We start from the raw sequence: 53,993 nt of genomic DNA on the forward strand, positions 1-53,993 counted from the left end.
TACCTGGTGCTCGACCTCGACGCGGCCAAGAAGAACGTTGTCGTGAACGAGGCCGACCTCAAGACCTACTACGAGCAGAACGCCTCGCGCTTCGGCACGAAGGAAGAGCGTCGCGCGAGCCACATCCTCATCACCGCGCCGGCCAGCGCTTCTGCAGCCGACCGCGAGAAGGCCAAGGCGAAGGCCGAGCAACTGCTGGCCGAAGTGAAGAAGGCTCCCAACACCTTTGCGGAGGTGGCGCGCAAGAATTCGCAGGACCCGGGTTCTGCGGAGAAGGGCGGCGACCTCGACTTCGTGACGAAGGGCGCGATGGTCAAGCCTTTCGAAGACGCGATGTTCGCGCTCAAGAAGGGCGAGATCAGCGGTGTGGTCGAAACGGAATTCGGCTATCACATCATCCACCTGACCGACATCAAGCCGGCAGTGATTCCGCCCTTCGAGCAGGTGCGCGCAACCATCGAGAACGACATGCGCTCGCAGCAGGCCACGCAGGAATTCGCAAAGGCCGCCGAGACCTTCACCGACGCGGTCTATCAGACGCCCGACAGCCTCAAGCCTGCGGCCGAGAAGCTGAAGCTCTCGATCCGTACGGCCGACAACGTCGCGCGCACGCCCGCACCGGGCACCACGGGCCCGCTGGCGAACCGCAACTTCCTGAGTGCGCTGTTCGCAGCCGACTCGCTCGAGCGCAAGCAGAACACCGAGGCGATCGAAGTCGGCCCGAGCCAGCTCGCGTCGGGCCGCGTGACGAAGTACACCGCGGCGCATCCGGTGCCGCTGGCCGATGTGAAAGACAAGATCCGTGCGCAACTCGTCGCTGAGCGCGCCGCCGTGCTGGCCAAGGCCGAAGGCGAAGCGAAGCTCGCCGCGTGGACCGCGAAGGCTGACGGTGCCACGTTCGGTGCGCCCGTGACGGTGTCGCGCCGCGATGCGCAATCGCAGCCGCTGCCGGTCATCGACGCCGCGCTGCGCGCCGACGCCTCCAAGCTGCCTGTGCTCGTGGGCGTGGACCTGGGCGCGCAGGGCTACACGGTGGTGCGCGTGACCAAGGTGGTTCCACGCACGCCACCGCCGGCGGAGCTTGCGAAGCAGGAGCAGATGCAGGTCGGCCAGTCCGTCGCCGCTGCCGAAGATGCTGCTTACTACAACCTGTTGAAGGATCGCTTCAAGGCCGAGATCCTCGTGCCGAAGCCGGCGGAGACGCTGCCGGTTGCGGCAGGTCGCTGATACGCGCTTCACGCCACTGCGAACAAACAGACAAGGCCCGGGCCAATGGCTCGGGCCTTTTTCATTGCGGCAGAAGCAGGTCGCACGAGGGACAACTCGCGCCTTCGCTTCTTGCCAGAATTCCGCCCATGGGAACCCTTTACCTCGTGCGCCACGGGCAGGCCAGCTTCGGCGCTGCCGACTATGACAACCTGAGCGAGCTCGGGCATCGGCAGGCTGTTCGCCTCGGCGAATACTGGCGTGAGCGCGGGATGAAGTTCGATGCCGTCATCACCGGCACGCTGAGGCGCCATCGCCAGACCTGGGAAGGCATCGCCAAGGGGCTTGGTCTCGAGCGCGACGATGTGCTGCCGTGGCCCGGCCTCAACGAATACGACAGCGAGGCGGTCATCGCCACCATCCACGAAGGCAAGCTGCAGAAGCCCGACACGCCCGAGATGTACCGCCATCATTTCCGCCTGCTGCGCGAAGGCCTGAGCGCCTGGATGCAGGGCCGGACCGCGCCGGTCGGCATGCCCAGCTATGTCGACTTTCTCGCTGGCGTGACGACGGCGCTTGATCACGTGCGCGACAGGCACCATGGCGCGAAGGTGCTGGTGGTGTCGAGCGGGGGGCCGATCAGCACGGCCGTGGGGCATGTGCTGGGCACGAGCGCCGAGACGACGATCGAGCTCAATCTGCGCATCCGCAATACCTCGGTGACGGAGTTCGCCTTCACGCCGAAGCGGCACATGCTGGTGACCTACAACACGTTGCCGCATCTGGACGGCCCGGCCTACGAAGACTGGATCACCTACTCCTGAAGAACTGCTCGCTCGCCCGACTGGGCGTCAGGCCTGCCAGACGCCGTAGCCGGCCTTGCGCAACGCGATCCCGAGGTCGACCTCCATCAGGCGTGCGTCCTCGTAGGTCATGGGGTTGTAGCGCTCGTAGAGCGCGGGCAGCAGGTGCAGGCCGAACTCCTGCACGAAGCTGTTGGCCTGGATGCCGGCCTTGTGCTTGTCGAAACGGATGTCGGGGTCCAGGCCGGTCATGCCGACGTAGACGAAGGGTTTGCCGAGCTGGTAGTCGGGGTTGGCGCGCCTGAAGCGGCCGTTGTTCCATACGCGGTCGTCCAGCTCGACCACATACACATGATGCTTGGCGCGCGCTTTGCGGGGCATCGTCGGGTGCCGTGCGCGCGAGGCGGCACGGCCCCTTGTTTTCGTATCGATCAGCTCTTGCGCTTGATCATGCCGTAGATGACGAGCAGCACGATCGCGCCCAGTACGGAGGCGATGAAGCCGGCGCCCTGGCCGGCGGTGTACCAGCCCAGCGACTGGCCGACGTACGTGACGATCAGCGAGCCGGCGATGCCGATGATGGTGGTGACGATGAAGCCCGCGGAGTCGTCGCCCGGCTTGACGGCCCGTGCCACAAGACCCACGACGAACCCGATCAGGATAGTCCAGACGATGCTCATGAAGATATTCCTTTGGTGTGGTGAAGTGGTGGAACTGGCGCTGGGCCATGCCCGTCGGCACGGGCCGCATTCATGATAGCGGAGCGATGTGCATGCAGGCGGTGGCGCTGCGCATCGAGCGATGCGCCTGAGAATTTGTGCCCGACTTCGTGACGCGGGTGCTGCGCGGCGTCCTACAGATTCACCTCCGGCGTGGCGGTACACCATGCGCATGCTCGAAAAACTGCCGGAAGTCATCGGCCAGGCGCTGCAGGGTGTGCGCGCTGGTCTGGACAACATCGTCTTCAACACGCTTGGCATGCGCGAGGGGATGGGTTCGATCGAACTCACCAGCCTGGCCTTTGCCGACCATGCGCCGCTGCCGCGGTGTTGCACCGCGGATGGCGAGGGTATTTCACCGCCGCTTCAATGGAGCGGTTTGCCCGCTGGTGCGGCATCGTTGCTGCTGATCGTGGAAGACGCGGATTCGCCGACGCCGAACCCGCTGGTGCATGCCATCGTGGTGGATCTGGTGCCGGAGAGCGGGGCGCTGCATGAAGGAGCAATTCCCAGCCAAGGCCACGACGCTACGGCGGGGTTGCATGTCGGGCGCAACTCGGCACTTCAAGCGACTTGGCTGCCGCCCGATCCTCCGCCGGGGCACGGAGTTCATCGCTATGCGTTCCAGCTGTTTGCGCTGGAAAGCCGCCCGGCGTTTTCGGAAACACCTGGAAGAGACGAGATCGTCGATGCCTTGCGCGAACATGCTGTCGCCAGCGGGCTGCTGGTCGGCACATACGAAAGATCCGATGGCTCGATCGGAATCCCGGACGCCGCACCCTCGGTCGGATCGGCGATTGCAGGGTGAAATGTGGCTTTCGAGCCTCTTCGTGGATTGGCGCCGTCAAAATCGGGATTTTTAACGCTACAATCGTAGGCTCTGCGGTGGCTGTAGCTCAGCTGGTAGAGTCCCAGATTGTGATTCTGGTCGTCGTGGGTTCGAGTCCCATCAGCCACCCCAAAATATCTCCTTTGTGCTATTGCGCAATAGCACATTCAAAGGAACAAAAACGCCGGGCTTGTCCCGGCGTTGTCTTTTTCGGTTGCCGCATCTTCTGCGGTCTTCACGCCGAAGCCTCTTTTTCCCCTCTTGACTACCTATAAGCCGCTTCCGGCGGTCATCGCTTTATGTTGCGAGTTGTTGCACTAATGCAATGCGGCACCGTTTTTTTCGCTCGTTAAGGCACTTGTGCCAAATGTAAACTGAATTAAAATCGCCCCGTTTTCAATTTCAGGAGTCCAAGAATGGCTTCGACCCTCGCCGATATCAATTCCCAGATCAAGAAGCATGACGAGCAGATTGCGCAATTGCGCAAGCAGGCCGAAGACCTGCGCAACCAGGAACGCTCAGGCGTGATCGAAGAGTTGCGCCGCAAGATCGCCGAATACGGTTTGACGGCCTCCGACCTGAAGCTGACCGGCCGTGCGGGCTCCGCCAAGCGCGCTGCAAGCGCTGCTCCGGCCAAGGCTGCCGCCAAATATCGCAGCCCGACCGGCGAAACCTGGTCCGGTGGCCGTGGCCGCAAGCCGCGCTGGGTGACCGAGGCATTGGCCGCGGGCAAGTCTCTTTCCGATTACGAGATCAAGTAAGTGCCCCTGTTTTCGCTGGGCAGGTGCCCAATAAAAAAGCCCGCATGAGCGGGCTTTTTTTATTGGGCGCAGGAGCGTAGAAGGGCGGCGCGCTCAGTTCACCATCACCAGTTTTCCTTTGACGCCGCGCGAACCCATGTGGGCGTAAGCGGCCTTCAATTCGGCCATCGGCATGGTGCTGTCGATCACCGGCTTGATCTTTCCCTGGCCGTACCACTGCGCCAATTCCGCCATCATCTGCGCATTGGCCTTGGGCTCGCGCTTGGCGAAATCGCCCCAGAAGACACCGACCAGCGAGGCGCCTTTCAGCAGCATCAGATTCAATGGCAGCGACGGAATCGGGCCCGATGCAAAACCGACGACCAAATAACGGCCGCGCCACCCGATGGAGCGAAAGGCCGGTTCCGCAAAATCGCCGCCCACCGGGTCGTAAATGACATCCGGGCCTTTGCCATCGGTTGCGGCCTTGATGGCGTCGCGAAAACCGTTGGGCAGCGCATGCGTCGTGTAGTTGATCGTCGCGTCGGCGCCAATGGAGCGGCAAAGCTCGCATTTCTCGTCGGTGGAGGCGGCGGCGATCACCTTGGCTCCGGCGGCCTTTGCGATCTGGATGGCCGCCGTGCCCACGCCGCCGGCCGCGCCGAGTACCAGCACGGTTTCACCGGCCTTCAGCTGCGCCCGGTCCATCAGCGCGTGCCACGAGGTCGCGTAGATCATGATGAATGCCGCCGCGTCGACATGGCCGAAGCCTTCCGGCAGGGGCATGCACAGCGCCGCGGGCGCGAGAGTGTGGGTGCCGAAGCCGCCCGTGCCCGAGAGGCAGGCCACGTTCTGCCCGACCTTCAGATGCGTGACGCCTTCGCCGACCGCCTGGATGACGCCTGCGTACTCGGAGCCCGGCACGAAGGGCAGCGGCGGCTTCATCTGGTACTTGTTCTGCACGATCAGCAGATCGGGGAAATTCAGGCTGGCCGCCTTGATTTCGATGAGCACCTGGCCCGGGCCTGGGGTGGGGGTGGGCAGTTCCTTCCAGGTCAGCGCGTCGACGCCGACGGGGTTTTCGCAAAGCCATGCGTGCATGCCAGGGGTCTCCTTCAGACAGGTAATGTTGGGGCAATGACTGCGGGCATGATAGGGGCCGCGGCGGGGTGGGCTTGTCCCTGCTGCGACGCACCCGAAGCCTACAATCCGGTGCATCCAGAAGCACCATGAAGATACTTATTTCCAATGACGACGGCTTCCAGGCGCCGGGCATCGTCGCTCTGCACGACGCACTCAAGGACATCGCCGAAGTCGAGGTGGTCGCACCCGAGCACAACAACAGCGCCAAGTCGAATGCGCTGACCCTGGCGGCACCGCTTTACGTGCGCGAAGCCCACAACGGTTTTCGCTACGTGACGGGCACTCCGGCCGACTGCGTGCACATCGCACTCAAGGGCTTGCTCGACTACCGGCCCGACTTGGTGGTTTCCGGCATCAACAACGGCGCCAACATGGGCGACGACACCATCTATTCAGGCACCGTCGGTGCGGCGATGGAGGCCTACCTGTTCGGCATTCCTGCCATTGCCTTCTCGCAGATCGAAAAGGGCTGGGCGCATGTGGATGCGGCAGCCCAGGTGGCGCGGCGGCTGGTGCAGCAGATCGAGCGCGAGCGCATGCACGAAGGCGGCGCATTCCTGCTCAATGTGAACGTGCCGAACCTGCCTTTCGACGAACTGAAGCCCGTCAAGGTCTGCCGCCTGGGCCGGCGCCATGCGGCAGAAAAGGTGATCACGCAGGACAGCCCCCGCGGCGAGACCATGTACTGGATCGCCGGTGCCGGCGGCGCCAAGGACAGCGGCGAAGGCACAGACTTCCATGCCACTGCGGCCGGCCACATTGCGCTGACGCCGCTGCAGATCGACTTGACCGATCACGCCAACCTTGGCCAATGGCGCGAGACGGTGGCCCGTCTCGGCAACTGACATGGCCAGCCAGCGGCCCAGTTTTCCCGTTCGCCTGACACCCACCGCTTCGGCCACCACGCGCGGACGCATGGCCGCCGCGCCGGTGAAGCCCGTGGTGGCGTCCACGCCTTCGATGGCGTCCGATGCCGTGCGGGCGCGCATGGTGCAGAAGCTTGCTGCGCAGGGCATTTCCGATGCGCGCGTGCTGCGCGCTATGGGGGCGGTGGAGCGGCATCGCTTCGTCGACAGCGCCTTGGTCAACCAGGCCTATGAAGACACCAGCCTGCCGATTGGCCTGGGGCAGACCATTTCCAAGCCGAACGTGGTGGCCCGCATGATCGAGCTGCTCCTGGGCGCTCCCGCGCTGGCGGGAAAGCCCGAAGGCAAGCTGGGCAGGGTGCTCGAGATCGGCACGGGCTGCGGTTACCAAGCTGCTGTGCTGAATCATGTGGCGACAGAGGTTTACAGCATCGAGCGCCTGCGCGGGTTGCACGAGCGCGCGCGCGCCAATCTGCGGCACTTCCGGCTTGCGACCGTGCACCTGATGCTGGGCGACGGAATGATCGGCTACGCCAAGGGCGCGCCCTATGCCGGCATCATCGCCGCGGCAGGCGGTGAGGCAGTGCCCGAGGCATGGATCGAGCAGCTCGCGGTGGGTGGTCGCATCGTCGCGCCGACCCACTCCGCGAAGGGCGGCCAGGCCCTTGTCGTCATCGATAAAACTCCCCGCGGACTGGAGCGTCTCATTCTTGAGGCTGTTTACTTTGTCCCCCTAAAATCCGGTATCGCTTGAAGGAATAACAAATGCAGGGTTTTGGCAATCGGAGTTGGTTCGCTGGCGTCACGTTGGCCTTTGTGCTCGTGATCGCGGGCTGTTCCACTCCTCGTGGGCCGGCACCAGTCGAAGACCGGGGCACCATGACGCGCGCGCCAGCCGCGGCGGTGCCCGGCGGCCCACCCATCACCACCGATGCCAACGGCAAGCCGCTTGCCGGCATCGAGAACTACGGCAAGCCTGGCTACTACGCCGTGCGTCCCGGCGACACGATTCGCCGCATCGGCGCTGAGACCGGCCAGCGTTGGCAGGACATCGTCCGCTGGAACAACCTCGACAACCCCGACCTGATCGAAGTCGGCCAGGTGCTGCGAGTGATTCCGCCCACGGGCTCGGGTACCGTTGTGGCCACCGCGCCGGCAACGGCGCCCGGCACGTCCCCCGAAGGCGCCGTCACGAAGCCAGTGCCGCCGCAACCCGTGGTGGTGCCATCGACGCCGGCCAGCGGCGCGACCAAGCCGCCGGCGCCGGTCACGGCTTCGCCGGCCAGTCCTGGCAGCGGCGGTTCCGGCGATGAAGACGTGGGCTGGATCTGGCCCGCGAGCGGTTCGCTGATCGCCGGCTTCGACGAGGCGAAGAACAAGGGCTACGACATCGCCGGCAAGGCGGGCGACCCCGTGCTGGCGGCCGCCGACGGGCGCGTGGTCTATGCGGGCGCGGGCCTGCGTGGCTACGGGAACCTGATCATCCTGAAGCACAACAACACCTACCTCACGGCGTATGCGCACAACCAGACGCTGCTCGTGAAGGAAGACCAGTCGGTTCAGAAGGGCCAGAAGATCGCCGAAATGGGCAACAGCGATGCCGATCGCGTGAAGCTGCATTTCGAGATCCGCCGTCAAGGCAAGCCCGTAGATCCGTCGCGCTACCTGCCCAGCCGGTGATGCCATGGCTGCCTCCCGCCCCCGCCGCACGCTGTTGCCTGTGCGCGGGTCGGCGGGCAGGGGCAGCCTGTCTTCCCGCAATGGGCATGAAGAGTTCGCCGCAGGGCGCGCGAACACTCCCGAAGAAGACGTAGATCCGTCGGCGACGGATGCCGCTTTGCCCGCCAATGGCGCGGCGGTCGATCAGGTCGGCGGCGAGGGTGCCGACTCGCTGACCATCTACCTGCGCCAGGTCCGGCGCACCGAGCTCTTCACCCCGGCAGAGGAATACCAGACCGCATGCGCCGCGCGCGCCGGCGACTTCGCCGCGCGGCAGTCGATGATCGAGCACAACCTGCGGCTGGTGGTCAACATCGCCAAGGGCTATCTGGGCCGGGGCGTGCCGCTCTCCGATCTCATCGAGGAGGGCAATCTGGGCCTGATGCACGCCATCACCAAATTCGAGCCCGAGCGCGGCTTCCGTTTTTCCACCTATGCGACCTGGTGGATCCGACAGTCGGTCGAGCGCGCGGTCATGACGCAGGCGCGTGCCATCCGGTTGCCGGTGCACGTGGTGCGCGAGCTGCAACAGGTGTTGAAGGCTCGCCGCACGCTCGAAGGCGATGCCGAATTTCTTGTGCACCGGCCGGACGGCGTGAGGGTGGAAGACATCGCCGCGCTGCTGGGGCGCGACGTGCAGGTCGTGGCCGAGCTGCTGGCCCTGTCCGAAACCCCGCGTTCGCTGGACGCTGGCGATGCCCGTGGAGACGAGGGCTTCACGCTGGCCGATACCGTGGCCTCGGAGGACGAGCAGGGCAGTCCGACCGACGTGACGCAAATGCGCGAGGTGGAGCGCCTGCTCGACCAATGGGTGCATGCCCTCGATGCGCGCGAACGCGAGGTGCTGGAGGGGCGCTATGGCCTGCACGACCGCGAGCCCGAAACGCTGGAGGTGCTGAGCGTGCGCCTGGGCCTCACGCGGGAGCGCGTGCGGCAGATCCAGAACGAGGCGCTGGCCAAGATGCGGCGCCAGCTGGCCCGCTCCGGCGTGGGGCGTGACGCGCTGTTCTAGGGGCATCCGGCCACGCTGAGACAATCGGGGGATGACGGAATCCATCGAAGAAAAGAAAGTCCCCACGAATCCCGGTGAAGAATGGCTGAAGGTCGAGTCCCTCGACCTCGATGCGCAGGGCGTGGCGCACAAGGCCGACGGCATGGTCGTGTTCATCGAGGGCGCGCTGCCTTTCGAGGAAGTGCGGTTCAACGTCCACCGCCGCAAGAACAACTGGGAGCAGGGCACGGTCACGGCCATCCGCCGGGAGTCGTCGCAGCGGGTGCGCCCGGGCTGCCCGCATTTCGGCCTGCATACGGGCGCCTGTGGCGGCTGCAAGATGCAGCACCTGGACGCTGCCGCCCAGGTGGCGGTGAAACAGCGGGCGCTGGAAGACAACCTCTGGCACCTCGGCAAGGTCAAGCCCGAGAACCTGCTGCGGCCGCTTGAGGGCCCGGCCTGGCACTACCGCTATCGCGCGCGCCTCTCGGTGCGCCATGTGGTCAAGAAGGGCACGGTGCTGATCGGCTTTCACGAGCGCAAGAGCCGCTATCTGGCCGACATGCAGGTCTGCCCGGTGCTGCCGAAGCAGGTCAGCGAGATGCTGATGCCGCTGCGCGAGCTGATCGGCTCGATGGATGCACGCGACACCTGCCCGCAGATCGAACTGGCCTGCGGCGACGCGCCCGACTCCACGCGGCTCGGAACGATCGCCCTGGTGCTGCGCCACCTCGAGCCGCTCTCGCGCGCGGACATCGACCGGTTGAAGGCCTTTGCCGCGAAGAACGAAGGCGTTCAATGGTGGCTGCAGCCCAAGGGGCCGGACACCGTGAAGCTGCTGGAAGAGGGTGGCACGCCGCTGGCGTACCGTCTGCCGGAGTTCGGCGTCACGATGCCGTTCAAGCCCACCGATTTCACGCAGGTCAATCCGCACATCAACCGGGCGCTGGTGGGCAAGGCGCTGCGCCTGCTCGACGTTCAGCCGGACGAGCGCGTGATCGACTGGTTCTGCGGTCTGGGCAACTTCACCTTGCCGCTGGCCAGCAAGGCGCGTGAGGTGCTGGGCATCGAAGGCAGCGACACGCTGGTGGCGCGCGCGACCGACAACTTCAAGAAGAATCAGCCGGCCACGCCGGCTCGCCGTGAGCTGTCGGCTGCGACGTTCGTTGCGCGCAACCTGTTCGAGATGACGCCGGCCATGCTGGTGGCCGACGGCAGCGCCGACAAGTGGCTGGTTGATCCGCCGCGCGAAGGCGCATTCGCGCTGGCCAAGGCCATTGCCGATCTTCACCAGCAACCCGAACTGCGCACCGATGGCTGGACGCCGCCGAAGCGCATCGTGTACGTGAGCTGCAACCCGTCGACGCTGGCGCGCGATGCGGGGCTGCTGGTGCATCAGGCGGGCTATCGCTGCACTTATGCGGGGGTGGTCAACATGTTTCCGCACACGGCGCACGTGGAGTCGATTGCGGTGTTTGAACTGGAATGAAAAAAGGGCCCCTCGGGGCCCTTTTTGTTGACGGGTGCGATTCGCTCAGTCGCGCTCGCCGCCGAAGATGCCCAGCAGGGCCAGCAGGCTCTGGAACACGTTGAACAGGTCGAGATACAGGGCCAGCGTGGCGCTGATGTAGTTGGTTTCGCCGCCGTCCATGATCTGCTTCAGGTCATAGAGCATGTAGGCCGAGAAGATGCCGATGGCGGCAACCGAGATGACCAGCATGCCGGTGGTCGAACCGACGAACACGTTGATGATGCCGCCGACCATCAGCACCATTGCGCCGACGAACAGGAACTTGCCCATGCCCGACAGGTCGCGCTTGATGACGGTGGCCAGCGAGGCCATCACGAAGAACACGCCAGCGGTGCCGCCGAAGGCCGTCATGATGAGTTCGGAGCCATTCTTGAAGCCGAGCACCATCGCGATCAGGCGCGACAGCATCAGGCCCATGAAGAAGGTGAAGCCCAGCAGCACCGGCACGCCGGCGGCGGAGTTCTTGGTCTTCTCGATGGCGAACATGAAGCCGAAGGCGCCGCCAAGGAAGACGATGAGGCCCAGGCCACCGGTGAGCGAGCGGGTGATACCGGTGCTGACGCCGACCCAGGCGCCCAGCACGGTGGGCAGCAGGCTCAGCGCGAGCAGCCAGTAGGTATTGCGCAGCACGCGCTGCCGTTCGGCCTGCGCCAGTGGCTGGCCGTAGCCGGAAGAGGTGTCTAGGGTGGTAACGCGGTCGTTCATGGCCGGAGCTCCTGTGGTTGCTGCAATGACGCAGTTGGGCGCATTTTAGGTGGCGGCAAGAGGGGGTACCGGAAAAACCGTATGCGGGGTGTTCCCAAGCCCTGAAGCCAGCCTTGGCGGCATGGCCGTTATGCTCTCGGGTTTTCACGCAAACTGAGCTCATCCATCATGAAGACCAAGTCATTCCTCGAACTCGCCGACGTCAAGACCATCGCCGCAGCGGCCGAAGCCGAGGCTCTCAAGAACAACTGGGCAGTGACCATCGCGATCTCGGACGACGCCGGCAACCTGCTGTGGCTGCAGCGCCTGGACGGTGCCGCGGCGCTGTCTTCGCATATCGCTCCCGCCAAGGCGCACACCGCAGCCATGGGCCGCCGTGAAAGCAAGGTCTACGAAGACATCATCAACGGCGGTCGCACGGCGTTCCTGACGGCGCCGGAAGTGCAGGGTCTGCTCGAAGGCGGCGTGCCGATCGTCAAGGATGGCCATGTGATCGGCGCGGTCGGCGTGAGCGGTGTGAAGTCGAATGAAGACGCGCAGATCGCCAAGGCTGGCATCGCGGCTCTCGGCCTCTGAGTTTTCTCCGCACAAAGCAAAACGCCGACTTCGAGGTCGGCGTTTTCGTTTGGGCTGCTTCAGCGTGGAAAAAAAGCTTGGCTAGTCGGCGAACCGTTGGCTAGCAAAAAAACGACCCTTCGGAGATGAATCTCCTTGAGTCGCCCCACGATGAAACTTGCGCGAAGGGCGGGCTGGATGACTTACTTGGTCAGGATCAGCTTGCCGAGTTTTGTGGCTTGCAGCCGATAGAGGGAGCCGTTGTGCATGATGCCGACGGTCTTGCTTCCTTTCAGAAGCTCCGTGCTTTCGAGCATCGGCACCGGACGCGTTGCCTGGATGGACGCATGGCCGCCACCCGACTGGTCGAGCGAAGGATGGTTCAGAACAGAAAAGGCATTCGGTGTGGCTGGCATCTGGAGTTCCCTTATCGAAGCGATGAGTGAATGATAATGATTCGCAAGTAGAAGTCAATCGCCGCGATCAACTTTTTTTGATTGCGCTCTTTCTTTCAGCTCACTTCGTATCGGGTTCCGTGACGAAGCCGATCTTGCGCACGCCGGCTTCACGGGCTTCCGACATCGCTTTGGCCACTCGCTCGTAGCGAACGGCCTTGTCGCCACGGATGTGCAGTTCGGGCTGCGGTTCCTTGGCGGCTTCCGCCGCGAGGCGGGCGGGCAGTTCGCTGTCGTCGATCTTCTGCTCGTTCCAATAGTAGCTGCCGTCGGCCGTCACGCTGAACAGGATGTTCTGCGGCTTGGGCTGCTCCGGCTCGCTGGTGGCGCGCGGCAAGTCGATGTTGACCGCGTGCTTCATCACCGGCACGGTGATGATGAAGATGATGAGCAGCACCAGCATGACGTCGACCAGCGGCGTCATGTTGATCTCGTTCATCACCTCATCGGGTTCGTCTTGTGTTCCGAAGGCCATGGTGCTCCTCAGCCCTTCTTGAGCGGAACCACGATCGCGTCGTTGCCGCCGCTCTGGACGCGGGCGCCAGTCACGAAGTAGGCGTGCAGGTCGTGAGCGAAGGCGTTGAGCTTGGTCAGCACGAACTTGTTGCCGCGCACCAGTGCGTTGTAGCCCAGCACGGCAGGAATGGCCACGGCGAGGCCGAGCGCCGTCATGATCAGCGCTTCGCCGATCGGGCCTGCCACCTTGTCGATGGTTGCCTGGCCAGCCGAGCCGATGCTCATGAGCGCGTGATAGATGCCCCACACGGTGCCGAACAGTCCGATGAACGGAGCCGTCGAGCCGACCGACGCCAGGATCGCCAGACCGGTCTGAAGACGGGCGGTGAAGGCGTCGATGCCGTTGCGCAGTGCACGCGTGATCCAGTCGCTCACGTCCAGCGCGTCGTGCAGATGGGCCTTGGTGTTGCGGTGATGGGCGGCGGCCTCGCGGCCTTCGAGGGCGAGTGCGCGGAAGGGGTTGCTGTCGTCCTTGCCGAGCTTGTTCAGCGCGGTGGCGAAATCTTCGCTGTGCCAGAAATCCTGCGAGTGCTTCGCGAGGCGCTTGTAGCGGATGACGTCGAGTGCCTTGACGATGATGACGATCCACGACGCGAGCGACATGCCGATCAGCAGCACTGCGACGGCCTTGGTGACGAAATCGCCCTGATTCCAGACGTTCATCAAGCCGAATTGAGAATCCATGCGTACTACTCCAAAAAATTACTGGGAAAGATTGAATCGGATGGGCGCCTTCAGCATGTAGACCGTGGCCTCGTTGGCCCCAGGCTGCTTGAATGGCGTCACCTGCGAGGACATCACCGCGTCGCGTGCGGCCTGGTCCAGCCGCTCATAGCCGCTGGACTTGAAGATTTCCGCCCGCTTGGGAATGCCCGAGCTGCTGAAGTAAACCGCCACGACCACGACGCCGGATTCACCCAGGCGCCTGCTCATTGCAGGGAACACGACGCGCGGCTCGCGCACGTACTGCGTCTGGCCTTCGCTGATTTCGATCAGCTTGGGCGCTGGCGGCGCGGGAGGCGGCGCCGGGGGCGGTTCCGGAGCGGGCGGCGGAATGGGGGCCGGAGGAGGCGGCGGCTCGACGCTACCCGTGGGCGCGTTGGGTGCCGGGGTCGGCTTGGGCTCCCTGATCGCCTGGGGCCGCGGAGGAGGCGGCGTCTTGGCGACTTGCTTCTGTGGCGGCGGAGGGGGAGGAGGAGGCGGTGGCGCCGGCTTGGGGGGCTCGATGAGCTGGCTGATGATCTCCACGGGGATCACCACTTCAGCGGCCCGGCGAAGCAATCCGCTTTGAAGCGCCCAGAGGGCAGCGGCATGAAACAGGACGACGCCGCCGGCAATGACGACATTGCGCGAAAGGCCGAAGACGGAAGGAGGGGGGGCGAAGCGGTCAGACACGATCAACCATTCGAATGCGGGCACCGCCAAAGGTGCCCCGATTGCAGCAAAACCGCTACGAAGACGCCACAGGCGCTACTTGCGAAAGATCCACCAGACCGAGCCCGCGACGAGGATCAGGCTGCCGCCGAGTGCCGAGACGAGTTCCATGCTTTGCTTTCCTTGATGGAGTTGGCAAGCTGGATCGCTCTCGGGCCCGAATCGCAATTCAATGCGGCGACCGGGTGCGAGGCGCTGCACTGCGCGACGATATCGCGCGCGCAACCTTCACATTGGCCACACTGGGTGGCCACGCCAAGTTCGAATTGCACTTCGTCGAAAGTCATGCCGGCGCGCACATGACGTGCGATTTCGCGGTCGGAGACTCGGCGGCAGACACAAACGATCATGGCGGTGAAAGCGGCAGTTGGCTGGCTGTTGGATGTGGACGATTATAAATAAGAATCCATCGCATTCACAATAACTATGTGTTACTGATTCATGCAACACCCGGCTTCTTGGGGTCAGACCTCCGACCAGAGCCGCAGCAGGTTGTGGTAATGCCCCGTCAGCGCCACGGTTTCCTCGCATTCGCCAACGCGGGCACGCAGTTTCTGGATGTTCTGGTCCAGCTCGAAAAGCATGCCGCGCTGCTGATCGTTGCGGACCATGCTCTGCAGCCAGAAGAAAGAGCAGACACGCGCCCCCCGCGTCACCGGATGGACGCGATGCAGGCTGCTGGCTGGATAAAGAATGAGATCCCCCGCCGGCAGCTTCACTTCATGGGAGCCGTAGGTGTCGATCACCTCCAGCTCGCCCCCCTCGTAGTCCTCCGGATCGCACAGGAAGAGGGTGCACGACAGGTCGGTGCGCAACTGCTGCCCGCTGCCGGGCAAGGCACGCACAGCGCCGTCGACATGAACACCGTAGTGCTCGCCCCCCTCGTAGCGGTTGAAAAGCGGCGGCACGAAGCGCGACGGAAGCGCTGCCGAGAAGAAGAGCGGATTCCTCGCCAGCGCAGCCAGCACGATGCTGCCCAGCTCCTTGCCGACCGGCGAATGCTCCGGCAGCTGGCGGTTGCGCTTGACCTGCGCTCCCTGCGCACCCACCGTTTCACGTCCGTCGGTCCATTGCGCGGCGTCGAGCGCGGCGCGCATTTCGCGCACCTGCTCGGGGCTCAGCACTTCGGGCACATGCAGCATCATTTTTCAGGAACTCCGCAATAAGAAAAGCCCCGGCGCGGGCCGGGGCTCGAGTGTCGCACCGCACCAGGCAGGCCCGGTGCGCAGCAAGGACGGACCGTCAGAACGCGAAGTTCGCGGTGATCTTGGCCGAGCGCGGCGTGCCCGGCGTGTAGCGGTAGCCGCTCTTGTTGATGGCCGCCACGTAGTCCTTGTTGAACAGGTTGTACACGTTCAGCTGGATGTCGATGTTCTTGTTGATGCGGTAGGAGGCCATCGCATCGAACACCCAGTACGAGTCGACGTAAGCCGGCGTGCCCACGGCACCGTCGGTGCCGCGCTGCAGCTTGCCGTTGTAGCGGGCGCCGCCGCCGAGCGTGAGGCCGAACGGGAACTGGTAGGTGGTCCAGAGCGTGAAGGCCTTCTTCGGCGTGTAGGCGAGGGCGGTCGAGCCGTCCGCCAGCACCGAGGGGCCGCTGAGCACGCGGGTGTTCATGGTGGTGAAGCCCGAGCTCACGCCCCAGTTGTCGGTCAGCGCGCCCGACACGCCGAGCTCGATGCCCTGCACGCGCTTCTTGCCGGTCTGGAAGTACTGCTGCGTGACCGAGTCCTGCACGACCTCGTTGCTCACGTCGGTGCGGTACAGCGCCGCCGTCAGGGCCACGCGCTTGTTCATCACGTCCCACTTGGTGCCGACCTCGTAGGTCTTGGCCTTCTGCGGGAGGAAATCGGTGCGTCCGGCGCTGTTGCCGGTACCGCCGGCGGCCAGCTGGAAGTTGGCGCCGCCCGGGGGCTGCGCGGCGGTGCCGTAGGCGGCGTAGACGCTGCTGTTCTCGGTTGGCTTGTAGACAAGGCCGATCTTCCCGGACAGCAGGTTGTCCGACAGCTTCAGATTGGTCGGCGTGATCGTCGACGTCTGCGGGCCGTTGCCGGTGCGCGCCAGCGTCAGCGCGGTGGCGTTGTACGTGGTCGAGTAGTGGTCGTAGCGCAGGCCGGCGGTCAGCTGCCATTGCTCGTTGAATTTCAGCGTGTCGAAGGCATAGAGGCCGATGGTGTCGGTGCTGCCGTCGGAGCCGGTGCCGTTGGCGATGCGGTTGTAGCCGCTCACGTACGGGTTCGGGTTGTACAGGTTCGCGGCAGGCCACGAACCGGCCGCGGCCAGCGTGGTGCCCACGGTCGGGTAGCCGGCGGCGTAGTAGTTGTTGGCTGTCTGCTTTTCGCGGATGAACTCGAGGCCGCCGTTGAACGAGTGGCTGATGCTGCCCGTGTTGAACTTGGCCGACACGCTCGTCTGGTTGGTGAAGATCGTGTTTTCCTGGTCCTTGTTGGTGGGCAGGTTGCGCGTGATGGTCCAGCTCGCCGGAATCGTCGGGATCACCGTGTTGATGAAGCCCGAGTTCACGGTCGGCAGGGTGCCGACGCCGTTCGTCGACGTCAGCCCGCCGCCCATGAACGACGTCAGCATGTAGTCCTGCGAGGTCTTGCCGTAGCGCGTGGTGTTGCGGATGGTGATGTCGGGCGTGAGGTCGTGCTCGATGCGCGCGGTGAACATGTCGGCCGTCACGTTGTCGAAGTCCGAGCTGGTGCCGTAGAAGTTGCTCGAATCGACGCGCGGCGCGTAGTTCAGGTAGGTGCGGCGGGCCAGGCCGCGGGTGATCGCGGTGGCGTCGGGCGTGGTGTAGCCCGGCAGGCCGATGGTGGGCACGCCGCCGTCGGGAATGTTGTTCTGCTTGACGTGCAGGTAGTCGAGGAAGATGCGCGTCGGGCTGTTCAGGCCGAGGGCGATCGAGGGTGCGATCGCTTCGCGCTTGTTCTTGACGAAGTCGCGGCCGGCCACACCGGCATCTTCGACCACCGCATTGAGGCGGAAGGCCGCGCCGATGCCGTTGGCGCCGCTCAGCGACTTGTTCCAGTCGACGCTGCCGCGCTTGAAGTCGGCGCTGCCGAAGCTCAGCGAGCCGAGGAAGCTGTCCTCGAGCCTGGGCTTCTTGGTCACGAGGTTGATGTAGCCGGTCGGCGAGGTGCGGCCCACGTCGCTGCCCGACGGGCCCTTCACGACCTCGACCTGCTCGATGTTGAACATGTCGCGCGAAACCGAACCCAGGTCGCGGATGCCGTCGACGAAGATGGCGCTCGAGCTGTCGAAGCCGCGCATGAAGACGGCGTCGCCCGTGTTGGTGTTGCCGTTCTCCCCGAGGAAAAAGGTGCCCACGCCGGGGGTGTTGCGCAGCGCCTCGGTCAGCGTGGTCGCGCCCTGGTCGCGAATGATCTGTTCCTTGATGACCTGGATGGTCTGGGGCGTGTTCACCAGCGCAGCGGTGAACTTGGGGTTGGCCGAGTTGTCGGTCTTGTAGTCGGTGACAGCGGAGTCCTGCACGCGGACTTCGGGCAGCGCGCCGCCCGATTGGGCAAGAGCGCCTGGTGCCGCAATGGCCATCAGCGTTGCGGCGGCGGCGCCTGAGAGATGTGGAACGGCACGCGCAACAGGGTGTTTGCGGCTCTTGATGTAGGCCATGAAGTTTTCTCCGAAAGAGGCGGGCGTCAGGTCAGGACTCGACTGGCGATGTCCTGACGGCCTGCTTTCCTTGGAGAAAACGAGGGGGGACTGGCTGGGTGAGTCGATTCACGAAGCGTCGTAAATCGCCGCGAATGATATTGGTTCTCAATATCGAAATTTACAATCCAGCCAAATTAATCCAAAAGTTGTGCTGGATTCGTTGCTCTTGCGCAACGTAGCTCGGGAGGCTGCCGAGCCTCAATAGACGTCGCGCCGGTAGCGGCCGCTGGCCGTCAGTTCGCTGATCAGCACCTCGCCAGCGATCTGGCGCAGTGCCGCGTCCACGCCCGATGCCATCCCCTGCAGGCTGCCGCAGACATAGATGGCCGCGCCGTCGCGCAGCCAGCACAGCAGGGTGTCGGCCGATTGCAGCAGCCGGTGCTGCACGTAGAAGCGTTCCGCCTGGTCGCGCGAGAACACCATGTCGAGCCGCTTCAGCACGCCATCGGCCTGCCATGCCTCGATTTCTTCGCGATACAGGAAGTCATGCGCCGCCTGACGCTCGCCGAACACCAGCCAGTTGTCGTGCCTGCCCATGGCCGCACGCGCCCGAAGATGCGCGCGCAGTCCTGCGATGCCGGTGCCGTTCCCGATGAGGATCAGCGGTCGCGCTTCGTTGCCGTCCAGCCGGAAGCCTCGATGCGCCCGCAGCCGCAGCGCCACCGTGTCGCCGATGCTGAGGGTGGACGTGAGCAGCCCCGATGCCGCGCCGAGCGTGCCGTCCGGATGCTGTTCCTGCCGCACGAGCAACTGCAGTTCGCCATCGGCAGGCACGCAGGAGATGGAGTAGTCGCGTGGCCGCTTCGGATCGCTCGCCACCGTCACCTGCGCAAGATCGCCCGAAGCCCAGTGCGGCAGCGGCGTACCGGCTTGCGGCAACAGCCCGAGATGGAAGACAGGCGCGCCCGCACTGCCCGGATTGAGTTGCTCGCGCGCAACGAGCCGCCATTGGCTGAAGCTGGCAGCTTCGTCGGCCGCTGCCATGTCGCCCCAATGCGCATGCCATGAGGCCAGTGCCACCGGGTCGCTGTTGTCGACCTCGATGCGATCGAATTCACGCCCGGCGCCCCCTGCCTGCAGCCACTCGTCGAGCGAGCGGCCGAAGCCGCAGAAGTTGGCGTACTGCCGGTCGCCCAGTGCCAGCACGGCATAGCGCAACGAAGGCAGCGCTGGCGATGAACTCATCACGCGCTCCACGAACACGCTCGCTCCGTCGGGTGCATCGCCTTCGCCGTAGGTGCTGGCGATGAAGAGCGCACGACGTGCGCTCGCCAGCGTCGCAGCATCGAGCGCGTTCAGTTCCATCACGCGCGCTGGCGTGCTCGCTGCGCTCAGCTGCCGTGCGGTCTGCCAGGCGATGGCTTCGGCCTGGCCAGTCTGGCTGGCGAACAGCACGAGGACCGGAGGTTCGTCGCTGCTTGCCGAAAGCGCCGCCGAGTCGCGCGCAGCCGCGGCCTTGCGCCTGCGTTCGCGCAGGTAGATCGAGGCGCACAGCGCAGCATATGCAGCCACGGTGGAACCCGCGCCCAGCGCGCGCCACGCGAAGTCGCTCATCTTCTGGCCGGAGCGGGCCAGGCGCGCGTGGTCTTCGCCACGGGCGCCGGATCACCGTGGCTCACGAACAGCGCCGCGATGCCGTGCTGCTGTGCGAAGTCGAAGCCTTCGTCCGGCCCGAGCACTGTCAGCACGGTGGCCAGTGCGTCGGCCTGCATGCATTCCGCATGCAGCACGGTGACACTGGCCAGTGCATGCGAGACAGGTTCTCCCGTTCGCGGATCGATGGTGTGCGACCAATGGCGCCCCTCGTGCGAGCGCCGGTGCCAGCGGTCGCCCGAGGTGGCGATGGCCATGTCCGCAAGCGCCACGCGACGTGCCCCGCCGGGATCGCCGTCGACGAGCACCTGCCATGCCTGCCCGCCGGGACGCTTTCCGATGCCTCGCAGCTCTCCGCCGACTTCAAGAAGCGCGTCGGCAATGCCCAGCGCACGCAAGGCGTCGATGCCATGGTCCACCGCAAATCCTTTGGCAATGCCCGAGAGATCGAGCGCGGCGCCGCCGGGCTGCAGGAGCGAGCCCTCGGTTTCGTCGAATGCCAGTCGGGACCACCCGACGCGCCCGCGCGCCTCAGCCAGCGCAGTTTCGGCAGGCAGGCCGTCTTCTCCCGCCTCGGGGCCGAAGCCCCAGCAGGCGACGAGCGGGCCCACGGTGGGATCGATCGCACTGCCGCTGGCCACGGCCCATTGGAAGGCGCATCGCATCACCGTGGCGAACTCCGCCGGCAGCACATGGCGCGACCGGGCCAGCGCCCGGTTGAACCGGCTGATGTCCGAGTCCGGCTCCCAGTGGCTCATCTGTGCGATCACGCGGTCGAGCGCCGATTCGACGGCCGCCCGGACCTCCTCCAGCGGCAGCATCCGCGGATTGTCGAAGCGCAGCGACCAAGTGGTGCCCATGGTCTCGCCGCCCAGCTGCTGAAGCGTCGCGGGATCGGCGGGGCGCGGGACGGCCGCGTTGGCATAGCCGCCAGCGCGCCAGGTGCTGAACGAAAGGCCCAAGGAGGAAGTCCGGTCTGTTTCGGTTGCCGCGTCAGGGCATCACTTCGAGCGTGGCCGCGTAGCTCAGGCGGCGCTCCTTGGCCTGCGGCACCGTGGTCTTGTTGTCCTTGGTGCTGGCGTCGAGCCAGTACATGCCAGCGCTCGGCCAGGTCACGCTGAACTGGCCCTTGTCGTCGGTCTTGAGCTTGATTTCCTCGAGCTTGTCGCGGTACTGCGTGTTGCCCGCCGTCACCGTCACTTCGAGCCCCTTGGCGGGCTGGCCGTCGAGGTTCAGCGTGAAGGTGGCCTTCTCGCCCTTGACCAGGTCGGTCGGGCTGCCGGTGGCGATCAGCTCCAGGCCCTGGCCGACCGGCTTGAGCGGGGAAGGCTTGCCGACCGTCACGAAGGTCTCGATGCGGCCCGAAGACTGTGTGATGGTCACGTCCTGCGCGTCGGCCGGGATTTCCTTGCCGATGGTCTCGGCCGTGCCGCGTGCGCGCTTGGTCTGGCCGGTGGCCTTGTCCTTCCAGCTCGCGAAGGCGCCGGCGTTGATCACTGCGATGCGGTAGGTGCCGGCCTGCGCCACGCTCACGTCGAACACGTTGCGCAGCTTGAGCTTGGCTTCGGTCTCGGGCTTGACGGTGCTGCCGTCGGGCGCGGTGATCTGCAGGCCGTCGAGGCGCAGCGGCGCGTGGTTGGCGACGAACAGGTCGTTCGACACCGCGGCGTCGACCGTCACGGTATCGGCCTTGGAGAACACGGTGGACGAGGGCAGCAGCCAGGCGTTGTGCGCCTGGGCGAGCGATGCGGCGGCCGACAGGGCGATGGCGATAGAAGCGAAGCGCAGATTGAAGCGGGTCATGGCGGTTCCTTTGTGATGTGGCGGGCTGGTCGTTGAAGGAAGAAGATCAGGGCTTGAGTTCGAGCCTGATCTCGCCGAGTTCTTCCTTGCCCGTGGCGGTCGGCTGTGCCGCTGCCGTCGGGGGCCACTGGAAGGGGATGCTCACGACCTCGCGGCCACCGACTTCGCGCGCGGCCTCCACCACGAGCTTGTATGCGCCAGGAGCGAGCTTGGGCATGGGAGCCGTGCCTTCGGTGAAGCTCAACTGGTGCTTGCCGGCGGGCTTGGTCGCGCCCGTCACGCCGTCGACCGGCACGGAGAGCTCGCGGCCGCCGCGGCGCCACCACTGGCGCATGTCCTTCAGCCACTTGGTGCCCTCGCCCTCGGGGTTGTTGGTCTTGGTGCGCACGTCGTACCAGACGGCGAGCGTGCCGGCGACGGTGTTGTCGGCGCGCTCGATCCAGGTCGCCACGTAGGGGCGGTGGTACTCGGAGACGTTCAGCCGGGGAATCTCGATGTTGACGGCCAGCCCCGACGCGAAGGCCGGAGCCGCGAACAGCGCCGACATGGCCAGCGGTGCGAGTGAGTAGCGAACGTGCACGGGAAACCTCTTTCCTGGATCTGTAGTGATCGATTGATGAACGGAATCAGTGAATGAACAGCAGCGCGAGCAGCACCGGCACCACAAGCCCCATGCCGACCATCGGCCAGGTGAACGGCCGGTTGCCGGCGTGCATCTTCAGAATGAAGAGTCCGGTGATCGAGAACACCAGGGCCGCGCCCGCGAAGATGTCGATGAACCAGCTCCACGCGGCGCCGGTGTTGCGGCCCTTGTGGAGGTCGTTGAGATAGGAGAGCCAGCCGCGGTCGGTGCGCTCGTATTCGATCTCGCCGTCGGTCAGGCTCAGGCGCAGCCAGGCGTCGCCGCCGGGGCGGGGCAGCGACAGGTAGATTTCGTCGTCGGACCACTCGGCCTCGCGGCCGGCGGTGGAGATGTCCCAGTGCTTCTGCACCCAGGCCTGAAGCTCAGGGGGCAGGGGAGCCTTGCCCTTGAGGGCCTTGGCGGCGGGCAACTGCCTTTCGAGCTGCGCGCGCAGGGCGTCGTCGATGGAGCCGTTCAGCTTGGTAACGACCGGCTTGGCTTCGATCTGGCTGGCGTGGTTGAGGGTGAAGCCCGTCACGCTGAACAGGATCATCCCGATGAGGCAGATGGCCGAGCTCACCCAATGCCATTCGTGCAGGGTCTTGAGCCAGTAGGCACGGCGGCGGTTGTCGGAGCGGATCGCAGTCATCGAAGGCGCGGATTCTATCCGTGCGAATGAGAATGACTGTTATTCGTGGCGGGTTAAGTTACGTAAAGCAATAAAAAAACGGGACCGAAGTCCCGTTTGGCTGTTGGTCGCGAAGCCGGCCTTATTCCAGCTCGCCCATCTGCGACTGCAGGTAGTTCTGCAGGCCGACCTTGTCGATCAGGTCGATCTGGGTCTCGAGGAAGTCGATGTGTTCCTCGGTGTCGTCCAGGATCTCCTGGAGCAGGTCGCGCGAGACATAGTCGCGCACCGATTCGCAATGCGCGATGCCGTCCTTGATGGTGGTCTGCGCGCCGGTCTCGGCGCCGAGGTCGCAGCGCAGCAGTTCGGGCACGTCTTCGCCGATGTTCAGCTTGCCCAGGTCCTGCAGATTCGGCAGGCCGTCGAGCATGAAGATGCGGTCCATGAGCTTGTCGGCATGCTTCATTTCGCCGATCGATTCTTCGTATTCCTTCTTCGCCAGCTTGTCCAGGCCCCAGTGCTTGAGCATCCGGTAGTGCAGGAAGTACTGGTTGATCGCGGTCAGCTCGTTCTTGAGCTGGGCCTGCAGGTGTTCGATGACTTTCGGGTCGCCCTTCATGATTTTTCCTTGTTCTGAAAGCGGTGATTGTCAGAGGTGCAAACGCGGGCTTGCAAGCAATCCCATGCTGTGCCGGTCTGCATGCGTGTGATGGTGATACACGTTCGTATTGATGATGTGTCAAACGTATTTCGCAGCCATCGAAAACATAGCGAGTCCCAATACTTTTAATAGGTGATAACTATGAATATTGGTCGATTGGTAGTTATACTGATGGCTCGCCATTATCTTTGTTCACCCGCAGCACCCAAGGAATCAACATGTCCCTGATCAACACCCAAGTCCAGCCCTTCAAGACCCAGGCCTACCTGAACGGCAAGTTCATCGATGTGTCCGACGAGACGCTCAAGGGCAAGTGGTCCGTGCTGATCTTCATGCCGGCGGCATTCACCTTCAACTGCCCGACCGAAGTCGAAGACGCGGCCGAACACTATCCCGAGTTCCAGAAGCTGGGCGCCGAGGTCTACATCGTGACCACCGACACGCACTTCTCGCACAAGGTCTGGCACGACACCTCGCCGGCCGTCGGCAAGGCCAAGTTCCCCCTGGTCGGCGATCCGACCCACACGCTGACCAACGCTTTCGGCGTGCACATCCCCGAAGAAGGCTTGGCACTGCGCGGCACCTTCGTGATCAACCCCGAAGGCATCATCAAGACCGCCGAAGTGCACTCCAACGAAATCGCCCGCGACGTGAAGGAAACGCTGCGCAAGCTCAAGGCAGCGGTCTACACCGCCGCCCACCCGAACGAAGTCTGCCCGGCCAAGTGGAATGAAGGCGACAAGACGATCGCTCCGTCGCTGGACCTCGTCGGCAAGATCTAAGCGCCCTGCGAAAGCCCGGCGCCCGCGAGGCCCGGGCTTTTTTGGCCCCCGTTGATAGTTTTACGTTATCGAAAGAGAGTCCCTCATGCTCGACGCAAACACCAAAGCCCAATTGAAGAGTTACCTCGAACGCGCCACGCAGCCGATCGAGATCGTCGCCTCGCTCGACGACAGCAAGGCCTCGGGCGAGATGCTGTCGCTGCTGAAGGACGTCGCCGAATCGTCCCCGCTGGTCAGGCTGACCGAAAGCCGCGACGACAACCACCGCAAGCCCTCGTTCTCGGTCAACCGCCCGAGTGAAAACCACGGGCCGCGCTTTGCCGGCCTGCCGATGGGCCATGAATTCACGTCGCTGATCCTCGCCCTGCTGCAGATCGGCGGCTACCCCCCGAAGGTCGAGCAGGCCGTGCTCGACCAGATCAAGGCGCTCGACGGCGACTTCGAGTTCGAGGTCTACGTCTCGCTCACCTGCCACAACTGCCCCGACGTGGTCCAGGCGCTGAACCTGATGGCGGTGCAGAACCCGCGCATCCGCACCACCATGATCGAAGGCGGCACCTTCCAGGACGAAGTGAAGGAACGCCAGATCATGGCCGTGCCGACCGTGTTCCTCAACGGCACCGAATTCGGCCAGGGCCGCATGAGCCTGGAAGAAATCCTCGCCAAGATCGACACCAGCGGCGTCGAGCGCGAGGCGAAGAAGATCGCCGGCAAGGAAGCGTTCGACGTGCTGATCGTCGGTGGCGGCCCCGCCGGCGCGGCAGCGGCCGTGTACGCGGCGCGCAAGGGCATCCGCACCGGCGTTGCATCCGAGCGTTTCGGCGGCCAGGTGCTCGACACCCTGGGCATCGAGAACTTCATCTCGGTCAAGGAAACCGAGGGACCGAAGTTCGCGCATGCCCTCGAGGAGCACGTGCGCGACTACGACGTCGACATCATGAACCTGCAGCGCGCCAAGGCGCTTGTGCCGGGCAACGGCCTGATCGAAGTGCAGCTCGAGAGCGGCGCTTCGCTGAAGAGCAAGTCGGTCATCATTTCGACCGGCGCGCGCTGGCGCAACATCAACGTGCCCGGCGAGCACGAGTTCAAGAACAAGGGCGTTGCCTACTGCCCGCACTGCGACGGTCCGCTTTTCAAGGGCAAGCGCGTGGCGGTGATCGGCGGCGGCAACTCGGGCGTCGAGGCCGCCATCGACCTCGCCGGCATCGTGGGCCACGTCACGCTGATCGAGTTCGACACGCAGCTGCGCGCCGACGCCGTGCTGCAGCGCAAGCTCAAGAGCCTGAAGAACGTCGACGTGTTCACCAACGCGCAGACCACCGAGATCACCGGCGACCAGAAGGTCACCGGCCTGACCTACAAGGACCGCGCGACGGGCGAGCTGAAGAAGGTCGAGCTCGAGGGCGTGTTCATCCAGATCGGCCTGGTGCCCAACACCGACTGGCTCAAGGGCACGGTCGAGCTGTCGAAGCACGGCGAGATCATCGTCGACGCCCGCGGCCAGACCTCCGTGCCGGGCGTGTTCGCGGCGGGCGATGCGACCACCGTGCCGTTCAAGCAGATCATCATCGCGGCCGGCGATGGCGCGAAGGCTGCGCTGGGTGCGTTCGATCACCTGATCCGCACATCCGCTCCTGCGTAAGCCGCCATCGGCTAAGCAAAGCGCAAAAAGCGCCCCGGCGGGGCGCTTTTTGCTATCTAAAGAATAGCGCTCAGTAGATCAGCCGCTCCGGCCGCAACTCCTGCAGGATCGTGGTGGCGATTTCCTCGATCGACTTCGTGGTGGTCGACAGCCATCGGATGCCCGCGCGCCGCATCATCGCCTCGGCCTCGGCGACCTCGTGGCGGCAATTCTCGATGCTGGCGTAGCGCGAATTCGGCCGGCGCTCGTTGCGGATCTCGCTGAGCCGCTCGGGCTGGATGGTCAGGCCGAAGATCTTCTTGCGATGCGGAATCAGGGCCGGCGGGAGCTGGCGGCGGTCGAAATCCTCCGGAATCAGCGGGTAATTGGCCGCCTTCAGGCCGTGCTGCATCGCCAGGTAGAGCGAAGTCGGCGTCTTGCCGCTGCGGCTCACGCCCACCAGGATCACGTCGGCGCCCTCGAGGTCGCGGTTGCTCTGGCCGTCGTCGTGCTGCAGGCTGAAGTCGATCGCGGCGATGCGGTCGTTGTATTCCTTGCTCTTGCTGACGTCGCTGAAGCGGCCGATGCGGTGGTTCGACTTCACGGCCAGTTCGATTTCCAGGGGGCGCACGAAGGTGCCGAACATGTCCAGCAGCATGCCCTTGCAGCCGGTTTCGATCACTTCCAGCACGTCCATGTTGGCCAGCGTGGTGAAAACGATGGGCCGGGCGCCTTCTATCTCGGCGGTGTGGTTTATCTGCCGCACCGCCTGGTGCGCCTTGTCGACCGTGTCAGTGAAGGGCAGCCGCACATGGCGCGGCTTCATCTCGAACTGGGCCAGAACGGCATTGCCGAAGGTCTCGGCGGTGATGCCGGTGCCGTCGGAAATGAAGAAAACGGTGCGCGAAGGAATAGTCATGCGGCCTTGTCCTGCGGCGCGGGCAACCTTGCCCCGCCTACAATCCGGGCCATTATCGGGAATCTGCCTTCCCAACCCAATTCTCTCCATGCACACCGCGCCCGCACCCAAAGCAACGACAACGATCGTGCCGCGCCGTCTGCATGCGGCGCCGGTTTCAACTTCTGGAGCTTTCCCATGTCTGCACTTTTCGACGCGACCGCCCTGGTCGTACCGTTTGAAAACCTGAGAATGACCGACGTCGAGGCGGTTGGCGGCAAGAACGCCAGCCTCGGCGAAATGATCTCGCAGCTGCCGCAGGGAGTGCGGGTGCCCACCGGTTTCGCGACCACGGCGCACGCATTCCGCCAGTTCCTGGCCCACGACGGCCTGGCCGACAAGATCAGCAAGCGCCTGGCCGCCCTGAACGTCGACGACGTGCGCGCGCTGGCCGCCGCCGGTGCCGAGATCCGCGGCATGGTCGAGGCCCAGCCGTTCCCGGCCGACCTGCAGAAGGCCATCACCGAAGCCTTCGCCACGCTGAGCGCCGGCAACCCGTCCGCATCGTTCGCCGTGCGTTCTTCCGCCACCGCGGAAGACCTGCCCGACGCCTCCTTCGCGGGCCAGCAGGAAACCTTCCTGAACGTGGTCGGCATCGACGACGTGCTGCACAAGATGAAGGAGGTGTTCGCCTCCCTCTACAACGACCGCGCCATCAGCTACCGCGTGCACAAGGGCTTCGAGCACGACGTGGTCGCGCTGTCGGCCGGCGTGCAGCGCATGGTGCGCTCCGACCTCGGCGCCGCCGGCGTGATGTTCACCATCGACACCGAATCGGGCTTCGAGGACGTGGTCTTCATCACCTCCAGCTACGGCCTGGGCGAGACGGTGGTGCAGGGCGCCGTGAACCCCGATGAGTTCTACGTGCACAAGCCGACCCTGAAGGCCGGCAAGAAGGCCGTGATCCGCCGCAACCTCGGCTCCAAGCTGATCCAGATGGAGTTCGCCACTCCCGAGGAGAAGAAGGCGACCGGCAAGCTGGTGAAGACCACCGACGTCAAGGCCGAGCAGCGCAACCGCTACTCGCTGACCGACACCGAGGTCGAGCAGCTCGCCAGGTACGCGCTGGTGATCGAAGAGCACTACGGCCGCCCGATGGACATCGAGTGGGGCAAGGACGGCACCGACGGCCAGCTCTACATCCTGCAGGCCCGCCCCGAGACGGTGAAGAGCCAGCAGCAGGGCAAGGCCGAGCAGCGCTACAAGCTGCTGGGCAAGGGCGCGGTGCTGGCCGAAGGCCGCGCCATCGGCCAGAAGATCGGCACCGGCCCCGTGCGGCTCGTGCACAGCATCAGCGAGATGGACCAGGTGCAGGCCGGCGACGTGCTCGTCACCGACATGACCGACCCCAACTGGGAGCCGGTGATGAAGCGCGCTTCGGCCATCGTCACCAACCGCGGCGGGCGCACCTGCCACGCGGCCATCATTGCGCGCGAGCTGGGCATTCCGGCCGTCGTCGGCTGCGGCGACGCCACTGACCTGCTGAAGGACGGCACGCTGGTCACGGTGAGCTGCGCCGAGGGCGACACCGGCTTCATCTACGACGGCCTGCTCGAAACCGAGGTGACCGAGGTGCAGCGCGGCGTGATGCCCGAGATCGACATCCAGCTGATGATGAACGTGGGCAACCCCCAGCTCGCCTTCGACTTCGCGCAGCTGCCGAACCACGGCGTGGGCCTGGCTCGCCTCGAATTCATCATCAACAACAACATCGGCGTGCACCCGAAGGCGATCCTCGACTACCCGAACGTCGACAACGACCTGAAGAAGGCCGTCGAGTCGGTGGCCCGCGGCCATGCATCGCCGCGCGCCTTCTACGTCGACAAGGTGGCCGAGGGCATCGCGACCATCGCGGCGGCTTTCTGGCCCAAGAAGGTCATCGTGCGACTGTCGGACTTCAAGTCGAACGAGTACCGCAAGTTGATCGGCGGCAGCCGCTACGAGCCCGAGGAAGAGAACCCGATGCTGGGCTTCCGCGGCGCCGCGCGCTACCTGAGCGCCGACTTCGGCGAAGCCTTCGCCATGGAATGCGAGGCGCTCAAGCGCGTGCGCAACGACATGGGCCTGACCAACGTCCAGATCATGGTGCCCTTCGTGCGCACCCTGGGCCAGGCCGAGCGCGTGACCGGCCTGCTGGCCGAGCACGGCCTGAAGCGCGGCGAGAACGAGCTCAAGCTGATCATGATGTGCGAGGTGCCGAGCAACGCCGTGCTCGCCGACGAATTCCTGGAGTTCTTCGACGGCTTCTCCATCGGCTCGAACGACCTGACCCAGCTCACCCTGGGCCTGGACCGCGACTCCGGCCTCGAATTGCTGGCCGCCGACTTCGACGAGCGCGACCCGGCCGTCAAGGCGCTGCTGAGCCGCGCCATCAAGGCCTGCAAGGCAAAGGGCAAGTACGTCGGCATCTGCGGCCAGGGCCCCAGCGACCACCCCGATTTCGCGCTGTGGCTGGCGGAGCAGGGCATCGAATCGATCTCGCTGAACCCCGACAGCGTGATCGACACCTGGCAGCAGCTCGCCAAGCGCTGAGCCGGGCGAGACTCCTGAATAGCGGAAATCCCCATGGGGGGATTCCCGCGACCCGGGAGTGTGATTGAAACAAATTGCGTATTTGATGCCAGACTGGCGGGACTCACGGGCGTATCCCGGAAGGGAAGACCACCATGATCCTCGTCAAGACAGAAGCAGGCCACCAGGCCCTGAAAGACCGCTCGATCCCGCTGTCGCCACGCCAGCGCTCGGCCTTCATCCTGTTCGACGGCAAGCGTTCGGTCGATGACGTGCTGGCCGCCGGCATGGGGATCGTGCGCGAAGACATCGACCAGATGGTCGCGCTGGGCGTGCTGGAGCCTGCGGCGGGCAGCGCGGCGCCTCCCGCTGAAGCGCCGGCAGCCGCCCCGCCTGCCCAGGGCTCTTCCGGGCGCAGCAGGCAGCAGCGCTATAAGGACGCCTATCCCATCGCGACCCAGCTGACCGGCAGCCTCGGCCTGAAAGGGTTCCGGCTCAACCTGCAGGTCGAGGGCACGACGAGCTACGAAGACCTGCTGGCGCTGGCCCCGAAGATCCGCGCCGCCGTCGGCGACGAGAAGGCCGCCGCGCTCGACAAGGCGCTCAACGACTGAGCGTCTTGCCGGATCGCGGCGGACAGGGCTATAATCGCCGGCTTTGCCTTGCCACACTGCGCCCGACGCTGCAGGTGGCTTTTCCTCTTCCTCGGAAGAATCCACAAGGAGTGCCATGCGTCACTACGAAATCATTTTGCTGATCCACCCGGATCAGAGCGAACAAGTTCCGGCCATGCTGGAGCGCTACAAGGGCCTGATCACGGCCGGCGGCGGCAAGGTCCACCGCGTCGAAGACTGGGGCCGCCGTCAGCTGGCCTACCAGATCAACAAGCTCAACAAGGCCCACTACCTGTGCGTCAACATCGAAGCTGAGCAGACCGTGATGGGCGAACTCGAACACGCGTTCAAGTTCAACGACGCCGTTCTGCGTCACCTGACCGTCCAGAAGAAGAAGGCCGAAACCGGTCCTTCGTCGATGATGAAGACGGTCGAGCGCGAAGAGGCTCGCAAGGCCCAGCAGGCCGAATACGCCGCCAACAACAACTGATGGCGTGACTGCCGCCGCTGCGGCAACCGGGGTCAACCAGCTTCTGCTGACCGCCTCCGTTGCCGAACTCGGAACCCTGCGATTCACGCCAGCCGGCTTGCCAGCCATAGACCTGAAGCTCGAACACGAGTCGACGCTCCAGGAGGCAGGAAAGCCCAGACAGGTGAAGACGGCCCTCAAGGCCGTTGCCTTCGGCGCCATAGCCGAGCGGCTCGCAAGACAGTCGATGGGAAGTCTCTGGCGTTTTCAGGGCTTCCTCGCGACACCGGGCAACGGCAAGCATCCGGTCCTGCACATCCAGGATTTTCAGCAAGATTAATTTTCGACAAGAGGTCCCGAAATGGCCACGTTCAAGAAATTCAACAAAGACAAGCGCCCGAAGCGCAACACCCAGTCGCTGCTGTTCAAGCGCAAGCGCTTCTGCCGCTTCACCGTCGCTGGCGTCGAGGAAATCGACTACAAGGACATCGACACGCTGCGTGACTTCATCAGCGAAAACGGCAAGATCATCCCCGCCCGCCTGACCGGCACCCGCGCGATCTACCAGCGCCAGCTGAACACCGCCATCAAGCGCGCACGCTTCCTGGCCATGGTGCCGTACAGCGACCAGCACCGCGTCTAAGGAGTCGACACCATGCAAATCATTCTTTTGGACAAGGTTGTCAACGTCGGCGCCCTGGGCGACATCGTCAAGGTCAAGGACGGCTACGCACGCAACTTCCTGATCCCGACGGGCCGCGCACGCCGCGCCACCGCTGCCAACAAGGCCGAATTCGAAGCCAAGCGCGCCGAACTCGAAAAGGCTGCTGCCGCCAAGCTGGCCGAATCGCAAGCTCAAGGCGAAAAGCTCGGTGGCACGACCATCAAGCTGACGCAGAAGGCTGGCGTCGACGGCCGTCTGTTCGGCTCGGTCACCAACGGCGACATCGCTGAAGAACTGGGCAAGCAAGGCTACAAGGTTGCCAAGTCGCAAGTGCGCCTGCCCAACGGTCCGATCAAGATCGTCGGCGACAGCACCGTGAGCGTGGCCCTGCACACCGACGTGGTGGTCGACATCACCGTGACGGTCTACGGCGAAACCGCCTGATCGTCCACAGCGCCTCGCGCGCTGCACGAAAGCCGCCTTCGGGCGGCTTTTCTTTTTCCGCGCCCGGGTTGTCCCATCTTTTCCAGCTGATTGCACTGGAAGATCACCGTTTATTCACAACCTTGTCCACACGCGCATCGGCCTGCGCGGCTTAGCATGCAGGGTTGCAAGGGAAGTCCATGTCCGCCGTTTTCTCCTATGCCGACAACGATCCGTCGGCCGACCGCCAAGTCGCCCAACTGCGCATTCCGCCTCACTCCATCGAGGCCGAATCCAGCGTGCTCGGTGGCCTGCTGCTCGACAACGGTGCCTGGGACCGCATGGGCGACCTGCTGGTCGACGGCGACTTCTACCGCCACGAACACAAGCTGATCTACGCGGCCATCGGCGGGCTGATCAACGCGAGCAAACCGGCGGACGTGATCACTGTCTACGAGCAGCTGCAGCACCTTGGCAAGGCCGACGAGATCGGCGGGCTGGTGTACCTGAACTCGCTGGCGCAGTACGTGCCCAGCGCGAGCAACATCCGCCGCTACGCCGAGATCGTGCGCGAGCGCTCCATCCTGCGCAAACTGGTTTCCGCCAGCGACGAGATCGCGACCAACGCCTTCAACCCGCAGGGCAAGCCGGTCGACAAGATCCTCGACGAGGCCGAGCAGAAGATCTTCAACATCGGCGAAGAAGGCACGCGGATGAAGCAGGGCTTCCAGAGCATGGATGCCCTGGTGGTCGACCTGCTCGACCGCGTGACCGAGATGGCCGAGAACCCGAACGACATCACGGGCGTTCGCACCGGCTTCAACGACTTCGACAAGATGACCTCGGGCCTGCAGCCGGGCGACATGATCGTGCTGGCCGCGCGCCCCTCGATGGGAAAGACCTCGCTCGCGATCAATATCGCCGAGCACGTGGCGCTCGACGAAGGCCTGCCGGTGGCCGTGTTCTCCATGGAAATGGGCGCCGCCCAGCTGGCGGTGCGTATCGTGGGCTCCATCGGCCGCATCGACCAGGGTCACCTGCGCACCGGCAAGCTCACCGACGAGGAGTGGCCGCGGCTTACCGAAGCCATCGAGAAGCTGCGCACCGTGTCGCTGCACATCGACGAGACGCCGGGCCTTTCTTCGAGCGAACTGCGCGCCAATGCCCGCCGTTTGGCGCGGCAATACGGACGGCTCGGCCTGATCGTGGTCGACTACCTGCAGCTCATGTCGACCAGCACCTCGGGCGACGAGAACCGCGCCACGGCCGTGGGTGAAATCTCGCGCGGCCTGAAGATGCTGGCCAAGGAGCTGAAGTGCCCGGTGATCGCGCTCTCGCAGCTAAGCCGGGGCGTGGAAAGCCGTACCGACAAGCGTCCCATGATGAGCGACTTGCGCGAATCCGGCGCCATCGAGCAGGACGCGGACATCATCATGTTCATCTACCGCGACGACTACTACAACAAGGAGTCGAAGGAGCCGGGCGTGGCCGAGGTGATCATCAGCAAGCACCGTAACGGCCCGACGGGCACCGTCAAGCTGGCCTTCCTGAAGCCGCTCACCAAGTTCGAGAACCTGGTCGGCTACAGCAACAACGACGAGTACTGATCCGGCGGCGCCGAAGAAGGGCGTCGGTCAGCCCGCGTTGCTGCCGTCGTTGCCATTTCTGCCGGACCACGACGGCTGGCCACCCGGCTTGTGCGGCACCACCTTGCCTTGCGCCGTCTCGGCGTTGACCTGCCGCAGCAGGTCGGCCAGCGTCTTGCCCGCTTCGTCGCGGAAGCGATCGGGCAGCACCTCGATCGCGTCCATGCGGTCCAGCCGGAAGCCCCGGAAGTCGTCGCGCAGCTCGCACCAGGTCGACAGCGTCCAGACCTTGCCCCAATAGAAGCAGCCCAGCGGCCGCACCGTGCGCTCGCTGGCGTCGCCTGACACGTCGCGGTAGTGCAGCCGCAGCTTGTTGTGCGACTGCGTGGCTTCGCGCAGCGTCTGCAGCCGCGCGCGCAGGGTGTCGTCCAGGCCCAAGCCGGGCGCATAGAGCGCCAGCGCCTCGGCCGAGACGCGCGCCGCGGGCGGAAGCACCGAGAGGATCTTGCCCAGCCCGGTCTCGATGTCGCGCGCCAGTGCCGGATCGACCCAGCTCTGCGCGAGCCGCGCCGCGGCCACCAGTGCCGCGGCCTCGTCCTGTGTGAACATCAGCGGTGGCAGCTCGAAGCCCGCGCCCAGCCGGTAGCCCACGCCGGCTTCGCCCTCAATGGGGACGCCCTGGTGCTGCAGGTCGGCGATGTCCCGGTACACCGTGCGCTCCGACACCTCGAGGCGCTGCGCCAGGAACGCGGCCGTGGTCAGCCGGCGCCCGCGGATGAGCTGCACGAGCTGGAAGAGGCGGTCGGCGCGGCGCATCAGCGGGTTCCGGCGAGCTTCCTGGCGAAATCTTCGACGAAGTAGCGCTTGCCGCGCTGCACGACCGTGTGGCCTTCGGCCTCGAGCTTCGACATCTGGGCCTCGATGCCGCCGGGGTACTTGGCGTTGAGCTCGCCGCCGACCTTGAGGGTGCGCCACCACGGCGCCGCGTCCTGCGTCTTCGGCCCTTCTTCGGCGGCGTGCGCGACCATGTGCGCGAAGATCGCCGTCGTCACCGTGCAGCCGATGGTGGCCTCGTGGCGCAGCGCGATGTCCTCGCCGATGCCCATCACCGTTGCCAGGCGTCCCTCGGGAATGCTGCGCATCGCGGCCTCCACTTCCTGCGGCGAGGGCGTGGCGATGGTTCCCTCGCCATGCCGGGGGCGCATGGCGGCGGGAATCTCCTTGACGCTCGGCAGGTGAGGGTAGCTGGCCAGGCGATCGCGCCAGCTCTTCTTCGTGGTGCTCATGAAACTCCGATGTGGATCGCCACCTTGTCCGGTCCTTCGTAGGCTTCGAAGTCGCTGCGATAACGGCGCGCAATCTCGGGATGCGCTTCGAAATACTGCCAGATGCGTTCCCAGGTGGCGATCACCATCTGCGGCATCTCGCCCTGGCCGTTGAAGACCAGGTAATCGCCGGCCTCCACCGCAAGGCTGCCTTCGCCGCCCGAGACGGCGACGCCCGCCGTCACGTCGAAGGCGCCATGCGCGTCCGACTCGTAGGCCGAATAGAGGCTGAAGATGCGGGCATCACTGGTGCGTTCCGGCGTCGACGCATAGGTTTCCTCGCCGAAGAAGCGGCCCCACAGCTTGCCGATGCGGGCCGTGGCCGGATCGCTTTCCTCGCGGTTGGTGGTGCGGATCGTGAGGCCCGAGACGCGGAATGCATCCTGGTGCCGGCGAACTGGTTCCACGTGATTTCTCCTCAGAACGATAGTGTTTTCAGGTCGGCCTTCATGGCCAGGGCGATCAGTTGCATGTCTGCATCGCTGACGTCGAACATGCCGAAGCGGAACTTGTAGCCCCACTGCTTGGGGTTTTCGATGAAGGCCAGCCGTTCGATCAGCGGGGCGATCGGCGCCTCGTGCCCGGCAGCGTAGACCACGTCGCGCCGCCATGGCACGAAGCCGTTGCCCATGTCGAATTCGTAGGGCTCGCCCGGCTGCACGACGCCGATCGACACGAAGCTCTGCAGCTTGTCCGTGCCGCCGAACACCGTGGCCGGCGAATAGTAGGCCACGCGGTCGCCCGCTGAAAGCCGCTTGAGCGGCGCGTGCTTGCCGTGGCCGACCTGCATGAAGCCAAGGGGCCGGTTGTCGCGCCCGCGCCGCGCATGTTCGGCGCTGGCCACGGCGATCCAGTTGCGCTGCGTCATGACAAATCACTCCAGCGAGTGCAGGCCGACTTCGTTGCCCTCGGTGTCGCGCAGATGGGCGATGAAGCCCATGCCCGGCGGCAGCGCCGCCTTGGGCGAGGCGATCTGCCCGCCGGCGGCTTCGATTCGGGCGAGCACGGCGTCGATGCTGGGGCCGCAGTCGAGGTAGATGCGGATGCCCGTGCCGGCGCGCGCGCTGCCATTGGCGCCGGCCTGCAGCGCGCCGCCGGTGCCGGGCTTGTCGTGCGGGAAGATGGCCAGCGTCTCGCCGCCGAAGTCCTCGCGGCGCAGCTTGCGGGCGAGCACGGTTTCGTAGAAGGCCTGAGCGCGATCGATGTCGGCGACCGGGATCTCGAACCAGGTGATAGCGTTTTGCATTCGGGGCTCTCTTTCTTTCGTTGCGTTGGAAGGAGCCCTGATGGTGCTGGCGGCCTACTGACAGCGTCTTGTCAGTAGCCTGTCACTACGGACGAAAAAAAGCCCGCGCTGCTCGAGGAGCATGCGCGGGCTTGTTCGGGGCGCCGCCCCGGGGATTCAGAGCACGTCGCTGGCGAAATCGGCCAGGCGCGAGCGTTCTCCGCGCGCCAGCGTGATGTGCCCGCCGTGCGGCCAGCCCTTGAACTTGTCGACCGCGAAGGTCAGGCCCGAGGAGCCTTCAGTCAGGTACGGCGTGTCGATCTGCGCGAGGTTGCCCATGCAGATGATCTTCGTGCCGGGGCCGGCGCGGGTGATCAGCGTCTTCATCTGCTTGGGCGTGAGGTTCTGTGCCTCGTCGATGATCACGTACTTGTTGAGGAAGGTGCGCCCGCGCATGAAGTTCATGCTCTTGACCTTGATGCGGCTGCGGATCAGCTCGTTGGTGGCCGCGCGGCCCCATTCGCCGGCGCCGCCACCGTCGCCCTTGGCCAGGAACTCGAGGTTGTCGTCGAGCGCGCCCATCCAGGGGCCCATCTTTTCCTCTTCGGTGCCGGGCAGGAAGCCGATGTCCTCGCCCACGCTCACGGTGGCGCGGGTCATGATGATCTCGGTGTAGCGGCGGTCGTCCAGCACCTGCGTGAGGCCGGAGGCCAGCGCCATCAGGGTCTTGCCGGTGCCGGCGGTGCCGGTCAGCGTGACGAAGTCGATCTCCGGGTCCATCAGCAGGTTCATCGCGAAGTTTTGCTCGCGATTGCGCGTGTTCACGCCCCACACGGCGTTCTTGCCGGAGCTGTAGTCCTTGAGCGTCTTGAGCACAGCGGTCTTGTCGCGGATCTCGGTGACGCGGGCGTACATGCTCGGTTCGCCCGGAGCCTCGAAGTACACGAACTGGTTGATGTACAGGTTGGGCACCAGCGGACCGCTGATCCGGTAGAAGGTGTTGCTGCCGCTTTGCCAGCTCTCGATGGTCTTGCTTTGACGCGTCCAGAAGTCGGCGGGCAGGGCGAGCGAGCCGGCGTACAGCAGGTCGCCGTCTTCCAGCGTCTTGTCGTTCTGGTAGTCGTCGGCGGCCAGGCCGAGCGCGCGCGCCTTGACGCGCATGTTGATGTCCTTGGACACCAGCACGACTTCCTGCTTGGGACGGCCCGGGCGGTCCTTGGCGTATTCGTCGCGCAGCGCGTGCACCACGCCGAGGATCTGGTTGTCGGCCTTGCCCTGGGGCAGGCTGATCGGCAGCGAGTAGTCGAGCGGAGCGGTCTGGAAGAACAGCCGGCCGCCGGCCTCGCGGTGGCCGGTGGTGTCGAGCTTCAGGCCCTTGTCGATGTCGGCGTCCTGGGCGGCGGCCAGCGCATCGAGCGTGCGGCTGGTCTGGCGGCCGTTGCGGGCGACTTCGGTCGTGCCCTTCTTGTGGCCGTCGAGCTCCTCCAGCACGATCATCGGCAGGAAGATGTCGTGCTCCTCGAAGCGGAACAGGCACATCGGGTCGTGCAGCAGCACGTTCGTGTCGAGCACGAAGAGCTTGGCCGGACCGGTGGACTTGCTGCGCTTGGCGCGTGCTGGCGGCTGAGGTGCTGCTGCCGGAGCGGGAGCGGGCTCGGCGGCCGGCGCCCTGGTTTCGACCTGGATGAGTGCCTGGGGCTGCGGCGCGCTCACGGGTGCGGGCGTGGTCGCCTTCGGTCTGGTCCGGCGAGCCGGGCGCACGGGGGCGCCGCCAGCGCCTTCGGTGCCGAGGCTGTCGAACAATTCCAGCGGCTGCGGGCTGCGCGCCGCGGTTTCGTCTGCACGCGAATCACCGGAACGGCGCGAGCCCCGGTGCGAGGACCGGGCGGGCGCGTCGAGCGCGTCCGGGGAGAGCAATGCAGCGCGTTTCGTGGGGGCGGGGGGCAGTGGCATGTGTCAGATCGCTCGCAGGAAGTGGGAACCAGAAAACGAAAAAGCCGCCTGAAGACCAAGGCGGCTTTGTTCGGAGGATGCGGTCGTGGAGCTCAACGGCATGAGGCCATTATGCACACCGCGGATGACGCGCCGGGAGCTCTTTACGCACCGCGTGGGGCATTTCCCACGCCAGAGCGGAAAAGCGCGTCGCCGGCTCGCCGGAAGGCTCTCAGGCGGCCTTCTTGAGCGCCTTGACGGCCTTGAGCACGTCGTCGACATGGCCGGGGACCTTGAGCCCGCGCCATTCGGCCTTCAGGATGCCGTCGGCGCCGATCAGGAAGGTGCTGCGCTCGATGCCCTTGACCTTCTTGCCGTACATGATCTTGTTCTTGACCACGCCGAACATGTGGCACATCTTTTCTTCGGTGTCGGCGATGAGTTCGAAGGGCAGTTCGAGCTTGGCCTTGAATTCGTCGTGCGACTTCATGTTGTCGCGGGACACGCCGAAGACCGTGGCGCCGGCTTTCTCGAAATCCTTGTAACGATCGCGGAACTGCATCGCTTCGGTCGTGCAGCCCGGAGTGTTATCTTTCGGGTAAAAATACATGACCAGCACGTGGCCGAGGTGCGAGGTATTCGAGACCTTGATGCCGCCCGTGGCGTTGGCGTCGAATTCAGGAATGGGTTTGTTGACAACGATCGCCATGAAACTTGTTTTCTCCGTTAGATTCCGCTCCTGAGCCCTCTCGCCCCGTTTCGCACCGGGCTTGCTCAAAGAGTGGAGGATTGGTCGTTGCTAACTTTGGGGTAGCTGGCCTGTTCGCAACCCGGTATTTTACCCCGAAAACACCCCCATCAGCCAGCCGCAGGGCTCTCCACCAGCAGGGCGGCGATCACGTGCCGGCCTTCTCCGGCCAGGATGTTGTAGGTCCGACAGGCCGCTGCGGTGTCCATGGTCTCGACGCCGGTGCGCTGGGCCATCAGCGGCTTCAGCCAGACCGGTTGGGGGAAGCGGATTCGGTTTCCGCTGCCGAAGATGATCAATTCGGCGCCCAGCGAGGCCAATTGCGCGAAATGTTCGGGGCCGATCTGGTCGAAGCTCGAACAATTCCATTCGAAGCGCTCGCCGCGCGAGCCGACCACTACGCTGCCCTCGACTTTTTCGTTGTTGATCGCCACCCAGCCGGGACCGTGTGCGGTGAGAGACTGGGCGTCGGATTTGTCGGGCTGGAGCTTCATCTGGGCACTGGGAACTGTGGTCAAATTATAGGTTTTCCCTAGTGCCACGGGGCTCGCAAGGGCCTTTGATTCCGCGTAAGCAAACTCTAACCCGCGCCCGGGAGGGCCCTTTGAAGCAGCTCAAGAAATCGGCCAAGCTGGCCAACGTCCTCTATGACATCCGCGGTCCCATCATGGACGCTGCCAAGCAGATGGAAGAGGACGGCCAGAAGATCATCAAGCTCAACATCGGCAACCTGGCCGTGTTCGGTTTCGATGCTCCCGAGGAAATCCAGCAGGACATGATCCGCAACCTGCCCACCTCGGCCGGCTATTCGGACAGCAAGGGCGTCTTCGCGGCACGCAAGGCGGTGATGCACGAGACGCAGAAGCAGGGCATCGCGGGCGTCACCCTCGACGACATCTACCTCGGCAACGGCGCCAGCGAGCTGATCGCCATGGCCACCAACGCGCTGCTCAACGACGGCGACGAGCTGCTGCTGCCGGCCCCCGACTACCCGCTGTGGACTGCTTCCACGAGCCTGTCGGGCGGCACGCCGGTGCACTACCTGTGCGACGAGGCCAACGGCTGGATGCCCAACCTCGACGACATCCGCGCCAAGATCACGCCGCGCACCAAGGGCATCGTGGTCATCAACCCGAACAACCCGACGGGCGCGCTGTATTCCGACGACCTGCTCAGGAGCATCGTGGCCATCGCGCGTGAGCACGGCCTCGTGATCTTCGCCGACGAGGTCTACGACAAGGTGCTGTACGACGGCGTGAAGCACACTGCCATCGCCAGCCTGTCGACCGACGTGCTCACGCTCACCTTCAACTCGCTGTCCAAGAGCTACCGCTCGTGCGGCTACCGCGCCGGCTGGCTGGTGGTTTCGGGCGACAAGCGCAGCGCGCAGGACTACATCGAGGGCCTCAACATGCTCTCGAACATGCGCCTGTGCGCCAACGTGCCGGGGCAATGGGCCATCCAGACCGCCCTCGGGGGCTACCAGAGCATCAACGACCTCGTGTGCGAGGGCGGCCGCCTGCGCCGCCAGCGCGACCTGGCCTACGAGCTCATCACCGCCATCCCGGGCGTGAGTTGCGTGAAGCCGAGCGCCGCGCTCTACATGTTTCCCAAGCTCGATCCGGAGGTCTATCCGATCGAGGACGACCGCCAGTTCTTCCTCGAGCTGCTGAAGGAAACCCGCGTGATGCTGGTGCAGGGCACCGGCTTCAACTGGGCCACGCCCGACCACTTCCGCATCGTGTTCCTGCCCCACGAGGACGACCTGCGCGAGGCCATCAACCGCATCGCCAGGTTCCTGGAGCAGTACCGACTGCGCCGCAAGTCGCGCCAATGAACCCCGTCCGCATCGCTGCCGCCGCGGCGCTGTCGTTCGCCGCGCTTTCCGCTGGCGCCGCGGGAGTCGCCGGCAAGGATGGCGTCTCGTTCTCTCACAACGATTGGGAGCTGGCCTGCGACAACACCCGCACCTGCCGTGCCGCCGGCTACCAGTCTGAAGGCGCGGACATCATGGAGCCGGTGTCGATGCTCATCACGCGCAAGGCGGGCCCGGGCACATCCATCGAAATCGAACTCCTGACCGGCGGCGAGAAGGCAGCCAGGGGCCCGGTGCGCTTCAAGGTCGGCAAGGCCACCCTGGCCGGCCTCAAGGACAGCTCCGCCAGCCTCGACCAGGACCAGGTCCGCGCGGTCCTCCCGGAATTGCTCAAGAACGACGACGCCACGCTCACGGACCGCGGCGGACAGAAGTGGGTCCTTTCGCTCGCCGGCCTCAACGCCGTGCTGCTGAAGATGGACGAGGTCCAGGGCCGCGTCGGCACGCCGGGTGCGCTCGTGCGCCGTGGCAGCAAGCCCGAGTCCTCGGTGCTGCCGCCGGTGCCGGCGCCCGTCGTGCACGCGGTCGTGCCGCCGAAGGCGCGCCCCGGCGACGACGCGCTGGCCGCGCGCATCTTCCCGTCGCTGAAGCAGTCCGACGCCAAGGACGATTGCAACAACCATGAAGACTTCAACGCCAAGTCGCTGACCGTCTCGCGCCTGACCGAGCGCAAGGTGCTGCTGTCCTTCGGCTGCGGCATGGGCGCCTACAACTACACCAGCGTGCTCTGGATCGCCAACGACAAGCCGCCCTATGCACCCGTAGCCATCGAGGCCAACGGCGACTTCGACGAGAAAAACGCCAGCGTCACTTCCTCGATGAAGGGCCGCGGCATCGGCGACTGCTGGTCGAGCCAGACCTGGCATTTCGACGGCAAGGGCTTCGTTCTCACCGGCCACACCTACGACGGCATGTGCCGCGGCTTCCCCGGCGGCGCCTGGAGCCTGCCGCGCTATGTCACCCGCGTGGAGCTCTCCGAGCCGTCCGCCACCCCATCCAAACCATGAACGCGACTCTCCCAATGAAACCCATCCAAGTAGGCCTGCTCGGCGCAGGCACGGTCGGCAGCGGCACCTTCAAGGTGCTCCAGCGCAACCAGGAAGAAATTAAGCGCCGCGCCGGACGCGGCATCGAGATCACCATGGTGGCCGACCTCGACACCGCCCGCGCCCGCGAAGTGGCCGGCGAGGGCGTCAAGGTGGTGAGCGATGCGCGCGAAGTCATCGCCAACCCCGAGATCGACATCGTCATCGAGCTCATCGGCGGCTACGGCATCGCGAAGCAACTGGTGCTCGAAGCCATCGCGGCCGGCAAGCACGTGGTCACGGCCAACAAGGCGCTGCTCGCGGTGCACGGCACCGAGATCTTCGCGGCCGCGCACGCCAAGGGCGTGATGGTGGCCTTCGAGGCCGCGGTGGCCGGCGGCATCCCGATCATCAAGGCGCTGCGCGAAGGCCTCACGGCCAACAGCATCCAGTGGCTGGCCGGCATCATCAATGGCACGACCAACTTCATCCTCTCGGAGATGCGCGACAAGGGCCTGGACTTCGCGACCGTGCTCAAGGAAGCACAGCGCCTGGGCTACGCCGAAGCCGACCCGACCTTCGACATCGAAGGCGTCGACGCCGGCCACAAGGTCACGCTGATGAGCGCCATCGCCTTCGGCATTCCGGTGCAGTTCGACAAGGCCCACATCGAGGGCATCACCAAGCTCGCCGCGCAGGACATCAAGTACGCCGAACAGCTGGGCTACCGCATCAAGCTGCTGGGCGTGACCAAGCGCACCGCCAAGGGCATCGAGCTGCGCGTGCATCCCTCGCTGGTGCCGTCGAAGCGCCTGCTGGCCAACGTCGAAGGCGCGATGAACGCGGTGGTGGTGCACGGCGACGCCGTGGGCACCACGCTCTACTACGGCAAGGGCGCCGGCAGCGAGCCGACCGCCAGCGCGGTGATCGCCGACCTGGTCGACATCACCCGCCTGCACACGGCAGACGCTGCACACCGCGTGCCGCACCTGGCCTTCCACCCCGACGCGATGAGCGATCTGCAGGTGCTGCCGATGTCGGAAGTCGTCACCAGCTACTACCTGCGCCTGCGCGTGGCCGACCAGGCCGGCGTGCTCGCCAAGGTGACGGGCCTGCTGGCCACCGCCGGCATCAGCATCGACGCCGTGCTGCAGCGCGAAGCCGACGAAGTGGGCGGCGAAGGTTCCACGCAGACCGACCTGATCATCCTCACGCACGACGCGCGTGAAGGCACCGTCAACGACGTGCTGGCCGAGCTGCAGGCGCTGCCGACCGTGCTGGAACCGATCGTGCGCATCCGCAAGGAAGAGCTGTCCTGAGGACGGCGCAAGAGGAACAACGTGAACTACCTGAGCACCCGCGGCCACCCCGACCGCAAGCGCTTCTGCGAAATCCTGCTCGAGGGCCTCGCGCCCGACGGCGGCCTCTACCTGCCCGAGCAATACCCGCAGGTCGACGCCGCCACGCTCGCCAAGTGGCGCAAGCTGCCGTACGCCGAGCTGGCCTTTGAGATCCTCTCGCTGTACATCGACGACATTCCGCCGGCCGACCTGAAGGCGATCTGCGCGAAGACCTACACGGCCGAAGTGTTCGGCACCGACGAGATAGTGCCGCTGCGCGAGCTCGAGGACGGCGTGTACCTCGAAGCCCTGTCCAACGGCCCCACGCTGGCCTTCAAGGACATGGCGATGCAGCTGCTGGGCAACCTGTTCGAGTACGAACTGGCCCGCCGCGGCGCCGAACTCAACATCCTCGGCGCCACCAGCGGCGACACCGGCAGCGCGGCGGAGTACGCCATGCGCGGCAAGAAGGGCGTGCGCGTCTTCATGACCTCGCCCGACGGCCGCATGAGCCCGTTCCAGCAGGCGCAGATGTTCAGCCTGCAGGACGCGAACATCCACAACATCGCCATCACCGGCGTGTTCGACGATTGCCAGGACATCGTCAAGGCCGTGTCGAACGACCTGGCCTTCAAGCGCAAGTACCGCATCGGCACGGTCAACTCGATCAACTGGGCGCGCCTGCTGGCGCAGGTCGTCTACTACTTCGCCGGCTACTTCCAGGCCACGGCGAGCGACGACAAGCCGGTGAGCTTCACCGTGCCCTCGGGCAACTTCGGCAACGTCTGCGCGGGCCACGTGGCGCGCATGATGGGACTGCCGATACACACGCTGGTGGTCGCCACCAACGAGAACGACGTGCTCGACGAGTTCTTCCGCACCGGCGTGTACCGCGTGCGCGCAGCCGTCGACACGCACGAGACCTCCAGCCCGTCGATGGACATCAGCAAGGCCAGCAACTTCGAGCGCTTCGTGTTCGATCTGGTAGGGCGTGACCCCGCCAGGCTGCGCAAGCTGTTCGTGGACGACCTGGGCCTGAACGGCAGCTTCGACCTGAGCGCCGACCCGGCATTCGCGCAGGCTGCCGGCCGCTTCGGCTTCCGCAGCGGCCGCAGCACGCACGCCGATCGCCTGGCCACCATTCGCGACACTGAAAAGCGCTTCGCCACGCTGGTCGATCCGCACACCGCCGACGGCCTCAAGGCCGCGCGCGAGCAACTCAGCCCCGGCGTGCCGATGGTGGTGCTCGAAACCGCGCTGCCCATCAAGTTCGCCGCCACGCTGGTCGAGGCGCTTGGCGAAGAGCCCGCGCGGCCGAAGAAGTTCGAAGGCATCGAGGCGCTGCCCAAGCGCGTCGTCAAGCTGCCGGCCGACTCGGAAGCGGTCAAGGCCTACATTGCCGAGCACTGTGACTAGCCAAGGGCGAGGCTGCGCATGAAGGTCGTCGGTTTCGCCGGCTACTCGGGCGCGGGCAAGACCACGCTGCTCGAGCGCCTCATTCCCGCGCTCAAGCGCCTGGGCCAGCGCGTGTCGGTGGTCAAGCACGCGCACCACAAGTTCGACATCGACCATCCTGGCAAGGACACGTACCGCCACCGCGAGGCAGGCGCCTTCGAGGTGGTCGTCGCCTCCGACAAGCGGCTTGCCGTGATGCGCGAGTTCGAGGCGCCTGTGGAGCTCAGCGTGCACCAGCTGTTGGCCGAGGTCCACCCGGTGGCCGACTGGGTGCTGGTCGAGGGATTCCGGCACAGCGACGTGCTGAAGATCGAGATCTGGCGCGAGCCCGCGGCGGGCGAGGCGGTGCGGCCCGTTCTTTACCCGAACGACCCCTTCGTCGTCGCCGTGGCCACCGATGCCCCGGCCGTCCTGCCGCAGCCCACCGAGCGGCCGCTCCTCGACCTCAACGACGCCGAGGCCATTGCGAAGTGGTTGGTCGACAGCGGTGAGCGCTTCGAATACAACCCCGATCACCATGGCTGATTCACCCGTTCCCTTCGCCGCCTCTTCCTCGCGACCGCCGCTGATGCCGCTGGACGAGGCGATCGCGGTGCTGCTCGCGAAGGCGCAGCCGGTGCTGCCCACCGAAAGCGTCGGCACCTTCGACGCCGACGGCCGCGTGCTGGCGCAGGACCTCGTCTCCGGCCTCACGGTGCCGCCGCGCGACAACAGCGCGATGGACGGCTACGCCGTGCGCGTGGCCGACTGCGCCACGCCGGGCGCCGAACTGAAGGTGGCGCAGCGCATTCCCGCAGGCACCGTCGGCACGCCGCTCGTGCCAGGCACTGCCGCACGCATCTTTACAGGCGCGCAGATTCCCGAGGGCGCCGACGCCGTCGTGATGCAGGAAGACACAGCAGCCGTGCCGCAAGAAGGCAGCCTCGGCTCGGTGCGCATCGCCATCGTGCCGGCGGCCGGCCAGTGGATCCGCCGCGCGGGCGAGGACGTGGCCTCCGGCGACGTCGTGCTCCGCAAGGGCGAACGCCTGACGCCCGCCGCGCTGGGCCTTGCCGCCAGCGTCGGCTTCGACCGCCTGCAGGTCGCGCGCAAGCCGCGCGTGGCGATGCTCTCCACCGGCGACGAGCTGGTGATGCCCGGTGAGGTCGCGCCGGACGCGATGAAGCCCGGCGCCATCTACAACTCCAACCGCTTCTTCATGCGGGCTTTGCTGCACCGGCTGGGCTGCGAGGTGAACGACCTGGGCATCGTGCCCGACAACCGCGAAGCCACCATCGTCGCGCTGCGCGACGCGGCCGAGGCGAGCGACCTGATCATCACGACCGGCGGTGTCTCCGTCGGCGAGGAAGACCACATCCGCGCGGCGCTGCAGTCGCTGGGCGAGCTGCAGCTGTGGTCGCTTTCCATGAAGCCCGGCAAGCCCTTCGCCTACGGCTCCATCGCGCGCAGCAGCGGGCAGGGCGCCTGCCATGTGACGGGGCTGCCGGGCAACCCGGTGTCGAGCTTCCTCACCTTCCTGATGCTGGTGCGGCCCTTCCTGCTGACGCTGCAGGGCGCCGCGCGCGTGGCGCCCGAGGCGGTGAAGATGCGCGCCGATTTCGACTGGCTGCGCGCCGACAAGCGCCGCGAGTTCCTGCGCGTGAGGCGCAACGCGGCCGGCGGCCTCGACCTGTTCGCCAACCAGAGCTCGGGTGTGCTCACCTCGATGGTCTGGGGCGATGGCGTGGTCGACAACCCGGCGGGCAAGACGATCAAGTCGGGCGAGCTCGTCGACTTCATTCCCTTCGCATCGCTGCTGGGCTGAGCCGCATGAAAGTCCAGGTCCGTTATTTCGCCTCGGTGCGCGAGGCGCTTTCCAGCAGCGGCGAAGCCGTCGAGACGCGAGCCGAGACGCTGTCGGCCCTGCGCGACGAACTCATTGCCAGGGGCGGCGCCTACGCCACCGCGCTCGCGCGTGGCAAGGCGGTGCGCATGGCGCTCGACCAGGTCATGAGCGACGAAGCCGCAGCCCTGCGGGAAGGCTGCGAGGTCGCCTTCTTCCCGCCCGTCACGGGCGGTTGAGGCGGGCGTCAAGCGCCACGAGGCGCTCGCGCAGGCTGTCGGAGGCCCGGGTCATCGGCGAGCGCAGTTCGTCTGCCATCTCGCCCTTGTGGGCCAGCAGCGCCTTCAGCGGGCCGGGGTTGGGCTCGGCGAAGAGCATTTCCACCAACGGTTGCAGCGGCTGCCATTCGGCGCGCGCCTCGGCCAGGCGGTTTTCCGACAGCAGGCGTACCAGGCGCACGAAGCGGCGCGTCTGCACGTTGCCGCTCGCCGCGATGGCGCCCGCGCCGCCCTCGGCCATGGTGCCGAAGATCTGGTGGTCTTCGCCCGTCAGCACCTGCAGCCGGCCGTCGGCGATCACCGCGCGCGTCTTGGCCATGTCGCCGCCGCAGTCCTTGATGCCGCGGATGCGGGGGTGCGCGGCCAGCGCCAGCAGCGTCTCGCGGGTGATGGTGACGCCGGTGCGGTAGGGAATGTCGTAGACCAGCACGGGCACCGAACTGGCGTCGGCGATGGCGCGGAACCATTCGAGCAGGCCGGCTTGCGAGGGGCGCACGTAGTGCGGCGCGGATACAAGCAGGCCTGCCAGCGGGCGTTCGGAGAGCTTGCGTGCCCATGCCGTGGCCTTGCCGAGGTGGTAGCCGGAAATGCCCATCACGACCGGCAGGCCGCCTGCGGCTTCCAGCACGGTGTCCAGCACGGCCAGTTGCTCGGCCTCGTCGAGCGCGGCGGCCTCGCCGGTGGAGCCGCAGGGCACGAAGCCCGTCACGCCATCGTTGGCGAGTCGCCGGACCAGCGCGGCGAGGGCGTCGTGGTCGACCGCGCCGTCGCGGAATGGGGTGACGAGGGCCACCCAGAAGCCGGAAAAATCGGGGGTGGCGGGGTTCTGTTGTTGATGAGGCACGCGGGCTTCCTTTCAGGAATCGACCGATGGAAAGAACCATCGTCCGATGCGCGCGCAACCCAAGAGGGGCCAAAGCCTTGGCAGGTTCCGTCGCTCATCCGACGACGGAACCTCGGCTCCGGTCAGACGAGCTTTGGTTTTTTGGCTTTGTTGCTGCTGCTTCGACGGCTCACGCGGCGGCCTTCGGGGTGCGAAGGCACCAGGAAGAGCGTGGGCGTGGCAAGGCAGGGCATCGGCACAGTCTATCGCGATGACACAATTCGGACATGAGCCTTGCCCGTGTTTCGATCCAGACGAACGATTTCGACCTCTCGCAGGAAGTCGCCGCGTTGCGTGCCGGCGACAAACGCGTGGGCGCCGTCTGCAGCTTCGTGGGCACCGTGCGAGACCGCAATGACGGCAGCAGCGTCTCGTCGATGGAGCTGGAGCACTACCCCGGCATGACCGAGAAGGCCATCGAGGCCATGATCGACGAGGCGCATCGCCGCTTCGACATCCTGGGCGCGCGCGTGATCCACCGCGTCGGCCTGCTGCAGCCGGAAGACCAGATCATGATGGTGGCGGTGGTTTCGGCCCACCGAGGCCAGAGCTTCGAGGCCTGCGAGTTCCTGATGGACTACCTCAAGACCCAGGCGCCCTTCTGGAAGAAGGAGCAGACGCCCGAAGGCGCCCGCTGGGTCGATGCGCGCGTGGCCGACGACGCGGCCCTGGCGCGCTGGGGCATCAGCGCCCCGAACGCCTGATCTGCCTCTTGTTCCCTCTCCCTCGGGGAGAGGGTTAGGGTGAGGGCGGCAGCGCTCGTTCGACCGCACGTTCTTGCGAAGGCCGCTGGCCCTCACCCCAGCCCTCTCCCCGAGGGGAGAGGGAGCAAGACTTCAGAGTGGCTTGAAGCCGCTCGACTGGATGATCTTTTCCCAGGTCTGGGTATAGGTGCGAACGCGGCCCGCGAACTGGCCCTGCGGCTCGTAGCCTACCGTCAGCCCCATCGTCGTGAGCTTCTGCTTCACGTCGGGCATGGCCAGCACCTTCTGTAGCGCGTCGCCGTACTTGTCGATGATCGGCTGCGGCGTGCCCACCGGCGCGAAGATGCCGTAGTAGGGCAGGTCTTCCAGGTTCGAGAAGCCCAGTTCGGTGAAGGTCGGCACGTTCGGGATCACCGCCTGGCGCTTGGCGCCGATGGAGGCCACGATGCGCAGCTTGCCGGCCTTGTGGTTCTCGATGAAGTCCGGCACCGAGGCTATGCCCGCGGTGATCTGGTTGCCCAGCATGTCGGCCGTCATGGGTGCGCTGCCGCGGTAGGGGGCGGGCTGCACGTCGATCTTGTACTTGTCCGAGATCATTTTCACGAGGAACTCGGGGATCGAGGCCGGCGCCGGGATACCGATGGTCTCCTTGCCGCCCTTCTGCGTGCGGACCCACTTCACGTACTCGTCGATGCTCTTGGCCGGCGTGCCGCCCGACACCGCCAGCACGTTGGCGAAGGTGGCGAAGCCGGCCACGGGCACGAAGTCGGTGGCCGGATTGAAGCCGGGGTTCTTCACCACCTGCGGCAGGATCGAGATGGTGTGGTCGTGCGACAGGAACAGCGTGTGGCCGTCGGCCGGCGAAGACTTCAGCACCGTCGCCGCGATCTGCCCGCCCGCGCCGGCGCGGTTCTCGACCACCACCGGCACGCCCAGCACGTCCTTGAGTTTTTCGCCCAGCGTGCGTGCAATGGCGTCGCTGCCGGCGCCGGCGGGGAAGCCCACGAGCAGGCGGATGGGGGTGCCGCTTTGCGCCTGCGCAAGGCCGGACAGGCCCATGGCGGCTAGAAAGAGGCCCGCGCTGATCGCCCGGCGCACCGGTTGAACGCGCTGCATTGAAAAAACCATGATCGACTCCATTCGAGAGAGAAATGCCTACGGGCAGGGGAAACGGATCTTGTGCAATAGCCGTGCCCACGGCATCGGCGTAGCCGGTAGCCTTGAATCGTGCCCGAACAGCCCTATTTTGGATGCAGGAATACCACCATGCGACAAGACAAACTCACCACCAAATTTCAGGAAGCGCTGGGCGACGCACAGTCGCTCGCGCTGGGCAACGACAACGCCTACATCGAGCCGGCCCACCTGCTGCTCGCGATGTTGCGCCAGGACGATGGCCCGCGCGCCCTGCTGGAGCGTGCCGGCGTCAATGTCCCTGGCCTGACGCAGGCGGCCGAGGCCGCCATCAAGAAGCTGCCGCAGGTGCAGGGCCACGACATCGTGCAGGTCGGCCCTGAACTGGGCAAGCTGCTGCAGGCCACCGAGAAGGAAGCCATCAAGCGCAATGACCAGTTCATCGCCGGCGAGCTCTTCCTGCTGGCGCTGGCCGACAGCAAGGCCGACGTCGGCAAGATCGCGAAGGAAAACGGCCTGAGCCGCAAGTCGCTCGAGGCCGCCATCGGCGCCGTGCGCGGCGGGCAGGGCGTGAACAGCGCCGACGCCGAAGGCCAGCGCGAAGCCCTCAAGAAATACACCCTCGACCTCACCGAGCGTGCCCGGCTGGGCAAGCTCGACCCGGTCATCGGCCGCGACGAGGAAATCCGCCGCGCCATCCAGGTGCTGCAACGCCGCACCAAGAACAACCCCGTGCTCATCGGCGAACCCGGCGTGGGCAAGACCGCCATCGTCGAAGGCCTCGCACAGCGCATCGTTGCGGGTGAGGTGCCCGATTCGCTCAAGGGCAAGCGGGTGTTGTCTCTCGACATGGCCGCGCTCCTGGCGGGCGCCAAGTTCCGCGGCGAGTTCGAAGAGCGCCTGAAGACCGTCTTGAACGAACTCGCGAAGGACGAAGGCCAGACCATCGTCTTCATCGACGAGCTGCACACCATGGTCGGCGCCGGCAAGGCCGAAGGCGCCATGGACGCCGGCAACATGCTCAAGCCCGCGCTCGCGCGCGGCGAGCTGCACTGCGTGGGCGCCACCACGCTCGACGAGTACCGCAAGTACATCGAGAAAGATGCAGCCCTGGAGCGCCGCTTCCAGAAGATCATCGTGGGCGAGCCCAGCGTGGAGGCCACCATCGCCATCCTGCGCGGCCTGCAGGAAAAATACGAAGTGCACCATGGCGTGCAGATCACCGACCCGGCCATCGTGGCCGCAGCCGAGCTGTCTGACCGCTACATCACCGACCGCTTCCTGCCGGACAAGGCCATCGACCTGATCGACGAGGCTGCGGCCAAGATCAAGATCGAGATGGACTCCAAGCCCGAGGTCATGGACCGGCTCGACCGCCGCCTGATCCAGCTGCAGATCGAGCGCGAAGCCGTGCGCCGCGAGAAGGACGAGGCCTCGCAGAAGCGCCTCGGCCTGATCGAGGGCGAGATCGAGAAGCTGCAGAAGGAAATCGCCGACTACGACGAGATCTGGCAGGCCGAGAAGGCCCAGGCCCAGGGCAGCGCGCAGGTGCGCGAGGACGTGGACAAGATCAAGTTCCAGATCGAGGAGTGGAAGCGCAAGGGCGACTTCAACAAGGTTGCAGAGCTGCAATACGGCCAGCTGCCGGCGCTCGAAAAGCGCCTGAAGGAAGCCGAGGCCAACGAAGCGAACAAGGGCAAGTCCAGCGCGCCCACGCTGCTGCGCACCCAGGTCGGCGCGGAAGAAATCGCCGAGGTCGTGGCGCGTGCCACCGGCATCCCGGTCGCCAAGCTGATGCAGGGCGAGCGCGACAAGCTGCTCGTGATGGAAGACAAGCTGCACGAGCGCGTGGTCGGCCAGGACGAGGCCATCGGTGCGGTCGCCAACGCGATCCGCCGCTCGCGCTCGGGCCTGTCCGATCCGAACCGCCCGACCGGCTCGTTCCTGTTCCTCGGCCCCACGGGCGTGGGCAAGACCGAGCTGTGCAAGGCGCTCGCGGGCTTCCTGTTCGACAGCGAAGACCACCTGATCCGCATCGACATGAGCGAGTTCATGGAGAAGCATTCGGTCGCCCGCCTGATCGGCGCGCCGCCGGGCTACGTGGGCTATGAAGAGGGCGGCTACCTCACGGAAGCCGTGCGCCGCAAGCCCTACAGCGTGGTGCTGCTCGACGAGGTCGAGAAGGCCCACCCCGACGTGTTCAACGTGCTGCTGCAGGTGCTGGACGATGGCCGCCTTACCGACGGCCAGGGCCGCACCGTGGACTTCAAGAACACGGTGATCGTGATGACGAGCAACATCGGCTCGCCCATCATCCAGGCCATGGTGGGCAAGCCCTCCGAAGAGATCAAGGAAGCGGTGTGGGACGAGCTGAAGAACTACTTCCGCCCCGAGTTCCTGAACCGCATCGACGAGACGGTCGTGTTCCATGCGCTCGACGCGAAGAACATCGAATCGATCGCAGCGATCCAGCTCAAGGTGCTGCAGGCGCGGCTCGCGAAGATGGATCTGGGGCTGGAGGTGTCGCCTGCGGCGCTGGCGGAGATTGCCAAGGTCGGCTTCGACCCGGTGTTCGGCGCGCGGCCCCTGAAGCGCGCGATCCAGCAGCGCATCGAGAATCCGCTGTCGAAGCTGCTGCTCGACGGAAGCTTCGGGCCGAAGGACACGATCGAGGTCACGACCGACCCGATCCTGTCGCCGGGGCAGTTCTCCTTCAGCAAGGCGGGGGAACCAACGGCGGCGGCTTCGGCCTAAAGTCGGATGATGAACTTTGTAATCCGCGTCATTCTTCTGCTCCTGGGGCTGGTCTTCGCGGCCAGCCTCGCCGTGGCGGTCATGCTGCTGGCGGCGGTCTGGGGTGTTCGCTACGCCTGGGGGCGTATCACGGGCAAGCCCGTGACGCCTTGGGTCATGCGCTTCAATCCCCGCTCCGGCTTCGATAAATTTCGTAATGCGGCAAAGCCGGCCGAACCGACCGCCGCCGACGTGGCCAATGCGCGGGCACGCGGCGAATCGGTGGAGCGCCCGGTGCGCATTCGCGGCAGCGCCAGCGACGTGACCGACGTGTCGCCGAAATCGGTCTCGCGCGGCTGAGCCACTGCTATTTCAGGTGCGACAACCCGTCGCGCCTTTCGCCGTCAGAATCGTCCTCCTGCAGCCGCCGCTGAGTGCGGCTTTCGCTTTCATCAGGAGAGACATTTCATGACATCGCGCGACATCTTCGTGGTCGGCACCGCCCGCACCGCCATCGGCACCTTCGGCGGCTCGCTGAAGGACGTGCCCAACACCCAGCTTGCCACCACCGCCGTGAAGGCCGCCATCGAGCGCAGCGGCGTCGCCGCCGATGCCATCGGGCATGTGGTCATGGGCAACGTCATCCCCACCGACGTGAAGGACGCCTACCTGAGCCGCGTCGCGGCCATCGACGCGGGCTGCCCCATCGAGACGCCGGCCTTCAACGTCAACCGCCTCTGCGGCTCGGGCCTGCAGGCCATCGTGTCGGCCGCGCAGGCCATCGCGCTGGGCGACTGCGACATCGCCATCGGCGGCGGCTCGGAGTCGATGAGCCGGGGCCCTTACTTCGACACATCGGCCCGCTATGGCGCACGCATGGGCGATGCGGTGCTGGTCGACTACATGCTCGGCATCCTCCACGACCCGTGGGAGAAGATCCACATGGGCATCACCGCGGAGAACGTGGCCGCGCGCTACGGCATCACGCGCGAGCAGCAGGACGAGCTGGCGGTGCTGAGCCAGCAGCGCGCGGCGGCCGCCATCGAGGCAGGACGCTTCAAGGAGCAGATCGTTCCGGTCGAGATCAAGACGCGCAAGGGTGTCGTGCTGTTCGACACCGACGAGCACGTGCGCGCCGACACCACTGTCGAGACGCTCGCGAAGATGAAGCCCGCTTTCAAGAAGGACGGCCTCGTCACCGCCGGCAACGCCTCGGGTATCAACGACGGCGCTGCCGCGGTGGTGCTGGCGAGCGGCGAGAGCGTCAAGGCGCGGGGCCTGAAGCCGCTGGCGCGGCTGGTGGGCTATGCGCATGCTGGCGTCGAGCCCGCGTACATGGGCATCGGCCCGGTGCCGGCCACGCGCAAGGTGCTGGAGCGCACGGGTCTGAAGGTGGGCGACATGGATGTGATCGAGTCGAACGAGGCCTTTGCGGCACAGGCCTGCGCGGTCATCAAGGAGCTGGGCTTCGATCCGGCCAAGGTGAACCCGAACGGCTCGGGCATTTCGTTGGGCCACCCGGTGGGCGCGACCGGCGCGATCATCGCGACGAAGGCGATTGCCGAACTGCATCGCACGGGCGGCCGTTACGCGCTGGTGACGATGTGCATCGGCGGCGGGCAAGGCATTGCCGCCGTCTTCGAAAGAGTCTGAGCGCCATGCTCCGCCCACCCATCCTGATCGACCCCGACGAGGTCGACTTCAGCGCCATCCGGGCGCAGGGTGCGGGCGGGCAGAACGTCAACAAGGTGTCGAGCGCGGTGCACCTGCGCTACGACATCCACGCCAGTTCGCTGCCGGCCGACGTGAAGGAGAGGCTGCTCGCGCTGCGCGACAGCCGCATCACGCAGGAAGGCGTGTTCGTGCTCAAGGCGCAGCAGCACCGCACGCAGGAGATGAACCGCGCCGACGCGCTCGCGCGGCTGCAGGCGGTGGTCGACAGCGTGGCCACCGCGCCGCGCGTGCGGCGCGCCACCAAGCCCACCTACGGCTCGAAGCAGCGCCGGCTCGAAGGCAAGAGCCAGCGCTCGCAGATCAAGAGCCTGCGCGGACCGGTGCGGGACTGATCCCGCCGGTGCCGCCGCGCAGCCGGCGGATCTGCAGGCCTGCGCCGATCAAATACAGCACGAGCAGCACGCCGGTGATCGCCTTGAGCTCCGGCGCCTCGGCGCTCGGCAGCAGCGGGGCGCCGAGCGGCAGCCGCGTGAGCGTCTCGGTGAAGGCCGGGATCCAGTGGAAGAGAAAGCTCGCAGAGAACGCGACGGCCTCGACGTAGCGCGCCCACTTCCCGAAGAGCAGGCCCCGGCCGGCGAGCGTGCCCACGGCCAGCGCCAGCAGAGTGATGATGCCCAGCGCATGCGGCTTGCCGAAGCCGCCGTGCTGGAAGATGCCGAAGCCCGTGAGGCAGGTCAGCACGGTGGTCCATACGAAGAGCCGGCCGAGGCCGGTGCGCATGGTGATCTCCTTGTAGCGGAACAGGGCCAGCAGCCCCGCGACGACGGCGATCAGGCTGATCGCCGTATGAACCGTACCCAGGGACGTGAGTCCCAGCCATCCAGTCGGTGCCATGCGGATCTCCTCGTGAATCTCGTGGTGCGGCATTCTGGCGCCTTGCAACAGAATTGTGCAATCTGGGATGAATTGAGTGCAAAAGCCCCCGGTTTACGGGACTGAAACATCTTCCGAGCA

60 protein-coding genes and 1 tRNA gene (1 of these 61 running past the window's edge) are annotated in these 53,993 nt (G+C 65.6%); 32 read left to right on the forward strand and 29 right to left on the reverse strand.

Translation table 11 applies throughout. The features are described 5' to 3' along the window. On the forward strand, positions 1-1,227 hold the 3' portion of the coding sequence (locus tag AC1VNX_RS12480; protein WP_483156982.1) for a peptidyl-prolyl cis-trans isomerase. It extends 690 nt beyond the left edge of the window; the window shows 1,227 of its 1,917 coding nt (coding positions 691-1,917); the start codon falls outside the window, past its left edge; it ends in the stop codon at positions 1,225-1,227. Positions 1,228-1,355: 128 nt separating this feature from the next. Next, positions 1,356-2,030 (forward strand): histidine phosphatase family protein, encoded by a 675-nt coding sequence (locus AC1VNX_RS12485; RefSeq protein ID WP_483156983.1) that lies wholly within the window; start codon positions 1,356-1,358, stop codon positions 2,028-2,030. 27 nt (positions 2,031-2,057) lie between these two features. Here the strand turns inward: AC1VNX_RS12485 and AC1VNX_RS12490 are convergent, their stop codons facing one another. Next, on the reverse strand, positions 2,058-2,390 hold the full coding sequence (locus AC1VNX_RS12490; protein WP_126472778.1) for a hypothetical protein: 333 nt from the start codon (positions 2,388-2,390) through the stop codon (positions 2,058-2,060). Between the two features lie 50 nt (positions 2,391-2,440). Then, complete coding sequence (locus tag AC1VNX_RS12495) at positions 2,441-2,689, reverse strand: GlsB/YeaQ/YmgE family stress response membrane protein (RefSeq protein ID WP_483156984.1); 249 nt, start codon at positions 2,687-2,689, stop codon at positions 2,441-2,443. 205 nt (positions 2,690-2,894) lie between these two features. Between AC1VNX_RS12495 and AC1VNX_RS12500 the strand changes: the two genes are divergently transcribed. From AC1VNX_RS12500 to AC1VNX_RS12510, 3 genes are all read left to right on the forward strand, one after another. Further along, positions 2,895-3,536 (forward strand): YbhB/YbcL family Raf kinase inhibitor-like protein, encoded by a 642-nt coding sequence (locus AC1VNX_RS12500; protein WP_483156985.1) that lies wholly within the window; start codon positions 2,895-2,897, stop codon positions 3,534-3,536. A gap of 77 nt (positions 3,537-3,613) precedes the next feature. Further along, positions 3,614-3,689, forward strand: a tRNA-His gene (locus tag AC1VNX_RS12505). Positions 3,690-3,973: 284 nt separating this feature from the next. Further along, positions 3,974-4,318: an H-NS histone family protein gene (locus tag AC1VNX_RS12510; RefSeq protein ID WP_483156986.1), complete on the forward strand. Its 345-nt coding sequence runs from the start codon at positions 3,974-3,976 to the stop codon at positions 4,316-4,318. A gap of 93 nt (positions 4,319-4,411) precedes the next feature. Here AC1VNX_RS12510 and AC1VNX_RS12515 read toward each other — a convergent pair whose 3' ends face one another. Then, the gene (locus AC1VNX_RS12515) at positions 4,412-5,398 is read right to left on the reverse strand and encodes an NADPH:quinone oxidoreductase family protein (protein ID WP_483161939.1); all 987 of its coding nucleotides are present in this window, start codon (positions 5,396-5,398) and stop codon (positions 4,412-4,414) included. A 128-nt stretch (positions 5,399-5,526) separates the two neighbouring features. On the opposite strand from AC1VNX_RS12515, the gene surE reads away from it, so the two are divergent. The 5 genes from surE to rlmD are packed head-to-tail and all read left to right on the forward strand — an operon-like array spanning position 5,527 to position 10,505. Continuing rightward, a complete protein-coding gene (gene surE, locus AC1VNX_RS12520; RefSeq protein ID WP_019655892.1) occupies positions 5,527-6,285 on the forward strand; it encodes a 5'/3'-nucleotidase SurE in 759 nt (252 codons plus the stop codon). A 1-nt stretch (position 6,286) separates the two neighbouring features. Continuing rightward, positions 6,287-7,060, forward strand: a complete 774-nt coding sequence (locus AC1VNX_RS12525; protein WP_483156987.1) for a protein-L-isoaspartate(D-aspartate) O-methyltransferase — start codon at positions 6,287-6,289, stop codon at positions 7,058-7,060. 11 nt (positions 7,061-7,071) lie between these two features. Then, positions 7,072-7,986 (forward strand): peptidoglycan DD-metalloendopeptidase family protein, encoded by a 915-nt coding sequence (locus tag AC1VNX_RS12530; protein WP_483156988.1) that lies wholly within the window; start codon positions 7,072-7,074, stop codon positions 7,984-7,986. A 4-nt stretch (positions 7,987-7,990) separates the two neighbouring features. Next, positions 7,991-9,037, forward strand: coding sequence for a sigma-70 family RNA polymerase sigma factor (locus AC1VNX_RS12535; protein WP_483156989.1), 1,047 nt, complete (start codon positions 7,991-7,993; stop codon positions 9,035-9,037). Positions 9,038-9,068: 31 nt separating this feature from the next. Beyond that, entirely contained in the window at positions 9,069-10,505 is a 1,437-nt protein-coding gene (gene rlmD, locus AC1VNX_RS12540; protein WP_483156990.1) for a 23S rRNA (uracil(1939)-C(5))-methyltransferase RlmD, read from the forward strand. A 45-nt stretch (positions 10,506-10,550) separates the two neighbouring features. On the opposite strand, the gene AC1VNX_RS12545 is transcribed toward rlmD, so the two are convergent. Continuing rightward, positions 10,551-11,252, reverse strand: coding sequence for a Bax inhibitor-1/YccA family protein (locus AC1VNX_RS12545; RefSeq protein WP_176667005.1), 702 nt, complete (start codon positions 11,250-11,252; stop codon positions 10,551-10,553). 168 nt (positions 11,253-11,420) lie between these two features. On the opposite strand from AC1VNX_RS12545, the gene AC1VNX_RS12550 reads away from it, so the two are divergent. Further along, on the forward strand, positions 11,421-11,828 hold the full coding sequence (locus tag AC1VNX_RS12550) for a GlcG/HbpS family heme-binding protein (RefSeq protein ID WP_081268676.1): 408 nt from the start codon (positions 11,421-11,423) through the stop codon (positions 11,826-11,828). Between the two features lie 182 nt (positions 11,829-12,010). On the opposite strand, the gene hemP is transcribed toward AC1VNX_RS12550, so the two are convergent. From hemP to bfr, 13 genes are all read right to left on the reverse strand, one after another. After that, the gene (gene hemP / locus AC1VNX_RS12555; protein WP_019655899.1) at positions 12,011-12,223 is read right to left on the reverse strand and encodes a hemin uptake protein HemP; all 213 of its coding nucleotides are present in this window, start codon (positions 12,221-12,223) and stop codon (positions 12,011-12,013) included. Between the two features lie 100 nt (positions 12,224-12,323). After that, a complete protein-coding gene (locus AC1VNX_RS12560; protein WP_483156991.1) occupies positions 12,324-12,737 on the reverse strand; it encodes an ExbD/TolR family protein in 414 nt (137 codons plus the stop codon). 8 nt (positions 12,738-12,745) lie between these two features. Next, positions 12,746-13,462: a MotA/TolQ/ExbB proton channel family protein gene (locus AC1VNX_RS12565; RefSeq protein ID WP_483156992.1), complete on the reverse strand. Its 717-nt coding sequence runs from the start codon at positions 13,460-13,462 to the stop codon at positions 12,746-12,748. Between the two features lie 18 nt (positions 13,463-13,480). After that, complete coding sequence (locus AC1VNX_RS12570; RefSeq protein WP_483156993.1) at positions 13,481-14,179, reverse strand: energy transducer TonB; 699 nt, start codon at positions 14,177-14,179, stop codon at positions 13,481-13,483. A 110-nt stretch (positions 14,180-14,289) separates the two neighbouring features. Continuing rightward, positions 14,290-14,562: a (2Fe-2S)-binding protein gene (locus AC1VNX_RS12575; protein WP_093051142.1), complete on the reverse strand. Its 273-nt coding sequence runs from the start codon at positions 14,560-14,562 to the stop codon at positions 14,290-14,292. Positions 14,563-14,676: 114 nt separating this feature from the next. Then, positions 14,677-15,357, reverse strand: a complete 681-nt coding sequence (locus AC1VNX_RS12580; protein WP_483156994.1) for a Fe2+-dependent dioxygenase — start codon at positions 15,355-15,357, stop codon at positions 14,677-14,679. 97 nt (positions 15,358-15,454) lie between these two features. Next, positions 15,455-17,848: a catecholate siderophore receptor Fiu gene (locus AC1VNX_RS12585; RefSeq protein WP_483156995.1), complete on the reverse strand. Its 2,394-nt coding sequence runs from the start codon at positions 17,846-17,848 to the stop codon at positions 15,455-15,457. A 240-nt stretch (positions 17,849-18,088) separates the two neighbouring features. Then, complete coding sequence (locus AC1VNX_RS12590) at positions 18,089-19,444, reverse strand: sulfite reductase subunit alpha (protein WP_483156996.1); 1,356 nt, start codon at positions 19,442-19,444, stop codon at positions 18,089-18,091. Beyond that, a complete protein-coding gene (locus AC1VNX_RS12595) occupies positions 19,441-20,445 on the reverse strand; it encodes an FAD:protein FMN transferase (RefSeq protein WP_483156997.1) in 1,005 nt (334 codons plus the stop codon). The genes AC1VNX_RS12590 and AC1VNX_RS12595 overlap by 4 nt, the downstream gene beginning before the upstream one ends. A gap of 31 nt (positions 20,446-20,476) precedes the next feature. Next, entirely contained in the window at positions 20,477-21,286 is an 810-nt protein-coding gene (locus AC1VNX_RS12600) for a DUF4198 domain-containing protein (protein ID WP_483156998.1), read from the reverse strand. A 46-nt stretch (positions 21,287-21,332) separates the two neighbouring features. After that, on the reverse strand, positions 21,333-21,833 hold the full coding sequence (locus tag AC1VNX_RS12605; RefSeq protein WP_301508341.1) for a DUF2271 domain-containing protein: 501 nt from the start codon (positions 21,831-21,833) through the stop codon (positions 21,333-21,335). A 79-nt stretch (positions 21,834-21,912) separates the two neighbouring features. Next, on the reverse strand, positions 21,913-22,557 hold the full coding sequence (locus AC1VNX_RS12610; RefSeq protein ID WP_483156999.1) for a PepSY-associated TM helix domain-containing protein: 645 nt from the start codon (positions 22,555-22,557) through the stop codon (positions 21,913-21,915). A 121-nt stretch (positions 22,558-22,678) separates the two neighbouring features. Beyond that, positions 22,679-23,155, reverse strand: a complete 477-nt coding sequence (bfr, locus tag AC1VNX_RS12615; RefSeq protein WP_483157000.1) for a bacterioferritin — start codon at positions 23,153-23,155, stop codon at positions 22,679-22,681. A 260-nt stretch (positions 23,156-23,415) separates the two neighbouring features. On the opposite strand from bfr, the gene ahpC reads away from it, so the two are divergent. Both ahpC and ahpF read left to right on the forward strand, forming a co-directional pair. Then, a complete protein-coding gene (gene ahpC, locus AC1VNX_RS12620; RefSeq protein WP_020723187.1) occupies positions 23,416-23,979 on the forward strand; it encodes an alkyl hydroperoxide reductase subunit C in 564 nt (187 codons plus the stop codon). 85 nt (positions 23,980-24,064) lie between these two features. After that, complete coding sequence (gene ahpF, locus AC1VNX_RS12625) at positions 24,065-25,621, forward strand: alkyl hydroperoxide reductase subunit F (protein ID WP_483157001.1); 1,557 nt, start codon at positions 24,065-24,067, stop codon at positions 25,619-25,621. A 70-nt stretch (positions 25,622-25,691) separates the two neighbouring features. Here ahpF and ppsR read toward each other — a convergent pair whose 3' ends face one another. After that, positions 25,692-26,513: a posphoenolpyruvate synthetase regulatory kinase/phosphorylase PpsR gene (ppsR, locus tag AC1VNX_RS12630; protein ID WP_301508339.1), complete on the reverse strand. Its 822-nt coding sequence runs from the start codon at positions 26,511-26,513 to the stop codon at positions 25,692-25,694. 183 nt (positions 26,514-26,696) lie between these two features. Here ppsR and ppsA point away from each other — a divergent pair, with 183 nt between their 5' ends. The 7 genes from ppsA (at position 26,697) to dnaB (ending at position 32,846) form a co-directional block, all read left to right on the forward strand. Next, on the forward strand, positions 26,697-29,090 hold the full coding sequence (gene ppsA / locus AC1VNX_RS12635) for a phosphoenolpyruvate synthase (protein ID WP_483157002.1): 2,394 nt from the start codon (positions 26,697-26,699) through the stop codon (positions 29,088-29,090). 134 nt (positions 29,091-29,224) lie between these two features. Next, a complete protein-coding gene (locus AC1VNX_RS12640; RefSeq protein WP_483157003.1) occupies positions 29,225-29,683 on the forward strand; it encodes a hypothetical protein in 459 nt (152 codons plus the stop codon). A 115-nt stretch (positions 29,684-29,798) separates the two neighbouring features. Next, positions 29,799-30,173: a 30S ribosomal protein S6 gene (gene rpsF, locus AC1VNX_RS12645; protein WP_019655917.1), complete on the forward strand. Its 375-nt coding sequence runs from the start codon at positions 29,799-29,801 to the stop codon at positions 30,171-30,173. Positions 30,174-30,177: 4 nt separating this feature from the next. Then, on the forward strand, positions 30,178-30,492 hold the full coding sequence (gene priB, locus AC1VNX_RS12650; RefSeq protein WP_093203337.1) for a primosomal replication protein N: 315 nt from the start codon (positions 30,178-30,180) through the stop codon (positions 30,490-30,492). Positions 30,493-30,513: 21 nt separating this feature from the next. Next, positions 30,514-30,795, forward strand: a complete 282-nt coding sequence (gene rpsR, locus AC1VNX_RS12655) for a 30S ribosomal protein S18 (protein WP_007830781.1) — start codon at positions 30,514-30,516, stop codon at positions 30,793-30,795. Between the two features lie 12 nt (positions 30,796-30,807). Next, entirely contained in the window at positions 30,808-31,260 is a 453-nt protein-coding gene (gene rplI / locus AC1VNX_RS12660) for a 50S ribosomal protein L9 (protein ID WP_176666988.1), read from the forward strand. 179 nt (positions 31,261-31,439) lie between these two features. Continuing rightward, positions 31,440-32,846: a replicative DNA helicase gene (gene dnaB, locus AC1VNX_RS12665; RefSeq protein ID WP_301508317.1), complete on the forward strand. Its 1,407-nt coding sequence runs from the start codon at positions 31,440-31,442 to the stop codon at positions 32,844-32,846. Between the two features lie 27 nt (positions 32,847-32,873). Here dnaB and AC1VNX_RS12670 read toward each other — a convergent pair whose 3' ends face one another. The 8 genes from AC1VNX_RS12670 to AC1VNX_RS12705 form a co-directional block, all read right to left on the reverse strand. After that, on the reverse strand, positions 32,874-33,641 hold the full coding sequence (locus AC1VNX_RS12670; RefSeq protein ID WP_483157004.1) for a helix-turn-helix transcriptional regulator: 768 nt from the start codon (positions 33,639-33,641) through the stop codon (positions 32,874-32,876). Then, positions 33,641-34,111 (reverse strand): MGMT family protein, encoded by a 471-nt coding sequence (locus AC1VNX_RS12675; protein WP_483157005.1) that lies wholly within the window; start codon positions 34,109-34,111, stop codon positions 33,641-33,643. The genes AC1VNX_RS12670 and AC1VNX_RS12675 overlap by 1 nt, the downstream gene beginning before the upstream one ends. Continuing rightward, the gene (locus AC1VNX_RS12680; RefSeq protein ID WP_483157006.1) at positions 34,108-34,557 is read right to left on the reverse strand and encodes a GyrI-like domain-containing protein; all 450 of its coding nucleotides are present in this window, start codon (positions 34,555-34,557) and stop codon (positions 34,108-34,110) included. The genes AC1VNX_RS12675 and AC1VNX_RS12680 overlap by 4 nt, the downstream gene beginning before the upstream one ends. An 11-nt stretch (positions 34,558-34,568) precedes the next feature. Further along, positions 34,569-35,018, reverse strand: a complete 450-nt coding sequence (locus AC1VNX_RS12685; RefSeq protein ID WP_483157007.1) for an EVE domain-containing protein — start codon at positions 35,016-35,018, stop codon at positions 34,569-34,571. 6 nt (positions 35,019-35,024) lie between these two features. Next, a complete protein-coding gene (locus AC1VNX_RS12690; protein WP_483157008.1) occupies positions 35,025-35,396 on the reverse strand; it encodes a VOC family protein in 372 nt (123 codons plus the stop codon). A 156-nt stretch (positions 35,397-35,552) separates the two neighbouring features. After that, positions 35,553-37,328 carry a PhoH family protein gene (locus tag AC1VNX_RS12695; protein ID WP_483157009.1) on the reverse strand — a complete coding sequence of 592 codons (1,776 nt, stop codon included), beginning with the start codon at positions 37,326-37,328 and terminating at the stop codon, positions 35,553-35,555. 211 nt (positions 37,329-37,539) lie between these two features. Further along, positions 37,540-38,016 carry a peroxiredoxin gene (locus tag AC1VNX_RS12700; RefSeq protein ID WP_019655927.1) on the reverse strand — a complete coding sequence of 159 codons (477 nt, stop codon included), beginning with the start codon at positions 38,014-38,016 and terminating at the stop codon, positions 37,540-37,542. A 149-nt stretch (positions 38,017-38,165) separates the two neighbouring features. Continuing rightward, positions 38,166-38,549, reverse strand: a complete 384-nt coding sequence (locus tag AC1VNX_RS12705; RefSeq protein WP_184641468.1) for an Mth938-like domain-containing protein — start codon at positions 38,547-38,549, stop codon at positions 38,166-38,168. A 110-nt stretch (positions 38,550-38,659) separates the two neighbouring features. On the opposite strand from AC1VNX_RS12705, the gene AC1VNX_RS12710 reads away from it, so the two are divergent. Genes AC1VNX_RS12710 through AC1VNX_RS12740 form a run of 7 tightly spaced genes read left to right on the forward strand, consistent with a single transcriptional unit; the run spans position 38,660 to position 45,812 of the window. Continuing rightward, positions 38,660-39,892, forward strand: a complete 1,233-nt coding sequence (locus tag AC1VNX_RS12710; protein WP_483157010.1) for a pyridoxal phosphate-dependent aminotransferase — start codon at positions 38,660-38,662, stop codon at positions 39,890-39,892. Then, positions 39,889-40,938 carry a DUF1176 domain-containing protein gene (locus AC1VNX_RS12715; protein ID WP_483157011.1) on the forward strand — a complete coding sequence of 350 codons (1,050 nt, stop codon included), beginning with the start codon at positions 39,889-39,891 and terminating at the stop codon, positions 40,936-40,938. The genes AC1VNX_RS12710 and AC1VNX_RS12715 overlap by 4 nt, the downstream gene beginning before the upstream one ends. Before the next feature lie 14 nt (positions 40,939-40,952). Then, positions 40,953-42,275 carry a homoserine dehydrogenase gene (locus tag AC1VNX_RS12720; RefSeq protein ID WP_432726288.1) on the forward strand — a complete coding sequence of 441 codons (1,323 nt, stop codon included), beginning with the start codon at positions 40,953-40,955 and terminating at the stop codon, positions 42,273-42,275. 21 nt (positions 42,276-42,296) lie between these two features. Further along, the gene (gene thrC, locus AC1VNX_RS12725; RefSeq protein ID WP_483157012.1) at positions 42,297-43,712 is read left to right on the forward strand and encodes a threonine synthase; all 1,416 of its coding nucleotides are present in this window, start codon (positions 42,297-42,299) and stop codon (positions 43,710-43,712) included. 18 nt (positions 43,713-43,730) lie between these two features. Further along, positions 43,731-44,276 carry a molybdopterin-guanine dinucleotide biosynthesis protein B gene (mobB, locus tag AC1VNX_RS12730; protein WP_483157013.1) on the forward strand — a complete coding sequence of 182 codons (546 nt, stop codon included), beginning with the start codon at positions 43,731-43,733 and terminating at the stop codon, positions 44,274-44,276. Beyond that, positions 44,269-45,555 (forward strand): molybdopterin molybdotransferase MoeA, encoded by a 1,287-nt coding sequence (locus AC1VNX_RS12735; RefSeq protein ID WP_483157014.1) that lies wholly within the window; start codon positions 44,269-44,271, stop codon positions 45,553-45,555. The genes mobB and AC1VNX_RS12735 overlap by 8 nt, the downstream gene beginning before the upstream one ends. Before the next feature lie 5 nt (positions 45,556-45,560). Beyond that, on the forward strand, positions 45,561-45,812 hold the full coding sequence (locus AC1VNX_RS12740) for a MoaD/ThiS family protein (RefSeq protein WP_483157015.1): 252 nt from the start codon (positions 45,561-45,563) through the stop codon (positions 45,810-45,812). Here the strand turns inward: AC1VNX_RS12740 and dapA are convergent. Further along, entirely contained in the window at positions 45,799-46,695 is an 897-nt protein-coding gene (gene dapA / locus AC1VNX_RS12745) for a 4-hydroxy-tetrahydrodipicolinate synthase (protein ID WP_483157016.1), read from the reverse strand. The genes AC1VNX_RS12740 and dapA overlap by 14 nt on opposite strands. 266 nt (positions 46,696-46,961) lie before the next feature. Between dapA and AC1VNX_RS12750 the strand changes: the two genes are divergently transcribed. Then, positions 46,962-47,438 (forward strand): molybdenum cofactor biosynthesis protein MoaE, encoded by a 477-nt coding sequence (locus AC1VNX_RS12750; protein ID WP_184641329.1) that lies wholly within the window; start codon positions 46,962-46,964, stop codon positions 47,436-47,438. 132 nt (positions 47,439-47,570) lie between these two features. Here AC1VNX_RS12750 and AC1VNX_RS12755 read toward each other — a convergent pair whose 3' ends face one another. Then, a complete protein-coding gene (locus AC1VNX_RS12755; protein ID WP_483157017.1) occupies positions 47,571-48,566 on the reverse strand; it encodes a Bug family tripartite tricarboxylate transporter substrate binding protein in 996 nt (331 codons plus the stop codon). 138 nt (positions 48,567-48,704) lie between these two features. Here AC1VNX_RS12755 and clpB point away from each other — a divergent pair, with 138 nt between their 5' ends. From clpB to arfB, 4 genes are all read left to right on the forward strand, one after another. Next, complete coding sequence (clpB, locus tag AC1VNX_RS12760; protein ID WP_483157018.1) at positions 48,705-51,326, forward strand: ATP-dependent chaperone ClpB; 2,622 nt, start codon at positions 48,705-48,707, stop codon at positions 51,324-51,326. Between the two features lie 9 nt (positions 51,327-51,335). Beyond that, positions 51,336-51,665 (forward strand): hypothetical protein, encoded by a 330-nt coding sequence (locus AC1VNX_RS12765; protein ID WP_483157019.1) that lies wholly within the window; start codon positions 51,336-51,338, stop codon positions 51,663-51,665. A 108-nt stretch (positions 51,666-51,773) separates the two neighbouring features. Then, positions 51,774-52,958, forward strand: a complete 1,185-nt coding sequence (locus AC1VNX_RS12770) for an acetyl-CoA C-acyltransferase family protein (protein WP_483157020.1) — start codon at positions 51,774-51,776, stop codon at positions 52,956-52,958. 5 nt (positions 52,959-52,963) lie between these two features. Continuing rightward, positions 52,964-53,371 (forward strand): alternative ribosome rescue aminoacyl-tRNA hydrolase ArfB, encoded by a 408-nt coding sequence (arfB, locus tag AC1VNX_RS12775; RefSeq protein WP_483157021.1) that lies wholly within the window; start codon positions 52,964-52,966, stop codon positions 53,369-53,371. On the opposite strand, the gene AC1VNX_RS12780 is transcribed toward arfB, so the two are convergent. Beyond that, the gene (locus AC1VNX_RS12780; RefSeq protein WP_483157022.1) at positions 53,340-53,873 is read right to left on the reverse strand and encodes a DUF2306 domain-containing protein; all 534 of its coding nucleotides are present in this window, start codon (positions 53,871-53,873) and stop codon (positions 53,340-53,342) included. The genes arfB and AC1VNX_RS12780 overlap by 32 nt on opposite strands. Positions 53,874-53,993 lie beyond the last annotated feature (120 nt).

The sequence above is a fragment of the Variovorax sp. TLI9-5A genome (assembly GCF_056867935.1).

Excerpts from the sequence above, each read along its gene's own strand:
- AC1VNX_RS12485 (WP_483156983.1), top strand. The coding sequence starts at position 1,356 with ATGGGAACCCTTTACCTCGTGCGCCACGGGCAGGCCAGCTTCGGCGCT.
- AC1VNX_RS12490 (WP_126472778.1), bottom strand. The coding sequence starts at position 2,390 with ATGCCCCGCAAAGCGCGCGCCAAGCATCATGTGTATGTGGTCGAGCTG.
- AC1VNX_RS12495 (WP_483156984.1), bottom strand. The coding sequence starts at position 2,689 with ATGAGCATCGTCTGGACTATCCTGATCGGGTTCGTCGTGGGTCTTGTG.
- AC1VNX_RS12500 (WP_483156985.1), top strand. The coding sequence starts at position 2,895 with ATGCGCATGCTCGAAAAACTGCCGGAAGTCATCGGCCAGGCGCTGCAG.
- AC1VNX_RS12510 (WP_483156986.1), top strand. The coding sequence starts at position 3,974 with ATGGCTTCGACCCTCGCCGATATCAATTCCCAGATCAAGAAGCATGAC.
- AC1VNX_RS12515 (WP_483161939.1), bottom strand. The coding sequence starts at position 5,398 with ATGCACGCATGGCTTTGCGAAAACCCCGTCGGCGTCGACGCGCTGACC.
- surE (WP_019655892.1), top strand. The coding sequence starts at position 5,527 with ATGAAGATACTTATTTCCAATGACGACGGCTTCCAGGCGCCGGGCATC.
- AC1VNX_RS12525 (WP_483156987.1), top strand. The coding sequence starts at position 6,287 with ATGGCCAGCCAGCGGCCCAGTTTTCCCGTTCGCCTGACACCCACCGCT.
- AC1VNX_RS12530 (WP_483156988.1), top strand. The coding sequence starts at position 7,072 with ATGCAGGGTTTTGGCAATCGGAGTTGGTTCGCTGGCGTCACGTTGGCC.
- AC1VNX_RS12535 (WP_483156989.1), top strand. The coding sequence starts at position 7,991 with ATGGCTGCCTCCCGCCCCCGCCGCACGCTGTTGCCTGTGCGCGGGTCG.
- rlmD (WP_483156990.1), top strand. The coding sequence starts at position 9,069 with ATGACGGAATCCATCGAAGAAAAGAAAGTCCCCACGAATCCCGGTGAA.
- AC1VNX_RS12545 (WP_176667005.1), bottom strand. The coding sequence starts at position 11,252 with ATGAACGACCGCGTTACCACCCTAGACACCTCTTCCGGCTACGGCCAG.
- AC1VNX_RS12550 (WP_081268676.1), top strand. The coding sequence starts at position 11,421 with ATGAAGACCAAGTCATTCCTCGAACTCGCCGACGTCAAGACCATCGCC.
- hemP (WP_019655899.1), bottom strand. The coding sequence starts at position 12,223 with ATGCCAGCCACACCGAATGCCTTTTCTGTTCTGAACCATCCTTCGCTC.
- AC1VNX_RS12560 (WP_483156991.1), bottom strand. The coding sequence starts at position 12,737 with ATGGCCTTCGGAACACAAGACGAACCCGATGAGGTGATGAACGAGATC.
- AC1VNX_RS12565 (WP_483156992.1), bottom strand. The coding sequence starts at position 13,462 with ATGGATTCTCAATTCGGCTTGATGAACGTCTGGAATCAGGGCGATTTC.
- AC1VNX_RS12575 (WP_093051142.1), bottom strand. The coding sequence starts at position 14,562 with ATGATCGTTTGTGTCTGCCGCCGAGTCTCCGACCGCGAAATCGCACGT.
- AC1VNX_RS12580 (WP_483156994.1), bottom strand. The coding sequence starts at position 15,357 with ATGATGCTGCATGTGCCCGAAGTGCTGAGCCCCGAGCAGGTGCGCGAA.
- AC1VNX_RS12585 (WP_483156995.1), bottom strand. The coding sequence starts at position 17,848 with ATGGCCTACATCAAGAGCCGCAAACACCCTGTTGCGCGTGCCGTTCCA.
- AC1VNX_RS12590 (WP_483156996.1), bottom strand. The coding sequence starts at position 19,444 with ATGAGCGACTTCGCGTGGCGCGCGCTGGGCGCGGGTTCCACCGTGGCT.
- AC1VNX_RS12600 (WP_483156998.1), bottom strand. The coding sequence starts at position 21,286 with ATGACCCGCTTCAATCTGCGCTTCGCTTCTATCGCCATCGCCCTGTCG.
- AC1VNX_RS12605 (WP_301508341.1), bottom strand. The coding sequence starts at position 21,833 with ATGTCGGCGCTGTTCGCGGCTCCGGCCTTCGCGTCGGGGCTGGCCGTC.
- AC1VNX_RS12610 (WP_483156999.1), bottom strand. The coding sequence starts at position 22,557 with ATGACTGCGATCCGCTCCGACAACCGCCGCCGTGCCTACTGGCTCAAG.
- bfr (WP_483157000.1), bottom strand. The coding sequence starts at position 23,155 with ATGAAGGGCGACCCGAAAGTCATCGAACACCTGCAGGCCCAGCTCAAG.
- ahpC (WP_020723187.1), top strand. The coding sequence starts at position 23,416 with ATGTCCCTGATCAACACCCAAGTCCAGCCCTTCAAGACCCAGGCCTAC.
- ahpF (WP_483157001.1), top strand. The coding sequence starts at position 24,065 with ATGCTCGACGCAAACACCAAAGCCCAATTGAAGAGTTACCTCGAACGC.
- ppsA (WP_483157002.1), top strand. The coding sequence starts at position 26,697 with ATGTCTGCACTTTTCGACGCGACCGCCCTGGTCGTACCGTTTGAAAAC.
- AC1VNX_RS12640 (WP_483157003.1), top strand. The coding sequence starts at position 29,225 with ATGATCCTCGTCAAGACAGAAGCAGGCCACCAGGCCCTGAAAGACCGC.
- rpsF (WP_019655917.1), top strand. The coding sequence starts at position 29,799 with ATGCGTCACTACGAAATCATTTTGCTGATCCACCCGGATCAGAGCGAA.
- rpsR (WP_007830781.1), top strand. The coding sequence starts at position 30,514 with ATGGCCACGTTCAAGAAATTCAACAAAGACAAGCGCCCGAAGCGCAAC.
- rplI (WP_176666988.1), top strand. The coding sequence starts at position 30,808 with ATGCAAATCATTCTTTTGGACAAGGTTGTCAACGTCGGCGCCCTGGGC.
- dnaB (WP_301508317.1), top strand. The coding sequence starts at position 31,440 with ATGTCCGCCGTTTTCTCCTATGCCGACAACGATCCGTCGGCCGACCGC.
- AC1VNX_RS12670 (WP_483157004.1), bottom strand. The coding sequence starts at position 33,641 with ATGCGCCGCGCCGACCGCCTCTTCCAGCTCGTGCAGCTCATCCGCGGG.
- AC1VNX_RS12675 (WP_483157005.1), bottom strand. The coding sequence starts at position 34,111 with ATGAGCACCACGAAGAAGAGCTGGCGCGATCGCCTGGCCAGCTACCCT.
- AC1VNX_RS12685 (WP_483157007.1), bottom strand. The coding sequence starts at position 35,018 with ATGACGCAGCGCAACTGGATCGCCGTGGCCAGCGCCGAACATGCGCGG.
- AC1VNX_RS12690 (WP_483157008.1), bottom strand. The coding sequence starts at position 35,396 with ATGCAAAACGCTATCACCTGGTTCGAGATCCCGGTCGCCGACATCGAT.
- AC1VNX_RS12695 (WP_483157009.1), bottom strand. The coding sequence starts at position 37,328 with ATGCCACTGCCCCCCGCCCCCACGAAACGCGCTGCATTGCTCTCCCCG.
- AC1VNX_RS12700 (WP_019655927.1), bottom strand. The coding sequence starts at position 38,016 with ATGGCGATCGTTGTCAACAAACCCATTCCTGAATTCGACGCCAACGCC.
- AC1VNX_RS12705 (WP_184641468.1), bottom strand. The coding sequence starts at position 38,549 with ATGAAGCTCCAGCCCGACAAATCCGACGCCCAGTCTCTCACCGCACAC.
- AC1VNX_RS12715 (WP_483157011.1), top strand. The coding sequence starts at position 39,889 with ATGAACCCCGTCCGCATCGCTGCCGCCGCGGCGCTGTCGTTCGCCGCG.
- AC1VNX_RS12720 (WP_432726288.1), top strand. The coding sequence starts at position 40,953 with ATGAAACCCATCCAAGTAGGCCTGCTCGGCGCAGGCACGGTCGGCAGC.
- mobB (WP_483157013.1), top strand. The coding sequence starts at position 43,731 with ATGAAGGTCGTCGGTTTCGCCGGCTACTCGGGCGCGGGCAAGACCACG.
- AC1VNX_RS12735 (WP_483157014.1), top strand. The coding sequence starts at position 44,269 with ATGGCTGATTCACCCGTTCCCTTCGCCGCCTCTTCCTCGCGACCGCCG.
- AC1VNX_RS12740 (WP_483157015.1), top strand. The coding sequence starts at position 45,561 with ATGAAAGTCCAGGTCCGTTATTTCGCCTCGGTGCGCGAGGCGCTTTCC.
- AC1VNX_RS12750 (WP_184641329.1), top strand. The coding sequence starts at position 46,962 with ATGAGCCTTGCCCGTGTTTCGATCCAGACGAACGATTTCGACCTCTCG.
- AC1VNX_RS12755 (WP_483157017.1), bottom strand. The coding sequence starts at position 48,566 with ATGGTTTTTTCAATGCAGCGCGTTCAACCGGTGCGCCGGGCGATCAGC.
- clpB (WP_483157018.1), top strand. The coding sequence starts at position 48,705 with ATGCGACAAGACAAACTCACCACCAAATTTCAGGAAGCGCTGGGCGAC.
- AC1VNX_RS12765 (WP_483157019.1), top strand. The coding sequence starts at position 51,336 with ATGAACTTTGTAATCCGCGTCATTCTTCTGCTCCTGGGGCTGGTCTTC.
- AC1VNX_RS12770 (WP_483157020.1), top strand. The coding sequence starts at position 51,774 with ATGACATCGCGCGACATCTTCGTGGTCGGCACCGCCCGCACCGCCATC.
- arfB (WP_483157021.1), top strand. The coding sequence starts at position 52,964 with ATGCTCCGCCCACCCATCCTGATCGACCCCGACGAGGTCGACTTCAGC.
- AC1VNX_RS12780 (WP_483157022.1), bottom strand. The coding sequence starts at position 53,873 with ATGGCACCGACTGGATGGCTGGGACTCACGTCCCTGGGTACGGTTCAT.